Below are 54,917 nucleotides of genomic sequence, written 5' to 3' on the forward strand. Positions count from 1 at the left end.
TTGCAAGGGCGGCGGGGCCGGCCGAGCGCCGTGCAGCGTGCTACGCCAGCTCGCCCGCCTGCGTTCGGTGCGCGTGCAGCGCTTCGAAGATCGGTCCGTCGCTGAAGCGGAAGAGATCGAGCGTTCCGTGGCTCGCCGCGTCGCAATGGGCCGAGAACGGCTGCCACGACGGCACGACGAACATGTCGCCGCGCTTGACGCTCCATTGCTGCTCGCCCACCTTCACCGTGCCGCTGCCTTCGAACACCTGGTAGACCGATGAGCCGACCTCGCGCTGCACCACGGTGCTCGCGCCATTCCTGATGCGGTGCATCTCGGTGCGCATCGTGGGCAGCACGTCCCGTCCGGTGCTCGGGTTCGTGAAGCGAACCGCGGCGTGGCCAGGGCTCAATGTGGCGGGATGGCCTTCATCCTCCAGCGCCAGCTGGTCGGCCAGGGCGCGGTCGGTGTCGACCCAGCGGTAGGCCAGGAGCGGCGTTGCTGTCGGCGCCTCCGGCTGCGACAGCGGACGCAGGCCCGGGTGGCCCCAGAGGCGCTCCGAGCGCGAGCGCTCCGGCGTGGCCTTCTCGACCGTGCTGACGCGCTCGCGGCCGAATTCGAAGAACTGCGACTCCGTGTAGTACGAGAACGGAATGTCCAGCCCGTCGATCCACGCCATCGGCGCGGTGGCCGCGTTGTGATGGGAATGCCAGTTCCACCCGGCTTGCGGCAGGAAGTCGCCGCGCGACATCCGCACCGGATCGCCGTTCACCACGGTCCACACGCCTTCGCCTTCCACAACGAAGCGGAACGCGTGCTGCGAGTGGCGGTGCTCCGGTGCGTCCTCGCCCGGCATCAGGTACTGGATGGCGGCCCACAGCGTGGGCGTGGCAAACGGCCTGCCGCCGAGGGCCGGATTGGCCAGTGCGATGGCGCGCCGCTCGCCGCCGCGGCCCACGGGCACGATGCGCCCCGCCTCGCTGGCCAGCTCGACCAGGCGATCCCAGCGCCACAGATGGGGCACCGCCTTGCTGCGCGGGTGCCGCGGCATCAGGTCGCCGATCTCCGTCCACAGCGGAACGAGCAGCTCGCTTTCGAAGCCCCGGTAGAGCTGCTCGAGCGCGGGGCTGGGTTCGGGTTGGCCCGGACCCGCGACGGCCTTCAGGCGCACGGGGGAGGGGACGGTGTCGACTGTCATGGAAGTTCCTTCGTGGGGATCGCTGCAGCGAGCGCTCGCGTGGCGCTTCTGTCCGCTGTGTCGTTTTGTCGGGAGCCGGATTACGTCGGCTTGCGCTTCACTCGGCCGGACCGACCGTGAGCGTGATCTCGCCCACGCCGGCCACGCTGCCTTCGACGCGATCGCCAGGCCGGAGCGCGCCCACGCCTTCGGGTGTCCCGGTGAAGATCAGATCGCCGGGCTGCAGGTGGTAGTACTTCGACAGGTCCTCGATCAGCTCGGGGATGTTCCAGATCAGTTTGGAAAGATCGGAGCGCTGGCGCTCTTGGCCGTTCACGCTCAGTGCCAGCGCGCCTTGCTCGAGCACGGTGCCGGCCATGGGGACGACCTCGGACACCACCGACGACTGCTCCACGTCCTTGCCGAGGTCCCAGGGCCGGCCCTTGTCGCGGGCCACGAGCTGCAGGTCGCGCCGCGTCATGTCCAGGCCGCAGGCGTAGCCGTAGATCAGCTTGTGCGCATCGGCGCGGTCGACGCGAAAACCGGGTGCTCCGACGACGAGCACCAGCTCCATTTCGAAGTGGTAGTTGGCCGTGCCGGGCGGATAGGCCACGGTGGCGCCGGATTCCACCAGCGTCGGCAGGCTCTTCGTGAAATAGAACGGCACCTCCACCGTCTTGTCGACCGGCCGGCCCATCTCGATGGCGTGGGCGTGGTAGTTGCGGCCGACGAAGAACAGCCGGTTCACGGGCAGGCGCTCCGTCTTGCCGCGAACGGGCAGCGAGGCGATCGGAGGAGGGGTCCAGAGATAGGTGGTGGTCATGATGTTTGCAGTGCGTGGATCGGGGCGGACGCGCGTTGCGCATCCGTAAGTCAAAGCTTGGAGAGCGGCACCTGAAGGTCGGCGAGCTGGGCTGCATCGACGCTGGTGCGGCGCTCGATCAGGCGCCGCGCAAAGCGCAGGTCGCGCGCAGAGTTGGGGCCCAACGCGGCGACGACCTTGTCGCCGTCGAGGAAGAACATCACGAAGCTGCCGGCGCTCTGGTCGCCGCGCAGCACTACGCGATGCGCCGGCGCAGGCATGCCAAAGATCTGCAGGTTGACGTCGTACTGGTCCGACCAGAACCAGGGCAGCGGCTGATGGTTCACCGCGGTGCCGAGCGCGGCGCGCGCGGCGGCGATGCCTTGCTCCTGGGCGTTCTGCCAGGACTCGAGCCGCATCCGCCGGCCGGCCCATTCGCAGTGCCATGCCGCCACGTCGCCCGCGGCCAGGATGTCGGGATCCGACGAGCGGCATTGCGAATCGACCAGCACGCCGCCATCGCACGCCAGGCCCGCCTCGCGGGCGAGTTCGTCGTTGGGAACGAGGCCGACACCGATGAGGACCGCGTCGCACGCGAGCTCGCTTCCGTCGCCGAACGACGCCATGAGGCCGCCTTGCGCGCTCTGTGCCAGGCGCTCGATGCCCGTGCCCAGGCGCACATCGACGCCGTGCGCGGTGTGCAGCTGCAGCAGGTAGTCTGAAATTTCGGGCGGAACGGTGCGCTCGCACAGCCGGCCCATCGCTTCCACGACGGTGACGTCCAGGCCCTTCTTGCGGGCCGTGGCGGCCACCTCGAGTCCGATCCAGCCGCCGCCGACGACGAGCAGCCGCTTGCCGGCAGACAGCGCGGCACCGAGCGCCGCCGCATCCTCGATGCTGCGCAGGGTGAACACGCCGGGCAGATCCGCACCCGGGATAGTGAGGCGGCGTGCCCGTCCGCCGTTGCAGAGGATGAGCTTGTCGTAGGCAACGGGCTCTCCACGCGTGAGGCGAAGCTGCTTCGCCGCCCTGTCGATGAAGGTCGCGCCCACGTTCGGCCGCCAGTCGATGCCGAGTGCATCGAAGGCTTCCGGTTTCAGCAGATGGGTCGTGTCCGCGTGGGCGTCTCCGGAGAGCACCGCCTTGGACAGCGGCGGGCGCTCGTAGGGACGATGGGGCTCGTCGCCGATCAGGACCACGCGGCCCGCGAAGCCCTCGCTGCGCAGCGTCTGCGCGGCCCAGCCGCCGGCCTGGCCGGCGCCCACGATGACGATGGTTTCGGTGGTCATGGGTGCAAAAAGGCCATGGAAGAAAGGAGAGGCATCAGTCCAGCGAGAGGAACACGCGGCCCGCGTCGATCTTCACGGGGTACGAGCGGATCGCCTCGGTTACGGGGGCGCAGGTCGGCTTGCCGTTGCGCACGTCGAACTTGCCCTGGTGCAGGGGGCACTCGATCTCGTGCCCTTCGAGGAAGCCCTCGCACAGGCGCGCATGGCCGTGGGTGCACACGTTGTCGGTCGCGTAGATCTGGCCGTCCACGTTGTACAGCGCGATGTCGCGCCCGCCGACCACCATGCCGACCACATCATCGGTGGGCACCTCGTCGACGGTTGCGGCGTCGGTCCATTGGAATTCGCTCATGGCTGGCCTCAGAGGGGATAGATGACGGAGTTGGGGATCATTTCGCTGTCGTAGATGACCTGGCGCGAGGCGAACTTCAGTCCCTGTTCGGTGCGCACGACCACGTCGATGTAGCGACCCACGCTGAAGACGCTCGAGAGTTCGGACAGCTTGGTGCGGAACACCGCGTAGTTGGCTTCGCACTCGAAGCGGTCCGCCTCGGCCTTCAGCACGAGGGGCGTTCCGACGACGTGGCGCTGGTAGTAGGGGTCGTGGAACAAGGTCTCGCGAATGCCGTAGACCCGGTCCTTCAGCATGCCTTTGCTCTCGAACGACAGCGTGGCCAGCGGAAAGCCGCGGTCGTAGTTCTCGCGCGGCTGCAGCCGGTAGCTGCAGTCGTCCGTGAAGAACTCCGGCCAGAGTTCCCATTCGCCGGAGCTCACGGCCTGGGCATAGCGGGCGTAGAGCTGGGTCAGGTCGAAGTAGTCCTGGAAGTTCATCTCAAGCCTCCATGACCTTGCGCCAGTACTCGTACATGCCCCGGATCAGCGTCTCGGTCACCATGTGGTCCGTGTCGCCGACCTCGCGGCCGCCGAGTTCGGCAAGCGTGCGGTGGAAGGGCTTCTGTTCGAAGCCTTTCTGCGAAAGCTCGATCACCTCGCCGTCGTCGGCCGAGACGAAGCCTGCCGGACCGAAAAGGTTGGCCTGGCGCAGCCGCCGCTGTGTCATCGCATCCTCGTCGTCCTCGAAGCCGAAGTGCGTCCAGACGAAGTCGAAGGCGCCGGGGCCGCTCGGCTGGATGTGCCGGGTCGAGACGCTGTTGACCTGCTGCTGGAAGATCACGCTCGGGAACAGCGTCATCATCACCGCCGTGGGGCCCTTCCACCACGGCTCGGGCACGATGTCCAGGAAGCGGTCGTCGTTGAGCTTCATGCTTTCCTTGAAGCTCGACACCTGCGTGACTTCGTTGGCCTTGCCGCTGGCGCCGCGGGTCGAGATCATGGCGGCGTGCCGATGATGGCTGTCCATCTTGAGCTCCGACTTGTTGTCCGCACGCCAGAGCCCGAAGGTGACGAACCACGTATGCAGGAGGCCCGGGTGGTACGGGTCCTTGATGTTCTCCTGCATCAGCTTCCAGTTGCCGGGAATGCGCTGGCGGTTGTAGCCGAGGATCGTCAGCTTGCGGCCGTTGAACAGGCGGTCGAAGTAGCCCAGGATTTCCGGGCCCATGAAGTCTTCGAGCGACTCCACGTCCGCATCGAAGGACGCGAACACCACGCCGCCGCGGGTCGCGACCTTGAGTTTGTTGAGGCCGTGGTCGGCCGGCTTGAAGTCGGCCGGCATCCCGCCGTTGACCTTGCCGTCCTGCTTGACGCCGCGCCGGAAGGGCACGCCTTGCAGGTCGCCGCCCAGCGAATAATTCCACTGGTGGTAGGGGCAGGTGAAGCCGCTGGCCTTGCGGTTGCCGTGCCGCTCGCGGCAGAACTGCATGCCGCGGTGCGCGCACACGTTCTCCACCACGCTGATGGAGTCCTCGGCATCCCGCACCATGATCACCGAGCGTTCGCCGACGACGGTGCGCTTGAAATCGCCGACCTCCGGAATCTCGGCCTCCAGGCCCACGTAGCACCAGTGGCCGCGGTAGAACAGGCGCTCGAGCTCGCGCCGGTGCTGGTCGGCCTCGGTGTAGGCCATGAAGGGGATGCGGCTGGTGCCCTTGTCTTCCCAGTGGATCTTCTGGGGAAAGACTGCTGATGTGTCATCCATGTGTTGTCTCCTGTGCGGCCATGTTGCATGCGCCGCTCGTCTCGTGGTACCCGATGATCGACAGTTCGGCCCCATCGTTCAATAGAATGTGCCGAATACCTCATATAGATTTCGCGAATGGGAGCCGGCGTGGAGCTCAAGGACATCGACCTCAACCTGCTGGTGGTGTTCAACCAGCTGCTCATCGATCGACGTGTGTCGAAGGTGGCGACGAATCTCGGCCTTTCGCAGCCGGGCGTGAGCAACGCGCTGGCGCGCCTGCGCAAGCTGACCGACGACCCCCTGTTTCTTCGCACGCCCAAGGGCATGGAACCGACGCCGTTCGCCGAACAGCTGGCCGCACCGACCGCGAGCGCGCTGCAAACGATCCATGCCGCGATCAACCAGCGCAGCTCGTTCGATCCCGCCACCTCGACGCGCGCCTTCACCATCGGCATGACCGACATCGGGGAGATCTACTTCCTGCCCAAGCTCATGAAAGAGCTGGCGCGCGTGGCGCCGGGCCTCTCGCTCAGCACCGTGCGCAACACGGCGGTCAATCTGCAGGACGAGATGGAGTCGGGTCACGTCACGCTTGCCATCGGCTTGCTGCCGCAGCTCAAGAGCGGTTATTTCCAGCGGCGATTGTTCAAGCAGCACTACGTCTGCATGTTTCGCAGCGGCCACGCGCTGGACAAGCGGCAGATTTCGCTGGCCGAGTTCTCGCAGGCCGACCACGTGGTCGTGGTGTCGGAGGGAACCGGCCACGGCAAGGCCGACGAGCTTCTCAGCCGCAAGAAGATCGATCGCAAGGTCGTGCTGACCGTGCCGCACTATGTGGCGGTCGGGCACATCCTGCACGACTCCGACCTGGTGGCCACCGTCCCCGAGCGGCTCGCTCAAGCGCTGGCCGGGCCCTTTGGCTTGTCATATGTCCGCCATCCCGCCAAGCTGCCGGAGATCGCGATCAGCCTGTTCTGGCATGGGCGGTTTCACCGCGATCCCGCCGTGGCCTGGATGCGTGCCTTGATCGTCCGGCTGCACGGGGAGGGCGCTTCCGCCTGAGTTCAGGCCGACAGCGAGGGTGCCGGACTCAAGCGCGCCACCCAAGGCGGCTGGATGCTTCTGCGGCCGCATGGCGAACGGCTGACGCGGCACTGGAGTTCCAGTCGGCTGAGAAACTGTCCTGATGCCCCAGCGCCGTGATCACGATCACGGGTTCGCCGTCGTGATCGAGGACAGGGGCGCTGAAAGCGTTGACGCCGGGAATCGGCTTTCCCTCGGCGCGTGTGACGCCGTGGTCGCGGAGCTCCGCCACAGCCTCGCGCAGTTCCCTGGTCTTCGGCTTCAGCAGCGGTGCTTTCCGGTCTTCCGGATCGCCGAGCGCCACCGCCATGGCCTTCTCGATGCGCTCGGCGGGCAGCACGGCCGCAAACGCGCGGCCGGTGGCCGTGCCGAGGATCGACATCACGGTGCCGGCGCGCATCGAGACGTGCAGCGGTTCGCGCGCCTCGATCATCCGGATGATCGTCGGCCCGAAATTGCCCCAGATGGCCACCGCCACCGCGTGGCCGGTGGACGCCGCCAGCTGCTGCGCGATGGGCAGCACGACCCGGACGGGGTCCAGCTGGTGCAGGCACGTCAGTCCCAGCTGCAACGCGGCCGGGCCGAGCGCATAGCGGCCGGTTTCGGCTTCCTGTTCGATCAACCCGAGCTTGCCGAAGCTCACCAGGTACGGGTGGGCGCGTGAAGCGGGAAGACCGGATCGGCTCGAGAGGTCCCTGAGCGTCAGGGGCGTCTGGCTGTCGGCCAGCGCAAGCAGCAATCGCCCCCCCACCTCGATCGCCTGGACGGCCCGCTGCGCCTTGTCTTCCTTCGCGGCTTCTTCGGGATGGCTGTCTCGCATATCACCTTTCAAGTTGCTGGAAGTCTAGTTCGCCGCCAACGACGAGATCTGCACGTGCAAACCGCCTGGCGTGGCCGATCGACCTAGGGAAAGTCCGCAAATCCATTTCGGCAAATCAGTTTGCCATAAACAAATTTGCGTTGCATACTGCAAATGCATTTGGTTTAGACAAATACCGATCCGAAGGAGCCCCCGCATGAACACCGCCAAGAAATTCGCCTCCCAAGCCGACCTCGAAGAAAAGCAGATCAGCTTCACGAGGCTCTCGGAACACGCCTGGGCCTATACCGCCGAGGGCGACCCGAACACCGGCATCGTGATCGGTGACGACGCCGTGCTGGTAGCCGACACCCAAGCCACGCCGGCCATGGCGCAAGACGTGGTCAGGCGCATCCGCGAGGTGACCGACAAGCCGATCAAGTACGTGGTGCTCACGCACTATCACGCGGTGCGTGTGCTGGGCGCGAGCGGCTTCGCGCCGCAGCAGATCATCTCGAGCCAGGACACCCGCGACCTGATCGTCGAGCGCGGAGAGCAAGACAAGGCCAGCGAGATCGGCCGCTTTCCGCGCCTGTTCCAGAACGTCGAGACGGTGCCGCCGGGCCTGACCTGGCCCACCATGACCTTCACCGGCAAGATGACGCTGTGGCTCGGCAAGCTCGAGGTGCAACTGCTGCAGCTCGGCCGCGGCCACACCAAGGGCGACACCGTGGTCTGGCTGCCGCAGGACCGCGTGCTGCTCAGCGGCGACCTGGTCGAGTTCGATGCCACGCCCTACGCAGGGGATGCGTATTTCAAGGATTGGCCGCAGACGCTCGCGAACATCGCGGCGCTCAAGCCCGCCGCGCTGGTTCCGGGCCGCGGCCCCGCGCTGTCGGGCGAAGAACAGGTCGCAGCCGGCCTCAAGGCCACCGGCGATTTCATCGCCGACGTGCGCGCCTGCGTCGAAGCCGGCGTGGCCGCGGGCAAGGACCTCCATGCGGTCTACCAGGACACCTTCGCTCAGCTCAAGCCCAAGTACGGCCACTGGGTCATCTTCGACCACTGCATGCCGTTCGACGTGACGCGCTGCTACGACGAAGCCACCCAGTACCCGGATCCGCGCATCTGGACGGCCGAGCGCGACGTCGAGATGTGGAAGACCCTCGAAGGCTGATCGTCTTGCTCCCTCCCCTCCGGGGGAGGTTGGGGTGGGGGCAGGCAGAGCGCCAGATTCGAGCGCTGTCAGCCCCCATCCCAGCCTTCCCCCAGCGGGGGAAGGAGCAATACAGAAGACAAGGACACGGAGACAACACGTGATCGACTACCAAAGCCTGCGCTTCGACTACAAGCGCCATCCCGACCAGGACGCCGCGGCGCCGGTGCGCCGCCCCGTGGTCGTCGTCGGCGCAGGCCCGGTGGGGTTGGCGCTGGCCATCGATCTGGCTCAGCACCAGATTCCGGTGGTCCTTCTGGACAACGACAACACGCTGTCCACCGGCTCCCGCGCCATCTGCTTCGCGAAGCGCACGCTGGAGATCTTCGATCGGCTCGGATGTGGCGAGCGCATGGTCGACAAGGGCGTGTCCTGGAACGTCGGCCGCGTGTTCTTCAAGAGCGAGGAGATCTACAGCTTCGACCTGTTGCCGGAAGCGGGCCATGCGCGCCCCGCCTTCATCAACCTGCAGCAGTATTACGTGGAAGGTTTTCTGGCCGAACGCGTGTCCGAGTTGCCGCTGATCGATCTGCGTTGGAAGAACAAGGTCACGGGCGTGGTGCAGCACGCAGACCACGTCGAGCTGACGATCGAGACCCCCGACGGGGCGTACCAGCTCGAGGCTGATCATGTCGCGGCCTGCGATGGGAGCCGTTCGAGCATGCGCGGGTTGCTGGGGCTGGAGAGCAAGGGCCGCCAGTTCAAGGACCGCTTCCTCATTGCCGACGTGAAGATGAAGCTCGACCGGCCGGCCGAACGCTGGTTCTGGTTCGACCCCGAATTCCACCGCAACCAGAGCGTGCTGCTGCACATGCAGCCCGACAACGTCTGGCGCATCGACTTCCAGCTCGGCTGGGACGCCGACCCGGAAGAAGAGAAGAAGCCCGAGAGGATCATTCCCCGCGTCAAGGCGCTCTTGGGCGAAGACGCGCAGTTCGATCTCGAATGGGCGAGCGTCTATACCTTCTCGTGCCTGCGGATGGATCGGTTTCGGCAGGGCCGGGTGTTCTTCGCGGGCGATTCGGCGCACGGCGTTTCTCCGTTCGGCGCCCGCGGCGCCAACTCGGGCGTGCAGGATGCCGAGAACCTGGCGTGGAAGCTGGCCGCGGTCCTGCGGCGCCAGGCGCCCGACGCGCTGCTCGACAGCTATGGCCACGAACGCGAATACGCGGCCGACGAGAACATCCTCAACTCGACGCGCGCCACCGACTTCATCACGCCCAAGAGCGAGATCAGCAGATTGTTCCGGGACGCGGTGCTGGAGCTCGCGAAGTCACATGCCTTTGCGCGCACCCTGGTCAACAGCGGCCGGCTGTCCGTGCCGGCCACGCTGCGCACCTCGGCATTGAACACGCTGGACACCGACGCTTTCGAAGGGGGCATGGTGCCGGGCGCCGTGGCGGCGGACGCGCCAGTGATCCGCGCCGATGGCAAGGCGGGCTGGCTGCTGCGGGAAGCAGGGCGCTCTACGTTCACGGCGGTGGTGTTCGGCGATGGCGAGACGGCGGACCGCGCGGAGCGCGCCGTAACCGAAGCCGGCACCGCCGCAGGCGTACCCATCGCGACGGTGCGCATTCCGATCGATGAGGCTCACGCGATGGCGACTCGGCGTTATGACGCGCGGGACGGCACGGTCTACCTGCTGCGCCCCGACCAGCACGTGTGCGCGCGATGGCGCCGGGCCGACGCCGGCATCGTGCGTGCCGCGCTCGATCGCGCGATTTGCCGCAACGCCTGAAGGATTCCTGCCATGCCGCAAGCCACCACCGCGCACCTGACGACCGCACCGAACATCGATGCACCGGACGATTTCTACGAGGCACTGATCGAGGCGCACCAGGGCCTTTCCACGGACGAAAGCCACGCCTTCAATGCGCGGCTGGCGCTCGTCCTGGCCAATCACATCGGATCGCTGCCTGTGCTGCGCGAGGCCTTCGCCGCCGCAACACGCAGCTGAACTACCAGTCACAACCACCGGAGACAAAACCCATGATTCGCCTTTTCCTGACCGGCCTCGCATTGGCCGCAACCACCCATCTCGCCATTGCGCAAGACACCAAGCCCATCGAATGGGTGGTCGGCTACGCCGCAGGCGGCGGCTCCGACTCCGTCGCACGCGCCACGGCCGAGGCGATGTCAAAGAGCCTGGCCCGGCCCGTCGTCATCAACAACAAGCCAGGCGCGGCGACCAACATCGCTGCCGACTATGTGGCCCGCTCGAAGGACTACGGCAGTGTCATGCTGACGGCCGACTTCGCAACGCTCGCAGCCAACCCGTTCCTGTTTTCCAAGCTCAGCTACAACGCCGAGAAGGACCTCACGCCGGTCGGCATGCTGGCGCGTTTTCCGCTCGTTCTGGTGGTCGGCCCCCAGGTGCCGGCAAAGAACTTCAAGGAATTCATCGCCTGGGCCAAGGCGCAACCCGGCGGTGTGAACTACGCCTCGGCCGGTGCCGGAAGTCCGCACCATCTGGCCACCGAGTTGCTGCGCGAAAAAACCGGCGTGACGATGACGCATGTCGCCTACCGCGGCGCCGCGCCCGCGATGCAGGACATCCTCGGCGGCCAGGTGCCTTTCATGATGGTCGACACGGCCAGCGGCAATCAGTTCGTGCTGGCGGGCAAGGTCAAGGCGATCGGTGTCGCAAGCGCCAAGCGCATCGCGACCTTGCCCGACGTGCCGACGCTGGCCGAACAAGGGCTGAGCGATTTCGAGGCCTATGCATGGCAGGGGCTTGCCGTGCCGAGCGGCACGCCCGCCGACACGGTGGCAAAGCTCAACAAGGCGCTGGTCGACGCGCTGAATTCGACGGCGGTGCAGGCACGTTTCCAGGCGCTGGGCGTGGAAGGGCTGCCGGGCACGCCGAACGACATGGCCAGGTATGTCAAGGACGAACGCGAACGTTGGGGCGGCCTCATCAAGGCGAACGGCATCAGGATCGATTGAGGTTCCAGCCTGGCACGAACGTCTATGGCAGAGGGAGCTCGCGCATGAGGTTGCTGCGCACCCACGTGAACGCGCCGGACTGGACGTTGTTCGCTTGCCAGCGGCGGAATTCGGGATCGGCCGACAGCGGATCGGTGACCTTCGCGTATTCCGCCGCGTTCTCGAACTGCACGGTCAGAACATAGTTGCCCAGTTCGCCTGCGACCACGCTCCAAAGCTGAGGGCTGGGTGCGCCATGCTTCTTCCAGAGCGCCGCGCCCGCTTTCACGGCGTCCATGATGGCCTCGAGGTCGGCTCCGGGGCTGGGTCGCAGGACATATCGCGCTTCGTAGGCCATAGAAGTCTCCTTCGTCATAGCAAGAGCGACATTGAAGCACCTGAGCGCTTGGCGGGCAATCGATGGCGCATCGCGGCCTACCGCACTTGAAGCCAGCCGCGGGCCATCGTGAACATCTCCTTTTTTGTCGACATCGACTCGAACGCGAACCAGAACTGTCGCATGTGGCGTCTGAAGCGACGCTCCATGTCACTTTTTGGAGGCGACGCGCGCGCTTTTCGCTGGCTGGGAAGTGGGCATGGATCGTGCGCCTTGTGCCCCGGCAAGTCCCCGGCAACGCGTCCCGGCGGCAGCTGATTCTCTTTCAATCAAAAAACGTTTTTCATGATCATTTTTTCCCGACGGTGCGTTTCTGCACTGATGATTTCGGTGCTCCTGTTTGGCTGCGGTGGTGGAGGCGGAGGTGGTGGTACTCAAGGCGGGGGCTTGGCCGGCCTGATCGGCTTGGGCGGCAGCAGTGGTAGCCAAGGCGCCAATGGCGCCACCCAGGGTGGCGATAGCCAAAGTGGCGGAAGCACGGGAAGCACAGGGGGTACGGGCAGCACAGACGGCGTTTCTTCGCCCGTCGCGGCGACCACTGCGTTGGTGACCAGGCTCGGCAAGCCCGCTCGGGTGCTGCTCGGACTCGGCGCGGGCAATCCCCTCGATCAGATGAAAAGCCAGGACATTCATCCCGACATCGTGGACGCCTACCTCGTGGGTGTGGGTGCGGGCGCCTGGCCCACCTGGAACAGCCCCGATGGGGCGTACATCACCTACACCGCGCAGGCCATCCAGGCCTACGGCGCGATCCCGATGTTCACGCTGTACCAGATGACGGCGCTCGGCGAGGGCAATTTGAGCGGCATCAACGATGCGACTTTCATGAACAACTACTGGGCGCAGGTCCGGTTGATGTACCAGCGCATTGCGGCCCTTGGTACGCCCGTTCTGATCAACCTGGAGCCGGACTTCTGGGGATTCGTTGCGGCCCAGGCGCCCGATCGCGATGCAACGCGGCTGGCGGCCGTCGTCAGCAGCCAGCCCGAATGCAGCGGGTTGCCCAACACCGCCGGGGGCCTCGGCCAATGCCTGGTGCGAATGGGCAGGCAGATCGCGCCCAAGGCGCTGGTGGGATTCCCGCCTGCCTTCTGGAGCGGCACCGCTGCCGCAATCGGCGCCCAGATGCGGGCGGTCGGCGCGCATCAGGCGGACTTCATCGTCGCCCAGACCAGCGACCGTGACGCGGGCTGCTGGGAGGTCCCGTCGCCTCCCGCGGAATGCACGGGCCGAAGCGGTCCGTTCTACTGGGACGCAAGCAACACCACCAGCCCGAACTTCCATGAGTCGCAGCGCCAGATTTCGGACTATCGCGCCGCCCTGGGCAATGGGCTGCCGATCCTGTGGTGGCAAACGCCGATGGGTGTGCCGTCCGACACGCCCGGTGGCACCGACCTGCACTATCGCGACAACCATGTCGACTACATGCTGCGCAACGCCCAGGAATACGGTGACACCCACACGTTTGCATTCGTCTTCAGCGCCGGGGGGAGCGTTCAGACCTCGATCAGCACCGACGGCGGCCAGTTTGCGCGCCTTTCGGCTCAGTATCTTGCACGAGGCGGCGCCACTTTGAAGTAGCCATCGGCAAAGGCTGCGATTCAGCAGCCCAGCTTTTCCGCCATCCGTTGCTGAAGATCGGCAAAGCTCGCGCGCACCGCGTCTGCCAACGCCGGCAGCAGCGGATTCGAATCCGTCTTCCTTCTCAGCAACACGAGCACCTCGCTGGCGGCCGGTGCGCGCAGGCGGCAGAAACTCACGCCCGCCGCGCCGAGCAGCGCGCACGAAGACGGCACCAAGGCCACGCCGAGCCCGGCACCGACCAGGTCGAGCACGCCATGCACCGTGCTCGCTTCGTAGCGGATGCGCGGGCTGAAGCCGGCCTTGGCGCAGAGGTAGATCGACTGGTCGAAGTACGCCGGACCCCGGTGCCGGGTGAAGGCGACGAAATCATGCTCGGCGAAGCTGCGCAGTTCGACCGGATTGCCGGCGCGGCGTGCTTGCTGCGGTGTCAGCGCAAGGCAAAAGGGATCGGGCATCTGCGCCGCGACCGTGAGGCGCGGATGATGCGGCTTGCTGCGTGCGATTCCGGCATCGAGATGACCTGCGGCCACCGCCTCCGCCTGCTCGCTGCTGATCATCTCGCGCAGTTCGATATGCAGCGCCGGATGTTCTTTCTTGAGATGCCGGACCAGCTTCGGCAGCACCGTGCTGCTGGCAGAAGGCACGAAGCCGAGCGCCAGGTGGCCGCCGCTGGCGCTTCCCGTCACGGACTCCTTCATGCGCGCCGCGCGGTCGAGCAGGTACCGCGCTTCCGGCAGCAGCGATTCGCCTGCCGCCGTCAGGCGTACGCCCTTGGGATGGCGCACAAAGAGCGCAGTGCCCATTTCCTCTTCGAGCTGCCGGATCTGCACCGACAGCGGTGGCTGCGCGATGAACAGCTTTTCCGCGGCCCGGCTCAGGTTGCCCGTTTCAGCCACGGCCACGAAGTAGCGCAGGTGCCTCAGTTCCATGCTCATGAAAAACTCCATATTCAGGAGGTATCGAGTCCATAGCTTATCGGTGTTTGGCATATCGAAGCTCTGCGGCCAGAATTCGTGCATTCCAGGCGCAGGAGCGCCGGCACTGAATGGAGACACACATGAAGAAAGCTCTCGCCCTCCTGACGGGTTGTGCATTCGCCCTGGCCGCGTCGGCCCAGGACTGGCCTGCCAAGCCGGTCAAGCTGGTGGTGCCCGCACCGGCCGGCAGCTCGCTCGACTTCATCGCCCGCACGCTGGGCGACAAGCTGCGCGAACGATGGAAGCAGCCGGTCGTGATCGACAACAAGGCCGGTGCGGGCGGCATGCTGGGCATGACCGCGGTTGCCAAGGCACCAGCCGATGGCTACACCCTGGGCGTCGGCTTCAACGGCCCGATCGCGTTCGGGCCGCACATGTACAAGAAGATGGCCTACGACCCCGCCAAGGACCTGCTGCCCATCGTGCTGACCTCGTCGCAACCCAACGTGCTGGCGGTTGCGGCCAGCATTCCGGCCAAGACCCTGCCCGAGTTCGTGGCCTGGGCCAAGAAGCAGGGCGGCAAGCTCAACTACGCCTCGGTGGGCGCCGGCAGCTCTTCGCACCTGACCATGGAGCTGTTCAGGAGTGTGGCGGGTTTCGACGCCACGCATGTGCCGTTCGCCGGCTCGCCGCCGGCCGGTATTTCACTGGCTTCCGAAGAGACGCAGGCTCTCTTCACCGTGGCGCCTGCGCTGCTGCCGCTGATCCAGGGCGGCCGCATCCGCCTGCTGGCCGCCACCAGCCTCCAGCGCACCGAAACCATGAAGGACCTGCCCACGGTCGCCGAGGCGGGCTACCCCGGTTTCGAAGCCTTGGCGTGGAACGGCCTGTTCAGCGCCGCCGGCACACCGCCGGAAGTTGTGCGCCGCATCAATGCCGACGTCAACGATGTCATGAAGGACAAGGGCGTGCGCGATGCTTTCGCCAAGCAGGGCCTGATCCTCGGCGGAGGCTCGCCCGACGAGTTCAAGACCTTCATCGCGGCCGAAAGCCTCAAGTGGGGCGCCATCATCAAGAAGGTCGGCATCAGCATCGACTGACGCCGGAATCAAGCACCATGCAAGCCTTGCGCAAGACACGCCCGGAAGCGGGTCTCGAACTGGTTGACATACCAGCGCCCGTGCCTGAAGCCGATTCGAGCGACGTCCTCGTGAAGGTCAGCGCCACCGGCATCTGCGGCAGCGACCTGCACGTGGACGACTGGACGTCCAGCTATGCCTTCATCACCCAGAGCCTTCCGGTCACCATCGGGCACGAGTTCGTCGGGGTTGCACAGACCGGCCCCCTGGCCGGCCGGCGCGTGGTCGTTCGTCCCTCCGTGACCTGCGGCGCCTGCGCTGCTTGCGCCACGGGCGATCACGATGGCTGCGAGAAGCGCCGCGGCATCGGCATGACCCGCGATGGCGCTTTCGCGCCCTGGGTCAGGGTGCCCTTGCGCAACTGCGTGCCCGTGCCAGACAGCCTGAGCGACGAACTCGCGGCGCTCACCGAGCCGCTCACCATAGCGATGCAGGCGCTTCGCATCGCAGGCGACGTGGCCGGCAAGCGCGTGCTGGTGATGGGCCCGGGCACCATCGGCCAGGGGATCGCGGCGCTCGCGCGCCGCGCCGGTGCCGTGCAGCTCGTGGTCAGCGGCTGCCATGACGCAGCCCGGTTCGACGCACTGCGCCGGATGGGCTTCGATGCGCTGGTCGACGTGGCTGTGCAGCCGCTGGCCGAAGGCGCCCGGCAGCACACAGGCGGCGAACCCTTCGATCTCATATTCGAAGCGACGGGGGTGCCCGAAACCATCACGGAAGGCCTGGGGCTGCTGCGGCGCAATGGCATCGTGGTCGTCACCGGCATCCATGCCCGTCCGCTTCTGCTCGACCTGACACCGATGGTGCGCAACCAGCAACAATTGCGCGGCTCCTTTCGCCCGCCCGAATCCGACTGGCCCCTGGCCCTCGAACTGATGGGCCAGTTGGATGCCGTCATGCGCCCGATGGTCAGCCATGTCCTGCCGTTGTCGCAAGCCAAGGAGGGCTTTGCGCTGGCGCGCGCGAAGGCGGCGAGCAAGGTGCTCCTGAAGCCGGAAGCACGCGATGAATGACGACATGGCCGGCACGGGCGCCGTGCTGGCGCTGTGGAACGACGTCACGCCCGACGTGGATGCCGAATACAACACGTGGCATGCGGGCGAGCACGTGCCCGAGCGGTTGACGGTCCCAGGCATGCTGTGGGGCCGACGCTACCGACGCGCGTGCAACAGCCTTGCGCCACGCTACCTCACGCTCTACGGCATGCGCGACGTACAGGTCCTGGATAGCGATGCCTATCGCCTTCTGCTGAGCAGGCCCACGCCGATGAGCGCGCACATGCGCCCGCACCTGCGCAACCTGTCGCGCTGGGTGTGCGATGTCCGCGAGGCGCATGGTTTTCTGGCATCGACACACGTGGCCGTGTGGACCTTCGATGCGGAAGATGCGGCTCGCGCGTGCGCAGGTGCACAGGCGGAATCCTGCCCGCATGACCTTCTGCTCGCCCAGCGATCGCCCGACGCAGCGCCGCTGCCATGGCTCACGGGGAGCCAGGCGCAGGCGATCGAAGGAAGCTGGCTGTTGGCCATGGGAATGCCCGGGCAGGTGATGGCTTCAGCGCAAGCCGTGCCGGGCGCAGTTCTGTACAAAACCCTTCCGGTCCAGCCGGCCCTGGCGCCCCGTCTCTGAGCAGAGTCGTCTGCGCAGTGCGCCGTCGACTGTAGACTTCGCGGCCATGTTTCGTCTCCGGTTGTCATTCGCTTTTGCGGTTCTTGTTGCGCTGGTGTGCTGCCAAGCGGCCTTTGTCTACTGGGGCTCCAATCGCGTCAATGAATACGCCGCGCACAGCCGGCTGACGAGCGACATTCTTTCCGAACTCCTCGAGATTTCCGCCAACAAGCAGCGGTTGCGTGTGTGGGCTTCGCAGCGGCTCATGAATGCGGAAGCGACGCCGGGCGTCCGAGATCAGCTGCTCGAGCGAATGCGAGCCGGCGCGGCGCGGCTGGATGCCATGTCCCGCCTTCATCTGGACTCATGGCGGAAGGTGTCCTCGCGAGAAGAGATCGCCGTGCCGCAAGAGGCCTTTCAGCTGGTCGAGATCAGCAAGTTGCTGGATGGAAACATCCTCGAGGTACAGGCACAGCTGCAGGATTTGCAGCCGCTGTCGCCTGGCGCGGAGTTCCCGAACGTCTGGCGGCAAGTGGCCCAGGTGTTCGACATGACCCAGGGCCGGGATCTTCGCGAGCTGCTCAACGGCGCCATCGAAGGACAGCGCAAGGCGGTTCCCATTGCCCGCGCCGCGACCGAGCGAGGTCTGGACCGGCTCAGGCAGCAGGCGATTGCCATGGCGATCATCGCCCTTGTCGCGGCCGTGCTGTGGGCGCTGCATCTGCGCGGGCGCCTCAAGCGCCCCCTGGAGCTGTTGCTGCAAGGGACGCGGGCACTGCAGTCCGGTAGCCTGGAGCACCGCATCGAACTTGCATCGGGCGATGAATTCGAAGTGGTGGCCCGCCATTTCAACCAGATGGCGGCGGAACTTCAGCAACATCGCCAGGAGGCCGACGAAGCCCGCCGGCGCCTGGAGGATGCGGTCAGGGACCGGACGCAGGAGTTGCAGTCGGCCCATGACACGCTTCAGCTTCTGGATCATCGGCGGCGGCAACTCTTTGTCGATCTCAGCCATGAGTTGCGAACACCGGCCACCGCGATTCGCGGGGAGGCGGAGATCACGCTGCGCGGCGGCGACAAGCCCGTCGAGGAGTACCGGCAGGCCTTGAAGCGCATCGTCGGGACCGTTCAGCAGTTGACCCATGTGATTGGCGATCTGCTTCTGATCGCGCGGGCGGAAGCCGACCAGTTGGTGATCCAGCCGTCCCCCATGGATCTCTCGATGCTCCTGAGCGAAGCCGCCGAGCAGGGAGAAGCCCTGGCTGCAGTCCACGGGATTGCACTGGCCTACGAGCCGGCAGCGGAAATGGTCATGGTTCGCGCCGACGGCGACCGCCTGCGCCAGGCCGTGATGATCGTCCTGGACAACGCCATCCGCTATTCGCGCGTGAACGGCAAGGTGCACCTGGGCTGCAAGGTGGCCGGAGAAGAAGTCTCCATCGTGGTTCGCGACCACGGCATCGGCATCGACCAGGACGAGTTGCCGCGCGTGTTCGAGCGCTTCGTCCGCGGTCACCGGGCACGCGCTCATCGCGCGGATGGCAGCGGCATCGGCCTCTCCATTGCGCAGGCCATCGTCAAGGCCCATCGCGGGCGCATCGACATACGGAGCGCGCCGGAGGAGGGGACTGAAGTTCGTGTCGTCCTTGCGCGCCTGCCGATCCACGAACCCGAGGCCAGTGTCCAGCAGCCATGAACAGAAGCATCCTGATCGTTGAAGACGACCCCCGCGTCGCGGATTTCCTGGTGCGCGGGCTGAAGGCTGAAGGCTTCGCGGTGCAGCATGCCCGAACCGGTCCGGACGGACTGGAGCTGGCGCGCCGGGGAGAACTCGCGCTTCTGATCCTGGACCTGATGCTGCCGGGCATCAACGGCCTGGAGCTGTGCCAGACCTTTCGCGCAGAGGGTGGACAGACGCCCGTGCTGATGCTGACCGCAATGAGCACGACCGAAGACAAGGTGAATGGGTTGCGACTCGGCGCCGATGACTACCTGACCAAACCCTTCGACTTCGAGGAGCTGCTCGCGCGCATCGAGGCACTGCTGCGCCGCGGTCGGGACCTCAGGCCGCAGGTCACGACATTGCAGGTGGCGGACCTGGTGCTGGACCGCGAGCGCATGCGGGTCGAACGCGCGGGGCAGCCGATCACGCTCACCGCCAAGGAACTGGCCTTTCTCGAATTGCTCATGAGCGCACCCGGACGGGTCTACAGCCGCGAACGCATCCTGGCCAATGTCTGGGGCACGCATGAAGATCCGCTCACCAATATCGTGGACGTCTACGTGCGGCGTCTTCGGATGAAGATCGACAGCGAGCACGCGGTGCCACTGCTGCAGACCGTGCGCGGCCTGGGCTATCGGCTCAGCGAGACCGCGAGCTAGGCAGTTGTTCATCGGGCGTTCATCTTCTGCTCAGGGCAGGTTCATCGCAGCGGCGATGGGCGTTCATTCGGCCCTCGAACAATGAGTCCTGTATTCAACCACTTGCATGAATGGACTCCTTGATGACCTCGCGTTTTCCCAAGCTTCTTTCCGCGTCCGCAGCGCTGGTGCTCTGCATGTCGACTTCCGTGTTCGCGCAGACCACCGCCTCGCAATCGACTTGTGCGCCCGCCGAGGAACGCCAGATCGCGGCGCTGTTCGATCGATGGAATGCCTCCTTGGCCACGCTGGACCCGGACAAGGTGGTCGCCAACTACGCGCCCGACGGCGTGCTGCTGGCCACGGTTTCGAACCAGCCTCGAACCACGCCGCCCCAGATCCGCGACTACTTCGTCAAGTTCCTCAAGGATGCGCCGCAAGGAAAGATCGACACGCGCACGATCAAGGTCGGCTGCAACGTCGCGCAGGACATTGGCACCTACACCTTCAAGTTCAAGGACGGCAAGACGGTGCACGCCCGCTACACCTATGTATACGAATGGCTCAACGGCCAATGGCTGATCGCGCACCATCATTCATCGGCTATGCCTGAGAGCGTTGCGGCAAAATAAACTTCCGACGCCGCCGAATCGATAGGACTTCAATGCTCGAACTCTTGACGGACCCTCAGGTCTGGATCGCCTTCGCCACCCTGACGGCACTCGAGCTGGTCCTTGGCATCGACAACATTATCTTCATCGCCATCCTGGTCGACAAATTGCCTCCCGCCAATCGCGAGTTCGCGCGACGCGTCGGCCTGGTCTTGGCCATGGTCATGCGGATCGGCCTGCTGCTGGTTCTGGCCTGGATCGTCGGCCTGGTCGCTCCGCTTTTCTCGGTGTTCAACCAAGAAATATCGGGGCGAGACCTGGTCCTGATCCTGGGTGGCCTGTTCCTCATCTGGAAGAGCACGACCGAGGTTCACCAATCGCTGGAGGGGGAGCATGAGCAGAAATCCAGCGCAGCCAAGGCGACCCTCGCCTCCGTGATGCTCCAGATCGTGCTGGTCGATATGGTGTTCTCGCTGGACTCGATCATCACCGCGGTCGGGATGGTGGACGACGTGCGCATCATGATCGCTGCGGTGATTGCCTCCGTGCTGCTGATGATGCTGTTCGCCGGCCCCATCGGGCGCTTCGTCTCGGACCATCCCACCATCAAGATGCTGGCGCTGGCCTTCCTCGTGGTCGTGGGTGTCGTGCTCGTTGCGGAGGGCTTCGATCACCACGTGCCCAAGGGCTATGTTTACTTCGCAATGGCCTTTTCCGTGGGCGTGGAAATGCTCAATATCCGGATGCGCAAGAAAGCGGCCAAGGCCGTGAAGCTGCACCCGCCGCATATACCAGGCGATTGAAGAAAACTGCGCTTCGGTCCCCGCGTTGAATGGGCGAGAGGGCGCTGCTCAGCTGTCCGCCGACTGGTGCAGATGCCGCCGCAGCCGCCGCACGTTGAGCAGCACCAGCAGTGCGATCACCGGCACCGCGACCAGCGTCACCGCGGTTTCGTGCCAGCCCATGGCTTTGGCCAAGGGCTTCAGCAGGTAGTTGCTGAGGCCGACGCCGTAGTAGGTCATGGCGATCACCGACAGGCCCTCGACCGTCTCCTGCAGCCGCAACTGCAGGCCCTGGCGCCGGTCGAGCGAACTGAGCAGCGCCTGGTTCTGGCGTTCGCGCTCGACTTCGGAGCGCGTCTGCAGCAACTGCGCGGCGCGGGCAATCCGCTCTGACAACTGCGTCTGGCGGGCCGCCGTGGCGGCGCAGCTGTCCATGGCCGGACGAAACCGGCGCTCCAGAAATTCCGACAGCGGCTGCAGGCCCGGCACCAGCATCTCGCGCAGATCGACAAGCCGCTGGTTCACGATGCCGCTGTAGGCGCGGGTGGCCGCAAAGCGCGCACTGTTCTCGGCCATTGCATGCTCGACCTGCGCGGCCAGCGTGACGAGCTCGTGCAGCAGGACTTCGTCGCCATCCGTCGCATCGTGGAAGCGGGCCATGAGCGACGACAGCTGGGTCTCCTCGGCTGCGATCTGCCCCATGCGGCGCGAGGCCAGGGGCAGGCTGAGCAGGGCCATCATGCGGTAGGTGTCGACTTCGATCAGGCGCTGGACGGTGCGGCCCGCGCGCCGCCGGTTCATGGCGTGGTCGAACACCAGGAAACGCGTCACGCCTTCTTTCGTGCGAAGGTCCGACACCACGGTGGCAGCGCCTTCGGCGACCCGGTTGCCCACCAGCAGATCGCTGCCGAAAAGCGGCGCCACCAAGCGCGCATGGGGCGGATCGCCAGGGCAGGGGAGCACGGCCAGCTGCGTTGCGGAGATCATGCGGCCGGGGAGCGAGGCCAGCCAATCGTGCGGCAGGGCATCGAGCCAGCCGGTGTCGAAAGCCTGGTCCATGGCGAGCTCGCCAAGATCGGTGAACACGGTGAAGGTGTGGAACTCCGTGTGGCGCTCCCAGCGCACGCGCAGCGCGCCGCACCGCACCTGGCACTGCGTGGCGGTGCCCGCTCCGGAGGCGTCGCCGCCCAGCCGCGCCAGATGCGCGATGCAAAGCGCGTCGTCGTCCGGGCCTTCGCGCAGCGTGGCAATGGCCAGCGCCGCACCGGGCGTGGAAAGTGGCTCGAACGGGCGCGCGTGGATTTCGTCGGCCAGCTGCTGGCGTCCTTCCACTTCGGTCGGTAATTTCAATTGGGGGCTCCTGGAACCGCATTGTTCCTCAAGCACCTGGAGATCTTGGGCCCGGGCGGCCGTCTGCGGCCGCTGCGAGGCCGGGGGGAGCCCTAGATTTGGGGCTCGCGCGGAAGTTCGAAAGCGAGGGTGACGAATGCCACCTCGGCCGCCTGGCGCGGGTCGCGATCGACATTCAGCGGATAGAGCGCCGCGGCCAGGGAGTCCAGCCATTCGCGGTCGACCGCGCCGTTGCAGCGATCGTAGAACGCGCTCCTGAATTCGTGCCACCACGCCTCAGCGGGAGGCAAGGCGCTTCCGGCGACGATGATGGGTTTGTCAGGCTTCCACATGGGCTCTGTGCATGTTGGTGTTCGGGCGCCAGCATGGCTGACGCCCCAAATGCCGGCTGTTTGGGAATGTGAAATCTAGACCTTGTGCTCGCGTGGCGCACTCACTTGTTTATGTGAGACAACCATTTGGCAAAGCACAGGCCGGTTATCCGACGGGATTCCTGCGAGCCGCCCACCTCAATGCCCCTCAGTGGGGTATGTAAAAAGTTCACATTCCTGCCCATTGCCTTACCATCGCCTTACTGGTCATCGGTACGCCGGCCGCCCCTAGCCGGCTGCCTACGAGGAGGAACCATGGAGCCAGAGAAATCACCATTCGATGTGCTCGGCACGCATCCATATCCGCAACAACAGTGGCGGTGCGCCTTTGTGGCCGAGTGGGCCCGGCTGGCGGAAGGTTGCGCCGATGCGGCTCAAACGGCCGAAGCCGCCGCGGAACTTTATGCGCGGTATGGCGCGCGCAACCCAACGGAGGTCGCCCGCGAAGAGTGGGGCGGCCCCGCCGAGTGACCCGCGATTGCTGCTTTTACAGGCGCAGCATCGCGGCCCAGTCGTGGCAACGGTTTCCGGCGATGCGCACAGCTTTTTCCACCGTCTTATCCACCGCAATGGTGGAGAACTTGCCCTCTGAAAGTGGTGCGTCGGAGGGTGGCTCGACGAAAAGTTGTACACATTTGGTAGTACATATGACCGATAACTAACCGCGCGTCGAGCTGGTGAAAGAGCCGACGTGCTATCCCATCATGGCCGCAGCCGCCCTGATGGCATCGCGAATGCGGCCGTAGGTGCCGCAGCGGCACACGTTCTCGATGGCATCGATTTCGGCGTCGGTGGGGTTGCGGGTGCGCCGCAACAGATCGACCGCCGCCATGATCTGCCCCGGTTGGCAGAAGCCGCATTGCGGCACGTCGAGGTTCATCCAGGCCTGCTGCACCGGATGCAGCGTGGTGCCGTTGGCCAGACCTTCGATGGTCGTCACCTGCCGGCCACGCACGTCGGCCACCCGGGTCGAGCAGGCGGTGACCGCCTTGCCGTCCACATGGCAGGTGCAGGCCTTGCACACGTTGATGCCGCAGCCGTACTTCGGGCCAGTGATGCCAAGCTTGTCGCGCAGCACCCACAGCAACGCCATGTCGTCGGGCGCCTCGACGTCGACGTTGCCGCCGTTCACCTTGAAAGATTGCACGGGCATGATGGAGCTCCTCAGGTGCGGACCGGCACGGTGACCGGCGTGGGCAGCTTGCCCGGGGGGATGGGGGTGAAATCGACGGGGAAGTTCAGCGGAAAACTTCGCGGCTTCTTGCCGGTGGCGCGTGCATAGGCATTGGCGATTGCGCCCGAGCTGGCCGACAGGCCCACTTCGCCCAGACCGCCAATGGCCTCGCCACTGCTGGGCGGCATGATGATGACCTTCACGTCCTTCGGGTAGTTCTTCATCCGCGCAAAGTGGTACTGCGAGTAGCTGCCTTCCAGCGGCAGGCCGTTCTGGATGTGCAGGCCTGCCGTCAGCACGATGGAGATCGATTCGCACAGGCCGCCCTGCATCTGCGCCTCGATGCCCGAGGGGTTGATGGGCGTGCCGACATCGATCGCGATGGTGGCGCGCGTCACCTTGAGGTCGGTCGGCACCCGCGCGTCGATCTCGACGATACAGGCCGTGAAGGACTTCGATTCCTGGTGCACACCCACGCCCTGGGCAAAGCCCGCCGGCATGGCCTTGCCCCATTGCGCAGCCTCGGCCACCGCCTTCAGCACCGCCCGTGCACGCGGCAGGCGCAAGTATTCGAGGCGGAAGGCGACGGGGTCCTTGCGCAACGCCCTGGCCATCTCGTCGACCAGGATCTCTTCCACCAGGCGCGAGGGCTGGATGTGCACCGAACGGTAGGAGCAGGTGTTGATGTCCATCGCCACCGGCGTCAGCAACTTGGTGGTGACGCCGAAGTTGTACGGCGAGCTGACCATGGTCTTGAACATGGCCTGCTCGATGGCGAAGTTGCCCACCGTCTGCGGAAAACCGTTAGGCATTGCGATGGCCGCGGCGCCCAGCATCTCGCCGAAGCCATGGCGCGTATCGAGCCGCACGCCGGCGATGCGCTGCTCGAAAGAGATGACCTGGCCCAGCAGCATCGTCGCGCGCGCCCGATGAAACATGGGCGGGCGCACGCGGCCGTGGCGCATGTCGTCGGTGCGGTGGTACATGAGGCGGCAGGGCCGGCCCAGCGCCTTGGAGATCTGTACCGCTTGCAGCGTCGCGTCCCAGAACAGCCGGCGCCCGAAGGAGCCGCCCGAGGGCACGGCATGCACCTTGACCTTGTCCAGCGGCAAGCCCAGATCGGCTGCCACCGCCTGCTGCGTGACGATCGGGCTCTGCAGGCCGGACCAGATCTCCGCCCGATCGGCGCGCACATCGGCGATGGCGCATTCCGTTTCCATCGGGCAGTGCGAGACCGCCGCGAACTCGAACTCTCCCTCGACCGTCAGCGCGCCCAACGGCGGCAGCAGGAAGGGCAGCAGCGCGGATTTCAGCTTCTGCTGGATACTGGCGTTGGACTCGCCGGCGACGGAGCTTGCGCTCCAGGTGACGTCGAGTGCATTCACCGCGGCCCAGGCCTGGCCGAATGTTTCGGCCATCACCGCCACGCCGGGCGGCGTGGGCACGATGCCGTTCGTGGCGGGAATCGGCGCGATGCCCAGAACGCCCGGCATCCCCATCACCGCGGTCGTGTTGTTGATGCGAACGAACTGGCCGTTGATGGTCGGTGGCCGGCACACCATGGTGGGCTTCGCGTCGGGCACGGCCTGGTCGAGCGTGAACTTCTTGCGTCCGGTCACGATGTCCAGCGCGTCGAGCCGCGTCACGCGCTGGCCGACCACCGCGCTTCCGGAACCCGAGGGCTGTCCACCCAAACCGCCGAGCAACGGCATGCCCGCATGCAGTGACCGCACGCTCGACGAGCCGCCAGTGAGCTGGTTGTAGAACAGCTCGGGGCTGGCGTCGGCGGAGCCGACCTCGATCGCGTTCAGCGGCAGACCCAGCTTGTCAGCCAGCATCATGGCGGCGGCGGTCGCGATGCCTTGGCCTGATTCGAAGCGCGGAAGCTCCAGACGGACGCGGCCGTTCCCGATGTTGCTGACCTTGACCAGCGGCATGGTCGGCAGCGCCGTCACCGTCACTGCATCGCCGATGTCGAGCTGGTCGGTCGTGTCGGGTGGCGTCATCGGCAGTATCGCGGCGTTGGCCGACGAGGGGGCCGCCAGCCCGCCGAGTCCGGCGGCGGCTGACAGCAGGGGCGCGGAAGCCGCGTAGCCCAGCAGGTTGCGCCTGCGCATGCCCGGCGATTCGTCATCGTGATGCGGTGCACTCGCGGGGCCCGCGGCGGATTCCGGATGTTCCATCCTTGTCTCCTGTCTTCTGGTTGTGGCGAACAGGAGTCAATATGTCATGATCGCCGCGCCAAAAATGTCGTTTCAGAGACATTACTTACGGGCGTGTTCGCCGGCTTCCCCACGAGGGCCGGCGCGCGCAGAAGAGCGAGCAATCAACAAGCGAGTGGGGAAGCACGTATGCCGTCGAAGGCCATGGAGAGCATGCTCCGCGAGAGCTTATGGGCGAAGACCCTGACGGACGAGGAGCTCGACCGCGTGGTGCGGGAATCGCATGAGCGCGAGGTGCCGGTTGCCGGCTTCGTCATGCGCCAGGGCGAGCCGGCCGATCTCTGGTTCGGCATCATCGAAGGCCTCGTGAAGATGTCGGTCTCGCAGGCCGATGGCCGCGTCTCCACTTTCACGGGCGTTACCGCTGGCGGCTGGGCCGGCGAAGGCTCGCTGCTGAATCCCGGCCCGTGGCGTTATGACGGCGTGGCCATGCGCGCGACGCGCGTGGCCTGCGTGCCGCGCCACACCTTCGAGCGCCTGGTGTCGACGAACCTCGGTTTCAATCGGTTCCTGCTGTCGCACATCAACGCCCGCCTGAGCCTGTTCATCGGACTCATGGAGTTCGACCGCTTGCTGGGCCCCGACGCGCGTGTCGCACGCTGCCTGGCCAGTCTGTTCGATCCGATTCTCTACCCACAGGCGAGCAGCTTCGTGCGCCTGAGCCAGGATGAGATCGGGCTCTTGTCGGCCGTCTCTCGCCAGCGCGCCAACAGGGCGCTGCATGAGCTCGAGCGCGCGGGCTTGCTGCGGGTGGAGCATGGCGGCGTCGAGGTGATCGACCTGGGAGGCCTGCGCAGCTACCTTGGGGAGGAGGGCGCCCTGGCGCCGTCGCCTCGCCGCTGAGAGTCGAAGGCTCGCTTCAAGATCATTCTTCTCGAAGAATTGGGCGTAGCTACAAGCCCGAAGTACAGAGGCTCCTTGGAACGCGGATCCGCGACGTATTCGGGCAATAAGGCCGGGCTCGTCAAATCGACTTGGTCGAGCGTCGTAGCTCGCGGTACAGCGTCGCGCGGCTGATGCCCAGCCGGCGCGCCGCCTCGTCCTTGTCGCCGGCGGTCTCCGCGAGCGTCTTCTGGATGCAGGCATCGCGCTCGCGGTCAAGATGTGCTTGCAAGGTGGTCGTCGCCGTTGGTCCTCGCTGGCCGGCAACGGCCTGCGGGTGCTTCGCGGCGGGCACTTCCGGCAGCCCGGGCTCGCCCGAGAGCAGGAAGCGCAGCAGCGCGGCTTCCAACTGCCGCACGTTGCCCGGCCAGTCGAAGGCCTGCCATCGCGCGCGAACAGATGGGGGCACGCGGCGCCCCGGCAGGCCTTCGCGCAGCGCAATGCGCTCCAGCAGCTGCTCGGCCAACCACTCGAGGTCGTCGCGCTCGCGCAGCGCGGGCATGTGCACGCCGAGCACATTGAGCCGGTAGTACAGGTCGGCCCTGAACTGGCCCGCGTCCACACGCTCTTGAAGGTCGCGGTGGGTGGCGCAGACGACGCGGGTGTCGATCGGGATCGGCGAGACGCCGCCTACGCGCACGATCTCCTGGTTCTGTACGGCGCGCAGGAGGCTGGCCTGCAGGCTGAGGGGCATGTCGCCGATCTCGTCGAGAAACAGCGTGCCGCCGCTCGCGAGTTCGAACTTGCCCGGCTTGCCGCGTGTCCGGGCGCCGGTGAAGGCACCGCCTTCGTAACCGAAGAGCTCCGCATCGATCAGCGATTCGGGAATGGACGCGCAGTTGACCCACACGAACGGGCGCCGGGCGCGCGGCGACAGCGCATGGATCGCGTTGGCTGCCAGTTCCTTTCCGCTGCCGGTTTCGCCCTGGACGAGCACGGGCAGCGAGAGCGGCGCGGCCTGTTCGATGGCCGCGCGCACCGCGTCCATCCGGGTGCCTTGGCCCAGGATGTCGTCGATGCCGTAGCGCGTGGTCCACGGCGTGGGAGGGCTATGGATGGCGCGCCCCTGGTCGCCGACGACCGCCACCGCCTTCTTCAGCGCCGCCATGTTGGAGAACAGCGCCAAACCGACCGCGCCGATGATTCGCTCGTCCTGGTAGACGGGCACCTGCCGCGCGAGCAACTGGTGGCCCCGCACTTCGAGCGGCATCATGGTCACGGAGAGATCTCCGCGCGCCACGTGGTGCAGGCGCGTCTTCGGCGACACGACATCGGTGATGTGCCGGCCGATGAAATCTTCCTGCGGGCCGCCCAGCAGGCGGCAGTAGGGCGCATTGATGAGCACGACGCGGCCGTTGGTATCGACAGCCACCAGGCAATCGGACACATGGTCGAGCACGCGGCGCAGGAACTCTGCCTCGTTCTGGCCGGAGCCGAACCATTCGGGAAAGGGCATTTTTTGTCTCGTGATTGCGACGTTGGGACTCAACACTGAGACTAAGGCATGCGCTCCAGGCCGTCAATCGAAGCCGTGGTGAGCATTTCTTCAAGCAAATCAAGCACTTGTCGAAATTGCGAAGAGGTCGGTCCAGCGGGCCTCGGATTTGCTCTGTGCCCTCCGCCCGCATTCGAAGCGGCGCGGCGGCTTCCGTCCTTTCACCTGGAAATGCACATGAACGACATCATTTCAATCGGAGACATGCACGTGCGCGTGGCGGGCCACGGCCCGGCGCTCGTCTTTTGCCACGGCTTCACCACAACCGGCGAGTTCTGGCGCGAGCAGATGGGCGCGTTCTCGCGCGATCACCGAATGGTGGTGCCCGATCTGCCCGGCCATGGCCGCTCGGCATCGCCACGCTCCCGCCGCTACACGATCGACGCGTTCGTGAACGACCTCGTGCTGCTGTTCGACAAGCTGCGTCTCGACGACGCCATCCTGGTGGGGCTGTCGATGGGCGGCACGATCGCCCAGCGTTTCGCGCTCGCGCACCGGAGCCGCTTGCGCGCGCTGGTGCTGGTGGGCGCCACGCCGCACGGGCTCGGCCCCGACGTGAACGTGAAGAATGTGCTGCACGCCATCGACACCCTCGGCGTCACTGCGGCGAGCCAGGCGGTGATCGACCGCTCGTTCGCTTCCGCCGCCTCGGCCGAACTGGTCGCCTTTGCGCGCGACCAGGTGGCGCAGACACCGGAATTCGTCGCCCGCGAAGCCATCGTCTCGCTGAACGAGGCCGACAGCCGGGCGCAGCTCGCACGCCTGGCATTGCCGACGCTCGTCGTCTGCGGCGAGGAGGACGCCATCACGCCGCCGGCCGAGTCGCATGCGCTCGCCGCCGGCATTCCCGGCGCGACACTGCAGCTGGTGCCCAGCGCCGCGCACTTCCCGATGCTCGAGCAGCCCGAGCGTTTCAATGCGATCCTGCGCGACTTCATCGCTCGCGTTGACAACCGGAGCGGCGCTTGACGCGCGTCCGCCATACATCAAGGAGTATGGACATGACAACAGCAGTTGAGACTTCCCCCGCCACCCCCGAGCGTTCGCGTGAAACGCGCCGAGTGGTCTTCGCCGCCGCGCTCGGCACCGTATTCGAGTGGTATGACTTTTTCATCTACGGCAGCCTTGCCGTGTTCTTCGGCGGGTTGTTCTTTCCGAAGGGCAACGAGTCGGCGGCCATCCTCGCGTCGCTTGCGACCTTCGGCGCAGGCTTCGTGCTGAGGCCCTTCGGTGCGATCGTCTTCGGGCGACTGGGCGATCTGGTCGGGCGCAAGAAGACCTTCCTGGTGACGATGATGATCATGGGCATTGCCACCGCCACGATCGGATTCCTGCCGACGTTTGAAACCATCGGCTGGGCCGCGCCCGCCATCTTGGTGCTGCTGCGTCTTCTTCAAGGCCTGGCAATTGGCGGCGAGTTCGGCGGTGCCGTCACCTACATCGCCGAGCATTCCGATCCGCGGCGCCGCGGCTTCATGACGAGCTGGCTGCAGATCACCGGCACCATTGGGTTGCTTGTTTCGCTGGGCGTGATCCTGGCGCTGCGCTCGTCGATGTCCGTCGAGTCTTTCGCCTTGTGGGGATGGCGCGTGCCGTTCCTGCTGTCCATCGGGCTGCTCGCGTATTCGCTGTATGTACGCATGCGGCTGGAGGAGTCGCCGGTGTTCCTCGAGATGAAGGCGCACGGCAAGGGCTCGCGAAACCCGGTCAAGGACACCTTCGGCGATCCGCGCACCCTGCGCATCGTGCTGGTGACGATCTTCGGCGCCGTGGCCGGGCAGGCGGTGATCTGGTACACCGCGCACTTCTACAGCTTGCAGTTCCTCACCGCGACGCTCAAGCTGCCGCCGCAGTCCGCCTACGCCTACCTCACGATCGCCCTGGTGCTGGCCACGCCATTCTTCGTGCTTTTCGGTTGGCTGTCCGACCTGATCGGGCGCAAGTGGATCATGCTGACGGGTTGCTTGCTCTCCGCGATCCTGTTCATGCCGCTTTTCCAGGGCATGGCCAAGTACGGCAATCCGGCCCTGGAGGAGTTCCGCGCCCGCACCCAGGTCGTCATCCAAGGCGGCGATTGCAGCGAGGACCAGTCCTTCATCGGCCAGCTGTTCCAGCCGAAGGCGACCAAGCCGTGCACGCGCGCCCGCTCGTTCCTGGCCGCGCAAGGCGTGCCGTACACCTTGCAGCCGCAGGCGGGCGAGCTGCAGTTCGTGGTCGCCGAAACGACGCTGACCGGTTTCGATGAAGCGGCACTGCGCCGCGTGCTGGTGGAGCGCGGCATGCCGCTCACGGCGGATCCGGCACGCGTGAATGCGCCCATGGTCGTGCTGATGCTGTTCGTGCTGGTCTTCCTCGCGACCATGGTGTACGGTCCGATGGGCGCGTTCCTCGTCGAGCAGTTTCCGACGCAGGTGCGCTACAGCGGCGTCTCCGTGGCTCTGCAGTTCGGCAACGGCTGGATCGGCGGCTTCGCGCCGTTCATCGCCACTGCGATGGTCGTGAGCAGCGGCGACATCTTCCGCGGCCTCATCTACACGATTGCCGTAGCGCTGCTTACGCTGGTGATCGGTGCGTTCTGCATTCGTGACCGCCGGGGGCTTGACATGCGCGAGCCCGTAGCCGCATCGGAAACGCCGCCTGCCGCTTCGAAGCTCGCTGCGTCGCAACAGTAGCCCGGACCGCCATGGCTCCCGCCAAGATCCCCGTCACGATCGTCACCGGCTTCCTCGGGGCCGGCAAGACCACGCTCGTGAACCACCTGCTGGCGCAGTGCAGCGGCACCTACATCGGCATCATCGTCAACGAGTTCGGCGAGGTCGGCATCGATGGGCAGCTGATCGTCGCCGATGACCAGCCGCTGATCGAGATCACCAATGGCTGCGTCTGCTGCACGGTGCGAAAGGACCTGACAGCGGCGGTGAACGAGCTCCTGGAACGCGCCGAACGCCCGATCGAGCGGCTGATCATCGAGACCTCCGGCCTGGCCGATCCCGCTCCGGTGCTGCAGAGCTTTCTTGCCGATCCCGCCTTGTTGCAACTCGTGGAACTCGAGTCGGTGGTCACCGTCGCCGATGCCCGTCACATCCTGCTCCATATCGGCGACGACATCGTGCGCGAGCAGATCGCCTTCGCCGACGTGATCGTGCTCAACAAAGTCGAGATCCCCAGCGCACCAGAGCTGGAGCAACTCGAGAGAGCACTGCGCCGGCTGAATCCGCCCGCGCACCTGGTCCGGACCGAGCGAGCGCAGGTTTCGGCCGCCGAGCTGCTGGGCACGAAGCGCTTCTCGCTGCCGCACGTGCTGTCGATCGAACCCGATCTGCTGGACGGCGAGGCGCATGACCACGAGCACGACACCTCGATCGTCTCGTGCTGCATTGAAACCGATGGTGCAATCGATCCGGAGCGGTTCAGCCGCTGGATGAACCAGCTGGTCCAACGCGAAGGCGCGCGGCTGATGCGCACGAAGGGCGTGCTTCACTTCGACGGCGAGGCGCGGCAGTTCCACTGTCACAGCGTGCACATGCTGCTCGATGCACGGCCTGGGCGGCGGTGGGGCCCCGACGAGCCGCGCCGCAGCAAGCTGGTCTTCATCGGGCGGGAACTGGCGGGCGACGCCTTGCGCGAGGGCTTTCTCGGATGCCTGGCGGTTCAGCCTGAACGAACGCCGGCTCCTGCCGCCGAATCTGAAATGGAGCATCCATGAAACTTCAGCATGCGCTGGGCGGTCTCGAGAACCTCGGGCCTGTGAGCGTCGAAACGCGAGTCTTCGTGCAGGAATGGGAGAAGCGCATCTTCGGCATCCACACGGTGATGATGGCCGAGAGCGCCCACCTCGCAGAGGCATTGCCCAGATATCCGATGGCCAGCTTGCCCACCACGTTCAAGCACACCTGGACCTGGGCCTCGCTGCGCACCGGTGCCGAGGGCATGCAGCCCTTCGAGTACTTCAAGTTCCGCTACTACGAGAAGTGGCTGATGGGCATCAGCCAGTTTTTTGTCGACAAGGGGTACATCACCGCCGAAGAGCTGGCGCAGTTGACTGCACGCTACCGCGCCCAGCCGGACGCACTGCTTCCTGAGCGACCGAACGAAGCGATCAAACGCCAGATCGTCGACTACCTTCTGCAAGGCGATTCCAGCCTGCGGCCGCTGCCGCATGCACCGCGGTTCACGGTCGGCCAGACGGTGCAGGTGGCCGACCCCGCGGCGGCCGACCACACGCGGCTACCCGGCTACTTGCGCAACAAGAAGGGCACTGTCCGCGAGGTATACCCGGGCGCCTTCGAGTATTTCTGCTCGACAGGACCGGACGGGTTGGAAGGACCGATGCCGGTGTACCGCGTTGCGTTCGATGCGCGCGACATCTGGGGTCCCGACCTCTGCGAACCGAATACGACGATCTACGCCGACCTCTTCGAGGTCTACCTGCAATGTCGAACGCCCAAGGAAGAAGAGAAAACGCCATGATCAGCGATCTGTTCAAGTACAACGACGAGCGCGAAGCGGCGAGTGCCGCGAAGGTGCGCGCGCTGGAGGCCCTGCTGATCGAGAAAGGCGTGATCGGCAGCGACTCGGTCGATGCGGTGCTCGATCATTTCGAGAAGATCGCGGGACCGTTCAACGGCGCGCGCATCGTTGCGCGGGCATGGGTCGATCCGGCCTACAAGGAGCGCTTGCTCGCCGACACCCCCAAGGCCATTGCCGAACTTCAGCTGCCATTGGGCATGGAGGGCGCCGAAGGTGAGCACATGGCCGCAGTGGCCAACGGTCCGGGTGTGCACAACCTGATCATCTGCACGCTCTGTTCCTGCTATCCGTGGCCGGTGCTTGGGCTGCCGCCGTACTGGTACAAGGATCCGGTGTTCCGCGCCCGAGGCGTGCGCGAGCCGCGAGCAGTCTTGCGCGAGTTCGGCGTGCCGATAAGCGATCACATCGAAGTGAAGGTGTGGGACAGCAGCGCGCAGATCCGCTGGTTCGTTGTGCCTGAGCGGCCCGCCAACACTGATGGCTTCAGCGAAGAGCAACTGGCTGCGCTGGTCACGCCAGAGGCGATGATGGGCGTCGCGCTGGTACCGCCGCCTATAGCGGCCTGAGGCGGAGTGCCATGTTCACTCGCTTCGAGGAATATGCAGCTTCTCAGATGTTGGGCCATGCCGACTCGCCGCCGCGCAACCAGGGCAAGCTGTTTTTTGCAGAGGCCTGGCAACGGCAGCTCTTCGGGTTGACGCTGGCCGTGGCCAAGCAGGGGCACTTCGACTGGGAGGACTTCCGCCAGCACTTGATTGAATCGATCGGCGACTGGGAACGGCTCGACTGCACTGCGCAGCCGCCCTGGGACTACTACGAGCGGTTCTTTGGGGCGCTGCTGCAGGTTCTGGCGCGGCAGCAGGTGGTCACTGAAGGCGAACTGGCCTGGGTCCTGGCCGATCGGCCGTTGCGGAGCCATGAATGAACGCCGAGTGGCCGTCCTTTTCGGGCTTGGTCCTGATGTTCGCTTTGGGGTTGCGGCACGGGTTGGACCCGGACCACATTGCCTGTATCGACGGACTGACCTGGCGGGCACTCAATCATTCGCACGCCCATGCAGGTTGGATTGGGACCTTGTTCGCGCTCGGTCACGGCCTGCTGGTCACGCTGATCGCGGTGGCCGTCAGCAAGCTGGCGCTGCACTTCGATCCGCCGGCTCTTGTGGTGACCGTTTTCGGATGGATTCCCACCTTGCTGCTGATCGTGGTTGGTTGCCTCAATCTGCGCCTGCTGTTGCGCAGGGACGAGGCCTACGCGCCGACTGGTTGGAGAATGAGCCTGATCCCTGCGCGCTTGCGGCAGCAGACGAGTGCCTGGTCGGTGGTGGTCATCGGCGTGCTGTTCGCCACCGTCTTCGATACCGCCACACAGGCGGCAGCCTGGGGCTACGTCGCCAGCAACAAGAACGGCGGTGCATGGGCTGCCTTGCTCGCGGGGATGACCTTCACGGCAGGAATGATGGTCACCGATACGCTGGACGGCCGCATCATCTGCCGGATCGGCCGAGGCATCGAAAATCCCGAGGCAGGGCGCCGCGTGCGCCGGACACTGGGCTGGCTCATCGTTGCCATCTCATTTGGCGTAGCTGTCTACAACCTGGCCAAGGCGTTGTTGCCGGAAGTCGAACTCGACGACATGGCGTTTTCATTCGCCGGCGCTGCGCTGATTGTTGTCATGCTGGGCATCTGGGCGTGGAGTACCAGGCGCGCACGCAGTGCGCGAGCGGCCGTCATGCCGTCGGCTGGCGCACCCTAGTGCCCGAGGCGGCGGCGCGCAAGACAACCGGGCAGCGCATCGCGCGAGCGGAGGTGACCGCTGTGATCAGCCCGTTGGTGCTCGCTTCGTCTTTCCGGTCGAAGCGGTTCAACGGGAATCAGGAGGGGTGGTGCGGCAAGCCATCGCGCGCCCTAACCTGAGCTGCCCCCGCAACGTTAAGCGAACGTGAGCCCTCGTGCTCGCCGCTCGTGTCTGTAGCCCACTAGGCAATCCGCGCAATCTGCGCGGCCTGGGAAGGGAACACGGGTCGTCTTCGCCAGCCCGGATACCCGCTTTCTCGTGCGGCTGCGGGCTCGTGGTCGCTTTCTCGGGTTCCGCAAACGTCTTGTCGTCCTGGCCACTCTGACTGGCACGCGGCCACAGTTGGCAACGAACGGACTTTCGCGGCCAGTCTGGGCCTGAGAGTCGCAAGATCGGCTAAGCAGACCGCCCGCGGCAGCGGCACACTTGGCAGTGATGAGAACTGATCGAGCTGAGCAGAACTACAGGGTCCGTGTCGCGCGCATCGTTGCCGTGATCGTTGCTGACCCGATGGCGGAGCATCGCCTTGAAGATCTGGCGCGCATGGCGCATTTCTCCCCGTACCACTTCCACCGCGTCTACAGCAGCGTCGCCGGCGAGACCGTTGCTGCGACAGTGCGTCGCGTGCGCTTGGCGCTTGCGACACGTATGTTGGAGAACAGCGTCCAGAGCATCACTCAGGTAGCTCTGGCCGTAGGCTATGAGAGCCCGCAGGCGTTCACGCGTGCCTTCGGCCAATTCACCGGCCAGTCCCCAAGCGAGTTCAAGGGGCAGATGCACCGGCTGGAATTGAACGCCGATGAGGCGCGGCACGAATCTGACCCCCAGGCAGCACCAACCGTGCGGATAGTCGATCGCCCCGCGCAGCGTGTGTATGCGCTGCGGCATCGCGGGCCACTTGCCACCATTCCTCACACGCAAAGGCGGCTGCACCTTCATTGCGCCACCAACGCCGTGTCGGAATCGCTCGGGGCGTCTTATGGCGATTCCGAGGACGCTGAGGGCTTCAGGTACTACGCTGCGGCCTCGTCGCCCGAGCCTTGGCCTGTCGTTGACGCAGAGATCGAAATGCTGGACATCCCGGCCGGCCGTTACGCGCTGCACTGCCTTGCCGGCCCTTACGCCCGTATCAGCGCGGCGATCAATGCGCTCTACAGCCGGTGGCTGCCGGGTAGTGGCTATGAACCGGACGATCGGCCGACGTTGGAGCACTACATGAACTCTCCGCGCACCGCCACCCAAGCGGACCTGCGCACCGACCTGTTGATCCCCATTCGTTCCGCGAGCGCCCAATGAGCCCGACCCGTCTTTTTTCTCTCGCCGCCACGCTGTGCCTGGCGACAACCCTGGCGCATGCCGCCGGTTTCGGTTTCATCGAGGTGCCCGCCGGCAATGATGGTCCGGCGTTGCGTGGTGCGGTTTGGACGCCTTGCAAGGCCCCAGCTGGCCGCATCGCACTCGACCAATTGGCGATTGATGGAGTGAAGGATTGCCCGATCGAAGGAACAAGGCTCCCTCTCATCATCGTGTCGCATGGTCAAGGTGGCTCGCTTCTCGGGCATCACGACACCGCGAGCGCTCTCGCGGACGCCGGCTTCGTCGTCGCGTCGATCAGCCACGCAGGCGACAACTTCCAGGATCGGAGCCGCCGGGACGATCTGTTGATATTCACCTCACGCCCTGCGGACATGAAGCGGTTGGCCGACTACATGCTCGGGGCCTGGGCTGGAGGTCCGAAGCTGAATCCGGATCGAGTAGGGATTTTCGGTTTCTCGCGAGGAGGCTACACGGGCCTGGTTGCGGCCGGCGCTGTGCCGAATTTCAAGCTGCGCGATGATCTTTGCCCGCCGCTCTCGTTCAGACCGCTTTGCCGGAAGATCCGTGGCGATGAGCAACCCCCTCCGCCCGTGCCAGACCCGCGCATCAAGGCGGCCGTGATCGTCGATCCGCTGAGCTTCTTCAATGCCGAGGGGCTGAAAGGTGTGGCGGTGCCGATTCAACTGTGGGCTTCTCAGCATGGAGGCGACGGGGTCACGCCGCAGAGCGTGGAAGCAGTTCGCCGCGATTTGCCCAAGCCTCCCGACTGGCATGTAGCGGCCAACGCCGCACACTTCGCCTTTCTTGCGCCATGCACGCCTGCGCTGACCCGGGCTGCGCCTGAGATCTGTGCCGACAAAGCCGGATTTGACCGCGTGGCCTTCCACAGCGCGTTCAACAGCGACGTGGTGGGCTTCTTTCGCCGCACGCTTCAATAGCTCGTATACCAATAGGCGCCCGCTTCGAAGAGCGGTGGGGGCAGGGGACTCGCTGCTGTTCGAAGCGACCGCGCTGCATGGGATCGAGGCGATTCAGACTGGGCCGGTGTCGTACCTGTCGGTGGTGTTCACGCTGCGCGAATGAGCCGGACCCAAGCAACTGGAGAGCCGATGGCGCAGCCATGTTGACGTGCTCTCAGGGCTCTCGTTCGTCGCCTGGAGCGTTCGCGGCCGGGGACACGCGGGCCCTCTGGATTGGCCGCACGCTCTCGGCTCGCGCGGAGGCAATCCGGCCGACCTTTCTCACAATGATGGCGGACTTGAGTGATTGGGAGAGCTTCTCGCCAAGTCCGGGCAGTTCGAATTCGCGAGGAGAAGTGCGGCGACGAGGAACGAGGTCGCACGTGGTATCGGAGCCTGGGCCCTGCCCGGTGCGCCTGCTTCTGTATGGGGGCGCCGGGCGTTGTTCTCGCCTGCAAGGGGGTCAGTTTGAAGGCATGCTCTCGAGCGTATCCACCGCGGCCTGCAGCCCCTCCAGCACACGCTCGGCCACCCATGGCGAGAAGTTCTTGGGCAATTGCGCCTGCACTTCGCGGATCGCGCTGGGCGTGCGCTCAATCAACTGCTGGATGATGGCTTCGGCGTCGCGGGCATAGCCCACCTGCTGGGCGGTGCTGTTGAAATGCCGGCGCTGGATGGTGGCCATGGTGTAGTGCTTGTTCTTGCCGAGAAGCGCCATGGCCATCTTCACATCGCGTGGCGCCCACTGGTTGGGGCCCTTGCCGAGGATGGGGTAGGTCGACATCACGTCATACATCTTCGTCAATTGGAAGCCGCCGCCGGCCAGCAGATGGATGCTGAAGTTCTTCGCGTGTCCATCCGGTGCGCGCAGCAGCCAGAACAGGACCTGTGAGGCCATCAACGTGCGCATGTCATCCGGAGCGGTCGCGGATTGTTGCAGCAGCGAAAAGAGCTTGCGCAGGCCAGGCCCTCCTTCGTTCTCGTACTTCACCAGGGGCGAGGTGCCCGTGGCTTGGCAGAAGTCTTCTTGGGGCAGTCGCAGGATGCGGCCGTTCGAGGTGCGCCTGTCGAAGCGTTCGACCACAAGGACGCGCTGTTTTCCGAACGAGGTGATGGTCGCGTCTGCAGTGGGTAGCCCGTACGCGCGCAGCAGCTTCAGGCAGAGCCACTCGTTGTCCACGGAGGTGGAGAAGTCGGCCTGGAGTCCGCCGATCAGGCCCAGGGGGAGCTTGAAAATGTGTGTGGTAGGCGTGGTGCCCCGAGGCTTGTGCCAGGCGCCGTTCCACCATAAATAGGCGTCCTTTTCCTGCGCGCCGGCCAGCGAAATGCGGAAGTCGTCGTTTGGGTCGCCCGATGCGTCGAACTTGTCGGGGTTGACGACGCCCAGCAGGTGCCGCTCGATGGACTCGTCGTCGACGCGCACCGCTTGCACCTGATCGACGGCCGTTGGTGTCTCGGCCTCATCGAGGAGCTGAATGGCGCCCACGCAGTCGCGCCCGATGGCGCGTAGAAGGTCGAAGGCGTCTACCGAGCCCGTCTTGAAGCGCGCCGCCACGCGCTTGCGAATGGCATTGCTGTCGGGCAACAGGTTGTCAAAGTAGTGCTCGACGGCGGTGCCCTTGATGGGCTCGTTGTGCGGGTTGAAGGGCAGGGACAGGGACAGCGGGCGACCGACGTCCGAGCGAACCCAGGCGTCGTCGTAGTGAAGCTCCACGTCGCCGCGCGCGGGGATTGTCCAGCGGCCGACGCGTTCACCGTTGGACCAGAGGCCAAGGGTCTGACTGTGTGACCGACGGCCCATCTCACCACTCCGTCGTGCGTGGCCTGTCCGCTGGCGCGCCGCGCGCCCCCAACTTCAGGTCGAGGCCGAGCGCCGAGCACCAGGTCAGGAGTTGCTTGAAGCTCAACTCGTCAGGATGAAGTTCGAGGTAGGAAACTCGGTTCTGGCTGAGGTTCAATTTGGAGCCGATGGCCGCCTGGTTCAGCTTCAGTCGTTTGCGCGTGCTGCGCAGCAGCTGTCCTAGCTGATCACCAGATACCAGAGGTTGGGCGGGAAGCGCGTCCATGGGTTATGGGTTAGCCGAACTTGTGATATTTCCAGTTTATCTCTAATGCAGCTAAACGTCAAATATCTGAAATTCAGCTAAACGGAGAATAGCTTAAATGCAGCTACTCGGCGGCCGGCAAACCTCCAGCACCACCCCGCGCAGCCACCGATGCGCAGGATCTCGATCAAGACGCGGATGCCACATCTGCGACACGGTGATCTGCTCCGTCGGCATCGGCAGCGGGAACGAGCGCAGCGTGCCCCGCGCCCTCAGGTGTTCAAAGTACGAGGACGGTATCAATGCAATTAACTCAGTCGCGGCCGCTATCGACAAGGCGGTGCTGAAGCTGGGCACCACGACTGCGGTATTGCGCACCAGGCCCATCGCTGCGAGCGCGTCGTCCACCGGTCCCACAGTCCGGCCATGGCGTGAAGTGACCACGTGGTCGCAGGCAGCGTAGCGCTCGGCAGTGATCTCGGGATCGGCGAGCAGGGGATGGCCCTGACGCACTACCGCGATGAATCGGTCGCGATAGAGCGCCTGAACGCGTACCTCCGGACCCGACTCGCCGAGAACGCCGACATCCAGATCGAGCAATCCCTCGCGCAGGGGGCGAACGTCCTTGTCGGGCTTGGGCGCGAAGCGCAGGCGAACGCCGGGCGCTTCGCGCGCGGCGCGCGCCACCAGCTGATGCGCGAAGGCCTCGATGAAGCCGTCGTTGGCCCGTATGGTGAACAAATGCTGGAGCGTGCGGGGGTCCATGCTCGTGCCGGCGGGCTGAAGCACCGCGCACGACTCCTGCACCAGCTCCCTGACGCGGTCGCGCAGTGCCAGCGCATGCGGCGTGAGCACCATGGCGCGACCGGCGCGCACGAGGAGCTGGTCCCCGGTTGATTCCCGCAACCGCGCGAGCGCCCGGCTCATCGCCGACTCGCTCAGGCCCAGGCGCTCGGCAGCTTTCGCGACGCTGCCCTCGGAAAGAAGTGCGTTCAACGCAAACAGCAGGTTCAGGTCGGCATCTGTCGGCATGCCCGAAACCTAGCACGGCCGCGAGGATTTCGGCAGGCGCCGCATGCAGGGACAAGCTGCGCGCCGCGCGCTGTGCAAGCCATGCGCGCAGTCCTAAGCTGGCTTGGCGCGATAGAGCGTGCCTCTTTCAGTCGTCCAATCATGTTGTCATTTACGCTTCGACCGAACTCTTCTTTCACCATTGCCCGCACCGTCGAAACCCAAGAGGTGAAGACGTGAGTGCAGTGCATGACGCCGATGGTCTGCCTCTACCGCGGCGCTACGCAGCCGTCGCCGCGATCCTGGGTGCAGGCGTGCTGGTGGTGCTCGACGGCGCCATCGCCAACATCGCGCTGCCAGCCATTGCCCAGCAATTGCAGGCGACACCCGCCGATGCCGTCTGGATCATCACCGCCTACCAATTGGCCGTGGTCATGTTCCTGTTGCCGGCTTCTGCTGTCGGGGAGAGGTTCGGGTATCGACGGGTCTTCGCTGGCGGCGTCGCGCTGTTCACCGCGGCGTCGGTGTTGTGCGCGTTGGCCCCGTCGCTGCCATGGCTCGTGACCGCGAGGTGCCTTCAGGGCCTGGGCAGTGCGGCCGTGATGCCCCTTGGACTGGCGTTGTTGCGCTTCACTTATCCGCGTCGATTGCTGGCGCGCTCGATCGCCTGGAACGCGCTCGCCGTCGCGGCCGCTTCAGCGTCGGGCCCCACCCTTGGCGCTTTCATACTCTCTGCGGCAAGTTGGCCGTGGCTCTTTGCGGTGAATCTACCGATCGGCCTCCTCGTGCTCGCCGCCTGCGCGGGGTTGCCGAGCCCGCCGCGCTCGGTGCACCGCATCGACGTCTGGAGCATCGCGCTCAACGCGGTCATGTTCGCCTCTTTCGTGCTGGGGAGTGACCGGCTTGCGGTGCATCCGTTGCACGGCGGCGCGTTGCTCGCGTTGTCGGCCGTTTGCATGGTCTTGCTGGTACGGCGCGAGATGCCAAAAGCGGCGCCGTTGATCCCGCTCGACCTGCTGCGCGTGCATCCCTTTCGGGTCTCGATCGTTGCCTCCGTGTGCTGCTTCACCGGCCAGATGGCCAGCCTTGTGGCGCTGCCGTTCTACCTCCAGCACGAGCTCGGCCAGAGCGCGGTGACCGCCGGCCTCTTGCTGACCCCCTGGCCTCTGGCGGTGATGCTGGCTGCGCCGCTGTCGGCACGCCTGGCCCAGCGCGTGCCGAGCGCGTGGCTGTGCGCGGCCGGAAGTGCGTGCTTCGCGAGCGGTGTGGCCCTGTGTGCCCTGTGGCCGCTGCACGGCAAAACGGCTTTACCGATCGTTGTGTTCACGAGCCTCGCCGGCCTGGGCTTCGGCTTCTTTCAGACGCCGAACAACCAGAACATGCTGCTCTCGGCACCCAAGGAACGCAGCGGCGCGGCCGGTGGCGCACAAGGCACCGCCCGACTCACGGGGTTGACCCTCGGCAGCCTGTTGATGAGCTTGATGTTCGGACTGCTGTCGGCGCACCGTGCCGTGCACTGGGGCCTGACGATCGCGGCCCTGGCCGCGTTGGCCGGGAGTGTGGTGAGCTTGCTCAGGAGCCCTGCAAGGGCGGGGCTGCGTGATCGATAGCGGCAGGCCAGGTGCGCCTGAGGCATTCGATGAGTTCCCGAGCGGCGAGCGGCCTTCCCACCTCACGATCCCACGACCTCGCTACCATCGAGCGCTGCCCGGCTTCTGCACATCGATGCACCAGACAGGCGGCGTGCGCTCTGCGATATGGATGGGTCAAGCGGCAGCGGAAGTGCGGATCACGCATGAGCGGAAATCCACACCGAAGATGCGCCGCGCAGTCCGACGTGGCGAACTCCAAGGTCAGTACAGGTTGGGACATAGCGCGGAATCCTATTCGACCCGAATGAGTTGCTCGTTCTCGAACTCGCACGAAAATCCGTGTTCGCTTTCCCACGGGCATTGGCATCTGAATTGGAGTTGTCTCGGTCCTACGTCTCTCCAAGGCAGCGCAAGTTCCCAGTGATTGCATTGAAGGAGCAGTGGGGCGACCAATGCAACAGGCTTGAAGTCGTCGTGGCCGTAATCGATGCACTCGATGCACTCATGGTAGTGCCCGAGAACCGCCTGGGCGACATGCGATTCAATCGTCGCAATCTCCTGCAGATAGGCGTGGTATGCATCGATCTGCAATTGCGTGAACTCGCCCTCCTTGCATCTGCCGGCCAACACTTCGGCCCAATCGGCCGAGTTGATGCAAACAGTGAGGGCGTTGGCAGAGCCCATGAATGGTTGCCTTTCCGATAGCTCCCATATTTCCCCTATAGGCTCGGGCGTTACGGTGAGTCCAAATCTCGGAAGCCACATGGGATCCACGTCGTAGGCATAGACGCAGTTGAAGTGTCCCAGGACGGGATGCCGTAGCTCTTTCTTGCTGGATGGATTCATGGATGCGCTGTTGCGTGTGCCCGCTCGTTGGAAGGGTTGGGAGTCAGGATAGCTGCTGGCGCGAAAGCCGTTGTCACTGCGACAGAAGTTCGCTTCAACACTTACGGCCTGCGCCAGAGGTTGAACGCAAACTTGCTAAGGAAAGCGCCGACAACCACAAGAAGAATGCAGGGAACGAAGATTCCGCCCCCATCGGCCTCCACACCTGCGGCCGTGTAGCCCGGCATTCCCGCGGAAGACGGCGCGTACTCGGCACCAAAGTAGAACTTTGCAGTGACGATCAGCAGCCAGATTGCAATACCGAAACACCCCAGAGCGCCGGCTCCGATCAACAAGGCCATCACACGCACGAGATCTTCCCCCTAAGAAACCCACCAGTCCTGCACCAGGAATGGCCTGCTTTGCCCCGGCACGTACACCATGATGTGCCCTCGCCCGCACAGTGGGCCGCAACGTGTGCCCAGGTAGCGGATGGCCACTGCGGCGATCGGGTGCCTCGAGTCGTTCACCAAGACCGCGGAGGTGCCGCTCTCCAGGGCGGCCAAAACCACGGCGCTCGCCTCGCCATCCAAGGCCCCGTTGACTTGCGTACAGCCGTTCTCGCCCTTGCCGGCGGTCGCGGCCGACAGCAGTGCGGATGCCCGCTGACTTTCGATGAATGCAAGCCGTTCTGCCTCCGTCGTCCACGGGGAGGACTGGACGGCGGCTTTCCTGGCCAGCTCCTGCCGATCGAGAAGCACGGTGACGCCGCTCAACGTGATCGAAAGACAATCCCGAGGTGGCGTGGGACGCTGGGCGACCGTGCGGGTCTCGTCCACGTCGGTGCCCGATGCGGGGCGATCGACTGGCGCTGCAAGGAGGACTGTGGAAGCAAGCATTGGCACCATGGCAAACAGTGTTCTGCGACACAACGATTGGAAAGACATCTTGTACATGGACCGCATGGCTGTCAGGTTGTGCGACTTGAGGAACTCTCCAGTGAAACACAGACCCGGGAGAAGTCGCACAGGGTCAGGTCTTTTATGGTGGATGGTAAAGGTGAGCGTGGCGGCATCCCAGAAGCTGAAGTCGGGATGCGGGTCGGAATACGGTGTCAGCAGGTTCACCCACTCTTCGAGCTGTCCAAAGCACTGCCCAACGAGCTCCGGCAGGGTGGCGTCGTGTGCCCAAGCCTTCCACAGGTTCAGGACATGTGGTCGGTCGAGGTGAAGACCACGAAGCGATCTTCAACAGCGCACAGGTTGTATGACTCACGCCAAGCGCGAACAATAGAGAGATCCTCGGCACACCGGAACCGCCTGCCGCACGATCAGGGTGCCCGAACCGCCGTCTGCCATTCGGAGGATGCGATCTTTTCCGCAGTCATGCCAAGAAGGGTTTCGACTGCCTGGAGAATCGCCGGCGTCCGTGGGCGCTCACGCGATCTGGCGATCACCCATTCGATCCGCAGGCCGCGGATCGGCGTCGCCGTGATGTAACGGCTCAGCAGCTGATCGTTCACTGCGGAATATGGCAGCACTGTGTAGCCCACCCCGCGGCGGATCAGATCCAGCATCATCGCGACCATGTCGGCCTCCATGACGGGGCTGACGTCGAGCCCGCTGGCGGAAAGGGCACGGTCGACAATGAGTCGGAGGCTGTTTGGATAGCCGGTCAGGATCAGCGGCTGCGTCCCGACCCGGCGAATGTTCACCGGACGGCGGGGGTCGAGCCTGGCTTCCGGCGGGCCCACCCAGCACAACGCCTCGGATGCCAGCGGAAGCACCTCGAACGGCTCCAGGGCCTCCAGGCTGGACACCACGGCGATGTCGATTTCACCGGCGCCGAGCGCGTCGCGCATCGCCTTCGAGGTGCCTTCGTGCAGCGACAGGTGCACCTTGGGAAAGCTGCGGTGGTATTGGGCTGCGGCCGGCGCGATGAGCATGGGGCGCAGCGATGGCGGCGCGCCGATGCGCAGCGGCCCGGTGGCCTCGTTCGCCGCCGCGCCGACGGCGCCTTTGAGCTCATCGGCCGCATGCAGCAGCGCGGAGGCACGGCCGACAAGGACGATGCCGGCCTCCGTCAACCGGACCCCGCGCGCCTGTCGCTCGAACAGCTCGACGCCCAGGTGCTCTTCGAGCAGCTTGATCTGCCGGCTCAGTGCGGACTGCGTGATCCAGGCCTTGGAACTCGCAGCGGTGAGGCTTCGTGTGTGCGCCACGTGAAGGAAGTAGCGAAGCTGGCGAAGGTCCATGGTCGATCGAGCGATCTAATTTGGGAATGGGAGGGATGAATATTATGCGTTTGTGTTCGGCCTCGTAATTTCCTACTCTTCGGCTCGAAAGAGGCTTCACACATGATTCACGAGTACCGCACCTACACCATCACACCCGGCGAACTGCACCTGTATCTGGCGCTGGCCGAAACCAGGGTCCAGCCTACGCGGCAGGACCGCTACGGCCGGCTCGCGGCGTTCTGGACCAGCGAGTTCGGCGTGCTGAACCAGGTCCATCACATCTGGGAGTACGAGTCCATCGACCAGCGGCAAGCGCTGCGCCGCGAGCTGTCGCAGAACCAAACCTGGTGCGACGATTTCCTGGCCGGGGCATGGCCGACGATGCAGCGCCAGGAGGTTCGCTTCATGCTGCCGCAGATGCCGCTCGCGGATGTCGGCGTGGGCAACGTCTTCTACGAACGCCGGATCTACCGCTGTCCGGCCGGCAAGTTCGCCGCCTTGTGCGCGGCGGTCATGGCCCGGCCACGCAATGCACAGGCCAGGCTCTTGGGTGTGTGGATCAGCGAGACGCCGCAACCCAACGAGATCGTCGAGATCGTCGCCTACCCAGGCTTCGGCGAGCGCCTGGCCGACGCCACGACAACCGCACCGCAGCGCGAGTGGCTGCATACGCACAAGCTGCTGCTGCAGGAGATTGAATCGACCGTCCTGCTGCCCATCGGAATTTCCCCGGTTCAGTAACCCCGCCCATCCATCGCCATGACCGACATCAAGCAACTTCGGACCATCCAGGTATCTCACGCCGAGATGCTCAAGAACCTCGCCCTCTTCCGGGACCTCAAGCCCCAGTCGAGCTACTACAAGACGGACCAGGGCATCCCCGCCGAGGCCTACGAGACCGTGACGGCCAAGACCCTGTACACCGTGATGGCGCCTTCGACGGCCGCCGGCCCGATGTCCGCGACACCCGCCATCGTGACGGGCGACAACCTGTCGGTGATCATTGCCGAGTGCCCTCCGGGCGACAAGCCGATGCTGCACGCCCACTTCTTCACCGTGGAGCACTTCTTCTGCTTGAGCGGGAGGTTCCGCGTGCGATGGGGCGACGAGGGAGAGAACGAGCTTGCGCTCGAGCCCTTCGACATGGTCCGCATTCCGCCGGGTGTCTGCCGCGACTTCACGAACACGACCGACCAGACGGCATACCTGCTGGTGTTCATCAGCGGCAAGAGCGAGGCGGACTACAACGACATCGCTTTCGCGCCCGGCGAATCCGCCGCGTTCAAACAGCGGTTCGGCCAAGACGTTGCGGACAAGCTGGAAACCATCGGCTTCAGCTTCCTTCGATAGCCTATCATGAACCCACGCCGTCGCTTCACCAATGGCCTCGTCGCCAGCACGCTCCTCGCACTGCCCCTGTTCGCGGGCGCGCAGGGCTGGCCCACGAAGCCCATCACGCTCGTCATTCCTTTTCCACCGGGCAATACCGCGGACCTGGTAGCGCGCGCCCTGCAAGAGCCGCTGCGCCAGGCCCTGGGGCAGGCCGTGGTGGTCGACAACCGGCCCGGCGCCGGAGGCAATCTGGCGCTGCAGGCGGTCGCACGCGCCGCCAATGACGGCCATACGCTGCTGGTCACCACCGGTTCGCCGCTGGTCATCAACCCGGCGCTCTACAAAACCCCCGGATTCGATGCCGAGCGGGATTTCGCGCCCGTGGCCGTCGTGGGCTCGATCCCGATGGTGTTGATCGCGCGCAAGGACCTGCCGGTGACCAGCTTTGCCGAGCTTGTCGGCTACCTGCGCGCCAACGCGTCGACAGTGAGCTTCGCCTCTGTCGGACAGGGAACGTTCACGCATCTCGGAATGGAACTGTTGTCCCGTTCGCTGGGGCTCAGGTTGACACATGTTCCCTACAAGGGCGCCAGCGCCGCGCACGCGGACCTGATAGGCGGCCGGGTGGACATCATGTTCGACAGCGTGGCTTCTTCCCACGTGGTGCTGAAGGCCGGGCGCGTGAAGCCGCTTGCGGTGTCGGCCCCGGTTCGCACGCCCTTCCTGCCGGACGTCCCGACCATCATGGAGGCCGGTGGCGCCGATCTCCAGGGGTTCGAGGTCACGGTGTGGACTGGCGTCTTCGCCCCGGCCGGCACGCCGCAGAACGTGGTGCAGCGGGTCAACGAGGAAGTCAACCGCCAGCTGCGATCCGAAGCGTTTAAGGCCCGCATGGCAGCGCAGCTCATCCGGGCCGACGATCCCATGTCGCCGGCCGACTTCGCCGCCCGGGTCAAGGCCGATCGCGCGCGCTGGACCTCGGTCGCCCGCAGCAACAACGTGGAGCTGCAATGAAGACGCGCGAGGCCGGTCTCGGTGCGTTGGACGCGATCTACCGGGGGCTGGGCGCGCGCGACATCTTCGCGCGCACCGGCGTGAGCGATGCCGACAAGGCGCTCATGCGCATCTCCGCGCTGCTGGGCGTCGGCCACACCGGCTCGCTCTTGCGCGAGGCCTTGGTCGATGCACTGGCGAACGCGCTCACCGGCGTCCAGTCCGAAGACCTGATCATCCACCTGGCGTCGTACGTGGGCATCGCCCGTGCCCACGACGCGATGCGCATGCTCGCATCGACACTGGAAGCGTTGGGGCATGCGCACGATGTGGGCACGTCGGCCGATACGCACGCCGGCAAGCCGTTGGCAGAACGCTTCACATCGGGAATGGCGCAGTACGCGCGGCTCGACGGCCCCCGGGCGCACCAGCAGCTTGCGTTCTACGATGAGCTGTCGCCCGACCACTACCGCTACGCGATGGGAATGTTCGGCTGCACGTTCGACCGGCCGTCCCTGGACGTGCGGGCACGCGAGATCGCCACGGTGAGCGTGCTGGCGGCCATGGGCACAGCGCCCGGCCAACTGGGCTTTCATGCGCGCGTGGCACTCGGGCAGGGCGTGGAGAAGACGCTGCTGCCCGAAATCCTGCTCTACGTGCAGCTGTTCGCGGGGCTCCCGGCGGCGAACAACGCCGCCACGGTGCTGCGCGACCTGGTCGTGGCGCCTTTGCGGCCCGGGTCTGTCTGACGAGCCAAGCTGGAGCATCAGAAAATCGGTTCGAAGTGCGGGGACGGACGCACATGCAGCGACAGGAGGAACGCATGTCCATCAGGCCCCTCGTCGGGAGCGGTGAGATCGTCGAGCGCGTTGCGTCGACGAGGTCGGCGCTCGATATGTCCTGGCTCGACGGAAGAGTGCGCCTGGACCATCGCCACTGGCAGTCCGCGGAGACGGACGTCGTGTGGACAGCGCCCCAGCACCTGCTCGTACTCACGGACAGCGGACGCACGGCGCGAACCCTGATGCGCGCGAACGGCAAGGTCGTCTACGACGGCGCCGACTACGCGGGCGCGCTGACCTTCGTGCCGGCAGGGACCGAGCGGCGCAACGTCTATCTGGATGCCCGCCTGTCCTATACGGCGCTGTGGATCGACCCAAGTTTCGGAAGCTCGGCCTTGCCGGACGGCATCGGCATCACCAACGCGCGCGACGAGGTCCTGCGTGTCCTGATCGCCAGCCTGCGCGACGAACTGCTGGCCGGCTGGGGCCCGTCGGTGGGCTATGTGGAGCATCTGACCGCGCTCGTCCTGGATCGGCTGGCAGCCGTCGGCGGCCGGGCCGCATCGCCGCTCCCGCCGGCGCGGCACGCCGCGCTTTCTCGCCCGGCCAGCGAAAGGGTGCGCGACTATGTGCGTGCCCATGTGGGGACGGATCTCTCGATCAAAGACATGGCCGCCGTCGCCGGCCTCGCCCCGGACAGTTTCGCGCGGCGTTTCAAGGCGACGACCGGCATGTCTCCCTATGCGTTCGTTCTGGAGGAGCGCGTGCGGCAGGCCGAAGCCCTGCTGGCCGAAACTCGCGAGCCCATCGGCGGCATTGCCATCCAGCTCGGCTTTGCCAGCCAGAGCCACCTGACGTCCACGTTCCGGCGGCAACGCGGGATCACGCCGCTGGCCTTTCGCGCGAATTTCATTCCGCGATCCTGACAAGCCTCCCGGTTTCTGAAAGACGGCACGCCACGCGTCTTCGCATACTTTCATCGCAAGAAGAAACCGGCTTCCGTTGGCGAAAGGGCTCGATGCCCGATGCCGCCGATCCCGGGACCGGCGAATCAACCCTCTCAAGGTGACAGACACACGATGACTCCATCCGACGACGATGCCCTGACGCGCAATGCGACCGTCACGCGCCGCGAATTCCTGGCCGACACCGGCGTGACCGGTGGTGCGGCAGCGCTGATGCCGATGTGGTCCAACCCGGCGCGGGCGCAAGCCGGACGCGAAGACGGTGCAGCCGCCTTTGCCGAGATCGCATTGCGCATCAACGGCCGCGAGCACCGGTTGAACGTGGACACCCGCACGACGCTGCTGGACCTGCTGCGCGAGAACCTCGCACTGACCGGCACCAAGAAAGGCTGCGACCACGGGCAATGCGGTGCGTGCACCGTGCTGGTGGAAGGGCGTCGGATCAATTCCTGTCTCGCGCTTGCCGTGCTGCATGACGGCGCGGCGCTCACCACCATCGAGGGCCTGGCGCGCGGCGATGCGCTGCATCCGGTGCAGGCCGCCTTCATCGAGAACGACGGCTTCCAGTGCGGGTACTGCACCCCGGGGCAGATCTGCTCGGCCGTGGGCATGCTGGACGAAGCCGCCAGGGGCGCGGCGAGTTTCGTGACACCGGACGTGCGGGCGAGCGGGCAGGTGGAGCTGACCGATGCCGAGATTCGCGAGAGGATGTCCGGCAACATCTGCCGATGCGGCGCGTATCAGGGCATCGTGTCCGCGGTCAGGTCGGTGGCCCTGCCCACGGGCCGCCGGAGGGCTCGCGCATGAAGCCCTTCGCGTACCTTCGCCCGGCCGACGAAAGCGCAGCCATCGAGGCGGCCAGCCGCGAACCCCGCTCGACGATGTTCATCGCCGGCGGCACCAATCTCGTCGATCTCATGAAGGAGGGCGTGGCCACGCCCGGCCGGCTGGTCGACCTGAACCGCCTGCCGCTCTCGCGCATCGAAACCACGGCCCGGGGGCTGCGCCTGGGGGCGCTCGCCCGCAACAGCGACACCGCCAACCACGCCGCGGTGCGGCAACGCTACCCGCTGCTGAGCCAGGCCATCCTCGCCGGCGCGTCGGGTCAGTTGCGCAACGTCGCCACCAACGGCGGCAACCTGCGCCAGCGCACGCGTTGTCCCTATTTCTACGATGTGAACCAGCCCTGCAACAAGCGCCTGCCGGGCTCGGGCTGCGGCGCGCTGCAGGGCTTCAATCGCCACCACGCGGTGCTGGGGGCGAGCGAGCAGTGCATCGCCACCTACCCGGGCGACATGGCGCAGGCCCTGCACGCGCTGGAGGCCACGGTGCAGGTGCGAGGCCCGGACGGCCGCCGCGCCATTCCCATTGCCGATTTCCACCGGCTGCCCGGCAACGAGCCGCAGCACGACGCGAACCTCGCGCCCGGCGAACTGATCACCGCGATCGACCTGCCCGCCGATGCGGCGCGCTTCGCCTCGCGCTCCGTCTACCTGAAGGTCCGCGAGCGCGCGAGCTACGCCTTTGCCTTGGTGTCGGTCGCTGCCGCGGTGGACATGGACGGCGACCGGATCCGCGAGGCGCGCCTGTGCCTGGGCGGCGTGGCGCACAAGCCCTGGCGGGTGCGGGAGGCGGAGGCGATGCTCAAGGGTGCCCGCCCCGGCGCAGCCACGCTGCGGGCCGCCGCCGAGGCCGGGCTTGCAGAAGCCAGGCCGCGCGCGCACAACGGGTTCAAGGTCGAGCTCGCCCAGCGCCTGCTGGTGCGCGCGATCTCGCAGCTGACCCTCGACCACGCGACGGAGCGCCGCGCATGAGGCCCAATGCGCAACCTGTCGTCGGCCAGGCCGTCTCGCGCGTCGACGGCCGCCTCAAGGTGACGGGCCAGGCGCGATATGCCGCGGAGTTCCCTTTCGACGGGCTGGTGCATGCGGTGGCGCTGAACAGCAGCATCGCGGCCGGCACCATCCGCGACATCGACACCCGTGCGGCCGAACGCCTGCCCGGCGTGCTGGCCGTCATCACCCACCGGAATGCGCCGCGTATGCCGGCGCAAGAGAGGCAGACGCCGCAGAACCGGCTGACCCGCGCGGTCCCGGTGCTGCAGGACAGCCAGATTCACCACCACGGGCAGTTCATCGGCATCGTGGTGGCCGAGACGATCGAGCAGGCCCGCCACGCGGCAAGGCTGGTGGCGGTGAGCTACGACGCGCGGCAGCCGGCCGTCGTCTTCGACGACCATATCGAGAACGCGTATGCGCCGCCCGTCGTGAATGCGGGGATCAAGACCGACTCGGCGCACGGCAACGCGGATGCCGGCCTAGCGGCGTCGGCGATGCGCGTGGATGCGGTGTACGACACGCCCATCGAGCACCACCACCCGATGGAGTCGCACTCGACCATCGCCGTCTGGGACGGCGACCACGTGACCGTGCACCATTCGCTGCAGATGGTGATGGAAGCCGTGCCGACGATCGCAGCCACCTTCGAGATCCCGCGCGAGAACGTGCGTGTGCATTCGCCTTTCGTCGGCGGCGGCTTCGGCAGCAAGATACAGACGCGCGACAACGCGGTGCTCGCCATCCTGGCGGCGCGCATCGTGCGCCGGCCGGTGAAGCTCATGCTGACGCGCCAGCAGATGTTCATGAACGTCGGCTTGCGCCAGCACAACCGGCAGCAGATCAGGCTGGGCGCGGACGCCGACGGCCGCCTGCGGGCCGTGGTCCACGAGACGATGACCCACACCTCGATGACCGAGGAGTTCGTCGAGCAGACGGGTGTGATGGCCCGGATGATGTATGCCACGCCGAACTCGCGCGTCACGCACCGCGTGTTCCGGCTGAACGTGCAGACGCCCAAGTGGACGCGCGCTCCGGGCGAGGCGCCGGCGAGTTTCGCGCTCGAATCGGCGATCGACGAACTCGCGGCGGCGATGAAGCTCGATCCGATCGCGCTGCGGCTGCGCAACGACACACCGATGGACGCCGATACCGGCCTGCCGTTCTCGTCGCGCTCACTGGCCGAGGCCCTGCGCCTGGGCGCGGAGCGATTCGGATGGCATCAGCGCAAGGCCGAGCCGCGCGCCACGAAACGCGGGCACTGGCTGATCGGCCATGGGGTGGCGGCATCGTCGCGCGGCGCGCCATTCCGCGGCGCATCGGCCAGGGTGAGCATCACCCGCCGCAGCCGCGTGGACGTGCGTGCACTGGTGGAAATGGCCGCCACCGACATCGGCACCGGCAGCTACACCATCGTGGCGCAGGCGGCGGCGGACGCGCTGGGGCTGCCGCTGGACCGCGTGGAGGTGCGGCTGGGCGACTCGGCCCTGCCGCGCACGCCCGGCTCGGGTGGGTCGTGGGGGGCGGCCACCTTCACTGCGGCCGCGCAGGCGGCGTGCCGCCAGGCGATGGACGAATTGCAGGCGCGCTCGACCCTGAGGTTCGTGCGCCGACCCACGGTGGCCGAGCTGATGCAGGCCGCCGGCGTGAACGCCCATTCGGCCAGCGTCGACATGCCCGGCCCGGACCCTGCCAAGGCCACGCATTCGCACTACACCTTCGGCGCGAATTTCTGCGAGGTTTGGGTCGACGAGGACCTGGGCATCGTGAAGATCCCCCGCTTCACGGCGGCGATCGCTGCCGGCCGCATCCTCAACCCGAAGACCGCGCGCTCGCAGATCGTGGGCGGCATCGTCTGGGGGCTGGGCAACGCGCTGATGGAAGAGTCGGTGCTCGAGACGCGGGACGGCAGCTTCATCACCCGCACGCTGGCCGACTACCACGTGCCGGTGAGCCTGGACATCGGCGACATCGATGTCGTGTTCGTGCCGGAGACCGATCCGCGCGTGAACCCGATGGGCGCCAAGGGCATCGGCGAGATCGGTGTGATCAGCGTCGCCGCCGCGGTGGCGAATGCGGTCTACAACGCGACGGGGCGGCGGGTGCGCTCGCTGCCGCTGACGCCGGATAAGGTGCTTGCGGGAGCCACGGGCTGAGCTGTTGGTTTCCCCGATCTCTGTCCGCCTCGGAGTTTGGTCTAGAGGGCCAGCCCAAGACATTGTTTTTTGCCCGCTTTTTTGCAGCACTGTGTGATCAACGACTTACCTGTCTTCTGATCCACCAGTCTGTTCCCCTTGGGCAAGAGAGGAGGGCCGGACGGCGCAGAGGTTGCGCGACAGCGACTTTCTGGTGGCCAGGCCGTTCTGGGTTTTCAACGTTGCGCAGATCGACGGCCTCCCGCCTGAGCTTGGCGAAAGCGGCACGGGTGAGATGTCGCCATCGCCTTCCAGTGCCGTCGAGCGGGCACTGCGACGGATCGGTAGGTGCGAGGCGAAGGTCTGCTATGGCTTTGAAGGGGCCATGTATCTGCCCTGGTCTGCGCGATTCACTGATGGCCTCGGTGGCCCAATCGATAGGATTCACTCCAGCTGAGCGTCCGCTCGGCCGCTACCCGTATACCGGCTGCGTTGGCTCAGTGCAGCAGATAGAAGCGATAGTCCGAACCGCCTGCGGCCGCTCCCCTTCGACAGCCTCTTGCCAGCGGGGCGAAACGCCCCATCCGCAGAATGAAGCGCAACGCTCTTGCGATGATGACCATGGTGTGTGCGCTGCTTAGGCTCCGCGCCGCAGGACCTTGCCCGGTCGTGCCTCGGTTAGCGAAGCGTCGCGCATCACGGCAGTTCCGTTGACAAAAACGTGAGCCACACCCGTCGACTTGACGTTCGGGTTTTCCAACGTGGAGTGACATTGGATTCGATCGAGATCGAAGACTGCGAGGTCCGCGTAGTATCCCGCCCGGAGTTCTCCCCGCTGCTCCAGCCGGAAACGCCGTGCGGGAGTCCAGGTCAGTCGCCCTACCGCCTCGACAATATCCAGGACGCGCTGATCTCTCACGTACTTCTGAAGGAACGACGCTGCCCACGAGAAAGCGATCGGCGAGAAGCGCAGGTCTTTCAAAGCGCCCACTTCACTGACGGACACGCCATCGGAAATCACCATGCAGTCGGGCTGCCGGATCAACGTATCAATGTCAGCTTGGCTCGATACCCGTCCGCACCACATCAAGCGAGACATCTCGGCGCCTTCTTCCAGGAGGAGGTCGCAGATGCAATCCCAAGGCGTGGATTGCCGCTCGGCGGCAATCTGCTGAATGGTTTTTCCCATGTAAGACGGGTTCGCTCCGCAATGGTAGAGAACCAGCAAGTCCCACCGGTGGTCGGCAAGCAACTTCCAGTTGGGAAATGCGTTCTCCTGCAAGCGCGCACGGGAAGGTCCGGGTCGCAGTAGGGACCGCAGTTCGTCGCTTGGCAGCTCAAGTGCCCAAGTCGGGAGAGATGCAATGACTTTCGTGGGCCCCCATTCATCGGGAATGACATCGAAGCCCACATCGGCGCCATCGTCGCGCGCCCAGCGCACCATCTCCAGCAGACGATCCGCCGCGCCCTGCGGCGCGCCGTACTTCGGAGCTATGTGAGACAGCTGGAGTTTGGACCGGGTCGTGCGAGCGATGCCGAGCGCTTCACCCACTCCCATTTCGATCAACCAGTCGCGGTTGCGGACGTGACTGGCGTACACCACGTCGAACTCCGCCGCAATCGCACCTGCCTCCAAGAGTTCCACGGCGGTCGCATGCATGCCTGGCGCGTACTCCAGTCCAGTGGAGATACCAATCGCGCCGTCGTCAAGAGCTTGGCGCAGATACTTCCCCATCGCTGAGAGTTCGTCCGCACCGGCTGCGGAACTAGCTGTTCCCTTGACAGCAAGGCGAACCGTACCGTGGCCCACGTATGAAGCGACGTTCAATACGGGACGCGTGGCTTGGAGCACGTCGAGGTATTCGGCGAACGTCCTCCAGGTGATCTCTGTCGAATCCTGCACCGCGAGAAGGTGCTTCCTCAGCAAAATAGGGTCGGCGCAAGGTGCACAGCTATGACCGCAATTGCCGGCGATCTCGGTCGTGACTCCCTGCGTGATCTGACTTTGGCCACCGGAATCCTTGAGAAACGCAGCATCCGAGTGGGTATGAATATCGATGAACCCAGGTGCAACGATCAAGCCAGAGCAGTCGATCCTCTGACGCGCCGGTGCGTCGACGATGCCTTGCTGCACCCACACGATCCGTTCGCCTGCGATGGCCACCGTGCCCACGAAGGGCTCCGCTTGGCCCTCGCTCGCGACAACCTGGCCGCCGACGAGTAGGTAATCGATCATCATGCTGGTTGGCTCAGTTGTCGATGCGAATGTTCTTCGCCTTGATCAGGCCGGACCAACGTCCTTCTTCGGCCGCAATGAAGC

Annotated in this window: 57 protein-coding genes, 1 pseudogene and 1 riboswitch (1 of these 59 cut by a window edge); of the genes and pseudogenes, 34 read left to right on the forward strand and 24 right to left on the reverse strand. The window is 65.6% G+C overall.

Features of this window, described 5'->3' with window-relative positions; translation table 11 throughout:
* Positions 1-40 precede the first annotated feature (40 nt).
* The 6 genes from ASC78_RS01545 to ASC78_RS01570 form a co-directional block, all read right to left on the reverse strand.
* Positions 41-1,177, reverse strand: a complete 1,137-nt coding sequence (locus ASC78_RS01545; RefSeq protein WP_055795464.1) for a cupin domain-containing protein — start codon at positions 1,175-1,177, stop codon at positions 41-43.
* A 97-nt stretch (positions 1,178-1,274) separates the two neighbouring features.
* Positions 1,275-1,979: a fumarylacetoacetate hydrolase family protein gene (locus ASC78_RS01550; protein WP_055795466.1), complete on the reverse strand. Its 705-nt coding sequence runs from the start codon at positions 1,977-1,979 to the stop codon at positions 1,275-1,277.
* 50 nt (positions 1,980-2,029) lie between these two features.
* Entirely contained in the window at positions 2,030-3,247 is a 1,218-nt protein-coding gene (locus ASC78_RS01555) for an NAD(P)/FAD-dependent oxidoreductase (RefSeq protein WP_055795468.1), read from the reverse strand.
* A 34-nt stretch (positions 3,248-3,281) separates the two neighbouring features.
* A complete protein-coding gene (locus tag ASC78_RS01560) occupies positions 3,282-3,599 on the reverse strand; it encodes a non-heme iron oxygenase ferredoxin subunit (protein ID WP_055795470.1) in 318 nt (105 codons plus the stop codon).
* Between the two features lie 8 nt (positions 3,600-3,607).
* Positions 3,608-4,078 (reverse strand): aromatic-ring-hydroxylating dioxygenase subunit beta, encoded by a 471-nt coding sequence (locus tag ASC78_RS01565; protein WP_055795472.1) that lies wholly within the window; start codon positions 4,076-4,078, stop codon positions 3,608-3,610.
* A 1-nt stretch (position 4,079) separates the two neighbouring features.
* Positions 4,080-5,345, reverse strand: a complete 1,266-nt coding sequence (locus ASC78_RS01570) for an aromatic ring-hydroxylating dioxygenase subunit alpha (RefSeq protein ID WP_055795474.1) — start codon at positions 5,343-5,345, stop codon at positions 4,080-4,082.
* A 129-nt stretch (positions 5,346-5,474) separates the two neighbouring features.
* Between ASC78_RS01570 and ASC78_RS01575 the strand changes: the two genes are divergently transcribed.
* A complete protein-coding gene (locus ASC78_RS01575; RefSeq protein WP_055795935.1) occupies positions 5,475-6,389 on the forward strand; it encodes a LysR family transcriptional regulator in 915 nt (304 codons plus the stop codon).
* Between the two features lie 28 nt (positions 6,390-6,417).
* On the opposite strand, the gene ASC78_RS01580 is transcribed toward ASC78_RS01575, so the two are convergent.
* Positions 6,418-7,230: an IclR family transcriptional regulator gene (locus ASC78_RS01580; protein ID WP_055795477.1), complete on the reverse strand. Its 813-nt coding sequence runs from the start codon at positions 7,228-7,230 to the stop codon at positions 6,418-6,420.
* A gap of 196 nt (positions 7,231-7,426) precedes the next feature.
* Between ASC78_RS01580 and ASC78_RS01585 the strand changes: the two genes are divergently transcribed.
* From ASC78_RS01585 to ASC78_RS01600, 4 genes are all read left to right on the forward strand, one after another.
* Positions 7,427-8,386 carry an MBL fold metallo-hydrolase gene (locus ASC78_RS01585; RefSeq protein ID WP_055795479.1) on the forward strand — a complete coding sequence of 320 codons (960 nt, stop codon included), beginning with the start codon at positions 7,427-7,429 and terminating at the stop codon, positions 8,384-8,386.
* A gap of 139 nt (positions 8,387-8,525) precedes the next feature.
* On the forward strand, positions 8,526-10,163 hold the full coding sequence (locus tag ASC78_RS01590; protein ID WP_055795482.1) for an FAD-dependent oxidoreductase: 1,638 nt from the start codon (positions 8,526-8,528) through the stop codon (positions 10,161-10,163).
* 12 nt (positions 10,164-10,175) lie between these two features.
* Positions 10,176-10,382, forward strand: coding sequence for a DUF2783 domain-containing protein (locus ASC78_RS01595; RefSeq protein WP_055795483.1), 207 nt, complete (start codon positions 10,176-10,178; stop codon positions 10,380-10,382).
* Between the two features lie 32 nt (positions 10,383-10,414).
* Complete coding sequence (locus ASC78_RS01600) at positions 10,415-11,371, forward strand: Bug family tripartite tricarboxylate transporter substrate binding protein (RefSeq protein ID WP_055795485.1); 957 nt, start codon at positions 10,415-10,417, stop codon at positions 11,369-11,371.
* A 22-nt stretch (positions 11,372-11,393) separates the two neighbouring features.
* Here ASC78_RS01600 and ASC78_RS01605 read toward each other — a convergent pair whose 3' ends face one another.
* The gene (locus ASC78_RS01605) at positions 11,394-11,708 is read right to left on the reverse strand and encodes an NIPSNAP family protein (RefSeq protein WP_055795487.1); all 315 of its coding nucleotides are present in this window, start codon (positions 11,706-11,708) and stop codon (positions 11,394-11,396) included.
* A gap of 189 nt (positions 11,709-11,897) precedes the next feature.
* Positions 11,898-12,380, reverse strand: coding sequence for a hypothetical protein (locus ASC78_RS27820; protein WP_235504948.1), 483 nt, complete (start codon positions 12,378-12,380; stop codon positions 11,898-11,900).
* Here ASC78_RS27820 and ASC78_RS01610 point away from each other — a divergent pair.
* A complete protein-coding gene (locus ASC78_RS01610) occupies positions 12,360-13,328 on the forward strand; it encodes a hypothetical protein (protein WP_235504949.1) in 969 nt (322 codons plus the stop codon). The genes ASC78_RS27820 and ASC78_RS01610 overlap by 21 nt on opposite strands.
* Positions 13,329-13,348: 20 nt before the next feature.
* On the opposite strand, the gene ASC78_RS01615 is transcribed toward ASC78_RS01610, so the two are convergent.
* Positions 13,349-14,266: a LysR family transcriptional regulator gene (locus ASC78_RS01615; protein ID WP_162246072.1), complete on the reverse strand. Its 918-nt coding sequence runs from the start codon at positions 14,264-14,266 to the stop codon at positions 13,349-13,351.
* 122 nt (positions 14,267-14,388) lie between these two features.
* Here ASC78_RS01615 and ASC78_RS01620 point away from each other — a divergent pair, with 122 nt between their 5' ends.
* The 7 genes from ASC78_RS01620 to ASC78_RS01650 all read left to right on the forward strand — a co-directional run bounded on the left by ASC78_RS01620 (position 14,389) and on the right by ASC78_RS01650 (position 20,770).
* Positions 14,389-15,348, forward strand: a complete 960-nt coding sequence (locus ASC78_RS01620; protein WP_055795939.1) for a Bug family tripartite tricarboxylate transporter substrate binding protein — start codon at positions 14,389-14,391, stop codon at positions 15,346-15,348.
* A gap of 17 nt (positions 15,349-15,365) precedes the next feature.
* Positions 15,366-16,400 carry a zinc-dependent alcohol dehydrogenase gene (locus tag ASC78_RS01625; protein ID WP_055795493.1) on the forward strand — a complete coding sequence of 345 codons (1,035 nt, stop codon included), beginning with the start codon at positions 15,366-15,368 and terminating at the stop codon, positions 16,398-16,400.
* Positions 16,393-17,016 (forward strand): DUF4286 family protein, encoded by a 624-nt coding sequence (locus tag ASC78_RS01630; protein ID WP_157634342.1) that lies wholly within the window; start codon positions 16,393-16,395, stop codon positions 17,014-17,016. Before ASC78_RS01625 ends, ASC78_RS01630 begins: the two co-directional genes overlap by 8 nt.
* Before the next feature lie 46 nt (positions 17,017-17,062).
* Positions 17,063-18,691, forward strand: coding sequence for a sensor histidine kinase (locus ASC78_RS01635; RefSeq protein ID WP_055795497.1), 1,629 nt, complete (start codon positions 17,063-17,065; stop codon positions 18,689-18,691).
* Entirely contained in the window at positions 18,688-19,377 is a 690-nt protein-coding gene (locus tag ASC78_RS01640; protein ID WP_055795499.1) for a response regulator transcription factor, read from the forward strand. Before ASC78_RS01635 ends, ASC78_RS01640 begins: the two co-directional genes overlap by 4 nt.
* Before the next feature lie 122 nt (positions 19,378-19,499).
* On the forward strand, positions 19,500-19,988 hold the full coding sequence (locus tag ASC78_RS01645; protein ID WP_055795942.1) for an SgcJ/EcaC family oxidoreductase: 489 nt from the start codon (positions 19,500-19,502) through the stop codon (positions 19,986-19,988).
* A 32-nt stretch (positions 19,989-20,020) separates the two neighbouring features.
* Positions 20,021-20,770 carry a TerC family protein gene (locus tag ASC78_RS01650; RefSeq protein ID WP_055795501.1) on the forward strand — a complete coding sequence of 250 codons (750 nt, stop codon included), beginning with the start codon at positions 20,021-20,023 and terminating at the stop codon, positions 20,768-20,770.
* A gap of 48 nt (positions 20,771-20,818) precedes the next feature.
* Here the strand turns inward: ASC78_RS01650 and ASC78_RS01655 are convergent, their stop codons facing one another.
* A complete protein-coding gene (locus tag ASC78_RS01655) occupies positions 20,819-22,099 on the reverse strand; it encodes a DUF3422 family protein (protein WP_162246073.1) in 1,281 nt (426 codons plus the stop codon).
* Positions 22,100-22,191: 92 nt separating this feature from the next.
* Positions 22,192-22,431 (reverse strand): hypothetical protein, encoded by a 240-nt coding sequence (locus ASC78_RS27605; RefSeq protein WP_055795505.1) that lies wholly within the window; start codon positions 22,429-22,431, stop codon positions 22,192-22,194.
* 294 nt (positions 22,432-22,725) lie between these two features.
* On the opposite strand from ASC78_RS27605, the gene ASC78_RS01665 reads away from it, so the two are divergent.
* On the forward strand, positions 22,726-22,941 hold the full coding sequence (locus tag ASC78_RS01665; RefSeq protein WP_157634343.1) for a hypothetical protein: 216 nt from the start codon (positions 22,726-22,728) through the stop codon (positions 22,939-22,941).
* A 223-nt stretch (positions 22,942-23,164) separates the two neighbouring features.
* On the opposite strand, the gene ASC78_RS01670 is transcribed toward ASC78_RS01665, so the two are convergent.
* Positions 23,165-23,623 (reverse strand): (2Fe-2S)-binding protein, encoded by a 459-nt coding sequence (locus tag ASC78_RS01670; protein ID WP_055795508.1) that lies wholly within the window; start codon positions 23,621-23,623, stop codon positions 23,165-23,167.
* Between the two features lie 11 nt (positions 23,624-23,634).
* A complete protein-coding gene (locus ASC78_RS01675; protein ID WP_055795510.1) occupies positions 23,635-25,827 on the reverse strand; it encodes a xanthine dehydrogenase family protein molybdopterin-binding subunit in 2,193 nt (730 codons plus the stop codon).
* 168 nt (positions 25,828-25,995) lie between these two features.
* Here ASC78_RS01675 and ASC78_RS01680 point away from each other — a divergent pair, with 168 nt between their 5' ends.
* A complete protein-coding gene (locus ASC78_RS01680; RefSeq protein ID WP_055795512.1) occupies positions 25,996-26,709 on the forward strand; it encodes a Crp/Fnr family transcriptional regulator in 714 nt (237 codons plus the stop codon).
* Between the two features lie 121 nt (positions 26,710-26,830).
* On the opposite strand, the gene ASC78_RS01685 is transcribed toward ASC78_RS01680, so the two are convergent.
* Positions 26,831-28,204, reverse strand: a complete 1,374-nt coding sequence (locus ASC78_RS01685) for a sigma-54 interaction domain-containing protein (protein ID WP_055795514.1) — start codon at positions 28,202-28,204, stop codon at positions 26,831-26,833.
* A gap of 216 nt (positions 28,205-28,420) precedes the next feature.
* On the opposite strand from ASC78_RS01685, the gene ASC78_RS01690 reads away from it, so the two are divergent.
* The 10 genes and pseudogenes from ASC78_RS01690 to ASC78_RS26750 all read left to right on the forward strand — a co-directional run.
* Positions 28,421-29,212 carry an alpha/beta fold hydrolase gene (locus tag ASC78_RS01690; RefSeq protein WP_200934238.1) on the forward strand — a complete coding sequence of 264 codons (792 nt, stop codon included), beginning with the start codon at positions 28,421-28,423 and terminating at the stop codon, positions 29,210-29,212.
* 32 nt (positions 29,213-29,244) lie between these two features.
* Entirely contained in the window at positions 29,245-30,915 is a 1,671-nt protein-coding gene (locus ASC78_RS01695; protein WP_055795945.1) for an MFS transporter, read from the forward strand.
* Positions 30,916-30,926: 11 nt separating this feature from the next.
* On the forward strand, positions 30,927-31,949 hold the full coding sequence (locus ASC78_RS01700; protein WP_055795518.1) for a CobW family GTP-binding protein: 1,023 nt from the start codon (positions 30,927-30,929) through the stop codon (positions 31,947-31,949).
* The gene (gene nthB, locus ASC78_RS01705; protein WP_055795520.1) at positions 31,946-32,713 is read left to right on the forward strand and encodes a nitrile hydratase subunit beta; all 768 of its coding nucleotides are present in this window, start codon (positions 31,946-31,948) and stop codon (positions 32,711-32,713) included. The genes ASC78_RS01700 and nthB overlap by 4 nt, the downstream gene beginning before the upstream one ends.
* Entirely contained in the window at positions 32,710-33,339 is a 630-nt protein-coding gene (gene nthA / locus ASC78_RS01710; RefSeq protein WP_235504950.1) for a nitrile hydratase subunit alpha, read from the forward strand. The genes nthB and nthA overlap by 4 nt, the downstream gene beginning before the upstream one ends.
* A gap of 11 nt (positions 33,340-33,350) precedes the next feature.
* Positions 33,351-33,698 carry a nitrile hydratase accessory protein gene (locus ASC78_RS01715; RefSeq protein WP_055795522.1) on the forward strand — a complete coding sequence of 116 codons (348 nt, stop codon included), beginning with the start codon at positions 33,351-33,353 and terminating at the stop codon, positions 33,696-33,698.
* Positions 33,695-34,528 (forward strand): HoxN/HupN/NixA family nickel/cobalt transporter, encoded by an 834-nt coding sequence (locus tag ASC78_RS01720; RefSeq protein ID WP_082517373.1) that lies wholly within the window; start codon positions 33,695-33,697, stop codon positions 34,526-34,528. The genes ASC78_RS01715 and ASC78_RS01720 overlap by 4 nt, the downstream gene beginning before the upstream one ends.
* Before the next feature lie 60 nt (positions 34,529-34,588).
* A riboswitch (cobalamin riboswitch) is annotated at positions 34,589-34,840 on the forward strand.
* Between the two features lie 165 nt (positions 34,841-35,005).
* On the forward strand, positions 35,006-35,866 hold the full coding sequence (locus tag ASC78_RS01725) for an AraC family transcriptional regulator (protein ID WP_055795524.1): 861 nt from the start codon (positions 35,006-35,008) through the stop codon (positions 35,864-35,866).
* Entirely contained in the window at positions 35,863-36,825 is a 963-nt protein-coding gene (locus ASC78_RS01730) for an alpha/beta hydrolase family protein (RefSeq protein WP_055795526.1), read from the forward strand. The genes ASC78_RS01725 and ASC78_RS01730 overlap by 4 nt, the downstream gene beginning before the upstream one ends.
* 34 nt (positions 36,826-36,859) lie before the next feature.
* Positions 36,860-36,970, forward strand: a pseudogene (locus tag ASC78_RS26750) (XRE family transcriptional regulator); the annotation flags it as partial.
* A 339-nt stretch (positions 36,971-37,309) separates the two neighbouring features.
* Here ASC78_RS26750 and ASC78_RS01735 read toward each other — a convergent pair.
* From ASC78_RS01735 to ASC78_RS01745, 3 genes are all read right to left on the reverse strand, one after another.
* Complete coding sequence (locus tag ASC78_RS01735) at positions 37,310-38,647, reverse strand: type II toxin-antitoxin system HipA family toxin (RefSeq protein WP_055795528.1); 1,338 nt, start codon at positions 38,645-38,647, stop codon at positions 37,310-37,312.
* A gap of 1 nt (position 38,648) precedes the next feature.
* A complete protein-coding gene (locus tag ASC78_RS27610; RefSeq protein WP_055795530.1) occupies positions 38,649-38,912 on the reverse strand; it encodes an XRE family transcriptional regulator in 264 nt (87 codons plus the stop codon).
* 93 nt (positions 38,913-39,005) lie between these two features.
* Positions 39,006-39,923 carry a LysR family transcriptional regulator gene (locus ASC78_RS01745; protein WP_055795532.1) on the reverse strand — a complete coding sequence of 306 codons (918 nt, stop codon included), beginning with the start codon at positions 39,921-39,923 and terminating at the stop codon, positions 39,006-39,008.
* A gap of 215 nt (positions 39,924-40,138) precedes the next feature.
* On the opposite strand from ASC78_RS01745, the gene ASC78_RS01750 reads away from it, so the two are divergent.
* A complete protein-coding gene (locus ASC78_RS01750) occupies positions 40,139-41,512 on the forward strand; it encodes an MFS transporter (RefSeq protein ID WP_055795534.1) in 1,374 nt (457 codons plus the stop codon).
* 273 nt (positions 41,513-41,785) lie between these two features.
* Here ASC78_RS01750 and ASC78_RS01755 read toward each other — a convergent pair whose 3' ends face one another.
* The 4 genes from ASC78_RS01755 to ASC78_RS01770 form a co-directional block, all read right to left on the reverse strand.
* Positions 41,786-42,178 carry a DUF6985 domain-containing protein gene (locus ASC78_RS01755; protein ID WP_157634345.1) on the reverse strand — a complete coding sequence of 131 codons (393 nt, stop codon included), beginning with the start codon at positions 42,176-42,178 and terminating at the stop codon, positions 41,786-41,788.
* 263 nt (positions 42,179-42,441) lie between these two features.
* The gene (locus ASC78_RS01760) at positions 42,442-42,681 is read right to left on the reverse strand and encodes a hypothetical protein (RefSeq protein ID WP_055795539.1); all 240 of its coding nucleotides are present in this window, start codon (positions 42,679-42,681) and stop codon (positions 42,442-42,444) included.
* 21 nt (positions 42,682-42,702) lie between these two features.
* Positions 42,703-43,446 (reverse strand): hypothetical protein, encoded by a 744-nt coding sequence (locus tag ASC78_RS01765; protein WP_055795541.1) that lies wholly within the window; start codon positions 43,444-43,446, stop codon positions 42,703-42,705.
* A 203-nt stretch (positions 43,447-43,649) separates the two neighbouring features.
* Complete coding sequence (locus ASC78_RS01770) at positions 43,650-44,573, reverse strand: LysR family transcriptional regulator (protein ID WP_055795543.1); 924 nt, start codon at positions 44,571-44,573, stop codon at positions 43,650-43,652.
* 102 nt (positions 44,574-44,675) lie between these two features.
* Between ASC78_RS01770 and ASC78_RS01775 the strand changes: the two genes are divergently transcribed.
* The 8 genes from ASC78_RS01775 (at position 44,676) to ASC78_RS01810 (ending at position 52,618) form a co-directional block, all read left to right on the forward strand.
* Entirely contained in the window at positions 44,676-45,296 is a 621-nt protein-coding gene (locus ASC78_RS01775) for an NIPSNAP family protein (RefSeq protein WP_055795545.1), read from the forward strand.
* Positions 45,297-45,314: 18 nt separating this feature from the next.
* Positions 45,315-45,905 carry a cupin domain-containing protein gene (locus ASC78_RS01780; RefSeq protein ID WP_055795546.1) on the forward strand — a complete coding sequence of 197 codons (591 nt, stop codon included), beginning with the start codon at positions 45,315-45,317 and terminating at the stop codon, positions 45,903-45,905.
* A gap of 6 nt (positions 45,906-45,911) precedes the next feature.
* Positions 45,912-46,901, forward strand: a complete 990-nt coding sequence (locus ASC78_RS01785) for a Bug family tripartite tricarboxylate transporter substrate binding protein (RefSeq protein ID WP_055795549.1) — start codon at positions 45,912-45,914, stop codon at positions 46,899-46,901.
* Positions 46,898-47,629: a carboxymuconolactone decarboxylase family protein gene (locus tag ASC78_RS01790; RefSeq protein WP_055795550.1), complete on the forward strand. Its 732-nt coding sequence runs from the start codon at positions 46,898-46,900 to the stop codon at positions 47,627-47,629. Before ASC78_RS01785 ends, ASC78_RS01790 begins: the two co-directional genes overlap by 4 nt.
* 74 nt (positions 47,630-47,703) lie before the next feature.
* Positions 47,704-48,588, forward strand: a complete 885-nt coding sequence (locus ASC78_RS01795; RefSeq protein WP_055795950.1) for a helix-turn-helix domain-containing protein — start codon at positions 47,704-47,706, stop codon at positions 48,586-48,588.
* 153 nt (positions 48,589-48,741) lie between these two features.
* On the forward strand, positions 48,742-49,434 hold the full coding sequence (locus ASC78_RS01800; protein ID WP_235504951.1) for a 2Fe-2S iron-sulfur cluster-binding protein: 693 nt from the start codon (positions 48,742-48,744) through the stop codon (positions 49,432-49,434).
* Complete coding sequence (locus ASC78_RS01805) at positions 49,431-50,441, forward strand: FAD binding domain-containing protein (protein ID WP_055795552.1); 1,011 nt, start codon at positions 49,431-49,433, stop codon at positions 50,439-50,441. The genes ASC78_RS01800 and ASC78_RS01805 overlap by 4 nt, the downstream gene beginning before the upstream one ends.
* Entirely contained in the window at positions 50,438-52,618 is a 2,181-nt protein-coding gene (locus tag ASC78_RS01810; protein ID WP_055795554.1) for a xanthine dehydrogenase family protein molybdopterin-binding subunit, read from the forward strand. The genes ASC78_RS01805 and ASC78_RS01810 overlap by 4 nt, the downstream gene beginning before the upstream one ends.
* 616 nt (positions 52,619-53,234) lie before the next feature.
* Here the strand turns inward: ASC78_RS01810 and ASC78_RS01815 are convergent.
* On the reverse strand, positions 53,235-54,836 hold the full coding sequence (locus ASC78_RS01815; protein ID WP_055795557.1) for an N-acyl-D-amino-acid deacylase family protein: 1,602 nt from the start codon (positions 54,834-54,836) through the stop codon (positions 53,235-53,237).
* Positions 54,837-54,846: 10 nt separating this feature from the next.
* On the reverse strand, positions 54,847-54,917 hold the 3' portion of the coding sequence (locus ASC78_RS01820) for a tripartite tricarboxylate transporter substrate binding protein (RefSeq protein WP_055795559.1). 901 nt of this gene lie beyond the right edge of the window; only the last 71 of its 972 coding nucleotides appear in the window; its start codon lies beyond the right edge, outside the window; its stop codon occupies positions 54,847-54,849.

Origin of the sequence: Variovorax sp. Root318D1, assembly GCF_001424835.1 — a bacterium.
In the GTDB taxonomy this organism is placed as follows: domain Bacteria; phylum Pseudomonadota; class Gammaproteobacteria; order Burkholderiales; family Burkholderiaceae_C; genus Variovorax.

Excerpts from the sequence above, each read along its gene's own strand:
- ASC78_RS01580 (WP_055795477.1), bottom strand. The coding sequence starts at position 7,230 with ATGCGAGACAGCCATCCCGAAGAAGCCGCGAAGGAAGACAAGGCGCAG.
- ASC78_RS01600 (WP_055795485.1), top strand. The coding sequence starts at position 10,415 with ATGATTCGCCTTTTCCTGACCGGCCTCGCATTGGCCGCAACCACCCAT.
- ASC78_RS01650 (WP_055795501.1), top strand. The coding sequence starts at position 20,021 with ATGCTCGAACTCTTGACGGACCCTCAGGTCTGGATCGCCTTCGCCACC.
- ASC78_RS01735 (WP_055795528.1), bottom strand. The coding sequence starts at position 38,647 with ATGGGCCGTCGGTCACACAGTCAGACCCTTGGCCTCTGGTCCAACGGT.
- ASC78_RS01555 (WP_055795468.1), bottom strand. The coding sequence starts at position 3,247 with ATGACCACCGAAACCATCGTCATCGTGGGCGCCGGCCAGGCCGGCGGC.
- ASC78_RS01685 (WP_055795514.1), bottom strand. The coding sequence starts at position 28,204 with ATGCCCTTTCCCGAATGGTTCGGCTCCGGCCAGAACGAGGCAGAGTTC.
- ASC78_RS01745 (WP_055795532.1), bottom strand. The coding sequence starts at position 39,923 with ATGCCGACAGATGCCGACCTGAACCTGCTGTTTGCGTTGAACGCACTT.
- ASC78_RS01815 (WP_055795557.1), bottom strand. The coding sequence starts at position 54,836 with ATGATGATCGATTACCTACTCGTCGGCGGCCAGGTTGTCGCGAGCGAG.
- ASC78_RS01805 (WP_055795552.1), top strand. The coding sequence starts at position 49,431 with ATGAAGCCCTTCGCGTACCTTCGCCCGGCCGACGAAAGCGCAGCCATC.
- ASC78_RS01565 (WP_055795472.1), bottom strand. The coding sequence starts at position 4,078 with ATGAACTTCCAGGACTACTTCGACCTGACCCAGCTCTACGCCCGCTAT.
- ASC78_RS01790 (WP_055795550.1), top strand. The coding sequence starts at position 46,898 with ATGAAGACGCGCGAGGCCGGTCTCGGTGCGTTGGACGCGATCTACCGG.
- ASC78_RS01605 (WP_055795487.1), bottom strand. The coding sequence starts at position 11,708 with ATGGCCTACGAAGCGCGATATGTCCTGCGACCCAGCCCCGGAGCCGAC.
- ASC78_RS01640 (WP_055795499.1), top strand. The coding sequence starts at position 18,688 with ATGAACAGAAGCATCCTGATCGTTGAAGACGACCCCCGCGTCGCGGAT.
- ASC78_RS01700 (WP_055795518.1), top strand. The coding sequence starts at position 30,927 with ATGGCTCCCGCCAAGATCCCCGTCACGATCGTCACCGGCTTCCTCGGG.
- ASC78_RS27820 (WP_235504948.1), bottom strand. The coding sequence starts at position 12,380 with ATGAATGTCCTGGCTTTTCATCTGATCGAGGGGATTGCCCGCGCCGAG.
- ASC78_RS01785 (WP_055795549.1), top strand. The coding sequence starts at position 45,912 with ATGAACCCACGCCGTCGCTTCACCAATGGCCTCGTCGCCAGCACGCTC.
- ASC78_RS01720 (WP_082517373.1), top strand. The coding sequence starts at position 33,695 with ATGAACGCCGAGTGGCCGTCCTTTTCGGGCTTGGTCCTGATGTTCGCT.
- ASC78_RS01595 (WP_055795483.1), top strand. The coding sequence starts at position 10,176 with ATGCCGCAAGCCACCACCGCGCACCTGACGACCGCACCGAACATCGAT.
- ASC78_RS27605 (WP_055795505.1), bottom strand. The coding sequence starts at position 22,431 with ATGTGGAAGCCTGACAAACCCATCATCGTCGCCGGAAGCGCCTTGCCT.
- ASC78_RS01730 (WP_055795526.1), top strand. The coding sequence starts at position 35,863 with ATGAGCCCGACCCGTCTTTTTTCTCTCGCCGCCACGCTGTGCCTGGCG.
- nthB (WP_055795520.1), top strand. The coding sequence starts at position 31,946 with ATGAAACTTCAGCATGCGCTGGGCGGTCTCGAGAACCTCGGGCCTGTG.
- ASC78_RS01675 (WP_055795510.1), bottom strand. The coding sequence starts at position 25,827 with ATGGAACATCCGGAATCCGCCGCGGGCCCCGCGAGTGCACCGCATCAC.
- ASC78_RS01770 (WP_055795543.1), bottom strand. The coding sequence starts at position 44,573 with ATGGACCTTCGCCAGCTTCGCTACTTCCTTCACGTGGCGCACACACGA.
- ASC78_RS01645 (WP_055795942.1), top strand. The coding sequence starts at position 19,500 with ATGACCTCGCGTTTTCCCAAGCTTCTTTCCGCGTCCGCAGCGCTGGTG.
- nthA (WP_235504950.1), top strand. The coding sequence starts at position 32,710 with ATGATCAGCGATCTGTTCAAGTACAACGACGAGCGCGAAGCGGCGAGT.
- ASC78_RS01780 (WP_055795546.1), top strand. The coding sequence starts at position 45,315 with ATGACCGACATCAAGCAACTTCGGACCATCCAGGTATCTCACGCCGAG.
- ASC78_RS01760 (WP_055795539.1), bottom strand. The coding sequence starts at position 42,681 with ATGGCCTTGTTGATCGGAGCCGGCGCTCTGGGGTGTTTCGGTATTGCA.
- ASC78_RS01545 (WP_055795464.1), bottom strand. The coding sequence starts at position 1,177 with ATGACAGTCGACACCGTCCCCTCCCCCGTGCGCCTGAAGGCCGTCGCG.
- ASC78_RS01810 (WP_055795554.1), top strand. The coding sequence starts at position 50,438 with ATGAGGCCCAATGCGCAACCTGTCGTCGGCCAGGCCGTCTCGCGCGTC.
- ASC78_RS01570 (WP_055795474.1), bottom strand. The coding sequence starts at position 5,345 with ATGGATGACACATCAGCAGTCTTTCCCCAGAAGATCCACTGGGAAGAC.
- ASC78_RS01775 (WP_055795545.1), top strand. The coding sequence starts at position 44,676 with ATGATTCACGAGTACCGCACCTACACCATCACACCCGGCGAACTGCAC.
- ASC78_RS01715 (WP_055795522.1), top strand. The coding sequence starts at position 33,351 with ATGTTCACTCGCTTCGAGGAATATGCAGCTTCTCAGATGTTGGGCCAT.
- ASC78_RS01690 (WP_200934238.1), top strand. The coding sequence starts at position 28,421 with ATGAACGACATCATTTCAATCGGAGACATGCACGTGCGCGTGGCGGGC.
- ASC78_RS01635 (WP_055795497.1), top strand. The coding sequence starts at position 17,063 with ATGTTTCGTCTCCGGTTGTCATTCGCTTTTGCGGTTCTTGTTGCGCTG.
- ASC78_RS01755 (WP_157634345.1), bottom strand. The coding sequence starts at position 42,178 with ATGGGCTCTGCCAACGCCCTCACTGTTTGCATCAACTCGGCCGATTGG.
- ASC78_RS01670 (WP_055795508.1), bottom strand. The coding sequence starts at position 23,623 with ATGCCCGTGCAATCTTTCAAGGTGAACGGCGGCAACGTCGACGTCGAG.
- ASC78_RS01620 (WP_055795939.1), top strand. The coding sequence starts at position 14,389 with ATGAAGAAAGCTCTCGCCCTCCTGACGGGTTGTGCATTCGCCCTGGCC.
- ASC78_RS01615 (WP_162246072.1), bottom strand. The coding sequence starts at position 14,266 with ATGAGCATGGAACTGAGGCACCTGCGCTACTTCGTGGCCGTGGCTGAA.
- ASC78_RS01665 (WP_157634343.1), top strand. The coding sequence starts at position 22,726 with ATGGAGCCAGAGAAATCACCATTCGATGTGCTCGGCACGCATCCATAT.
- ASC78_RS01550 (WP_055795466.1), bottom strand. The coding sequence starts at position 1,979 with ATGACCACCACCTATCTCTGGACCCCTCCTCCGATCGCCTCGCTGCCC.
- ASC78_RS01680 (WP_055795512.1), top strand. The coding sequence starts at position 25,996 with ATGCCGTCGAAGGCCATGGAGAGCATGCTCCGCGAGAGCTTATGGGCG.
- ASC78_RS01585 (WP_055795479.1), top strand. The coding sequence starts at position 7,427 with ATGAACACCGCCAAGAAATTCGCCTCCCAAGCCGACCTCGAAGAAAAG.
- ASC78_RS01610 (WP_235504949.1), top strand. The coding sequence starts at position 12,360 with ATGAAAAGCCAGGACATTCATCCCGACATCGTGGACGCCTACCTCGTG.
- ASC78_RS01630 (WP_157634342.1), top strand. The coding sequence starts at position 16,393 with ATGAATGACGACATGGCCGGCACGGGCGCCGTGCTGGCGCTGTGGAAC.
- ASC78_RS01795 (WP_055795950.1), top strand. The coding sequence starts at position 47,704 with ATGTCCATCAGGCCCCTCGTCGGGAGCGGTGAGATCGTCGAGCGCGTT.
- ASC78_RS01800 (WP_235504951.1), top strand. The coding sequence starts at position 48,742 with ATGACTCCATCCGACGACGATGCCCTGACGCGCAATGCGACCGTCACG.
- ASC78_RS01725 (WP_055795524.1), top strand. The coding sequence starts at position 35,006 with ATGAGAACTGATCGAGCTGAGCAGAACTACAGGGTCCGTGTCGCGCGC.
- ASC78_RS27610 (WP_055795530.1), bottom strand. The coding sequence starts at position 38,912 with ATGGACGCGCTTCCCGCCCAACCTCTGGTATCTGGTGATCAGCTAGGA.
- ASC78_RS01560 (WP_055795470.1), bottom strand. The coding sequence starts at position 3,599 with ATGAGCGAATTCCAATGGACCGACGCCGCAACCGTCGACGAGGTGCCC.
- ASC78_RS01625 (WP_055795493.1), top strand. The coding sequence starts at position 15,366 with ATGCAAGCCTTGCGCAAGACACGCCCGGAAGCGGGTCTCGAACTGGTT.
- ASC78_RS01695 (WP_055795945.1), top strand. The coding sequence starts at position 29,245 with ATGACAACAGCAGTTGAGACTTCCCCCGCCACCCCCGAGCGTTCGCGT.